Source organism: Mesorhizobium sp. M0626, from assembly GCF_040320665.1.
Lineage (GTDB): Bacteria > Pseudomonadota > Alphaproteobacteria > Rhizobiales > Rhizobiaceae > Mesorhizobium.
The window spans coordinates 1-55,492 of record NZ_JAMYQD010000010.1; the positions used below are offsets into that span (position 1 = coordinate 1).

The window sequence follows — 55,492 nt, forward strand, 5'->3', positions numbered from 1 at the left end:
GCTGTCGCCGGCCGAGCTTGAGTTGATGCCGGCTGCTGACGATTGAGCGTGATCTTCGTTCCTTCGCACCGTGCTGGGAAATCTGAAATGTTGGCAGGACAGAGGGGGGTGTGACGGAATGCGGCGCTGGGAAAGCGCCGCTCCTACCTGATCCATGCCAAACCCGCCCAAGCTCAAGGCCTATCGCGCCAAGCGCGAATTTACGAAGACGCCGGAACCGGCGGGCGGGGTCATTTCAGGCGACGGCAACCGCTTCGTCGTCCACAAGCATCACGCCACCGCCGACCATTACGATTTGCGCCTGCAGGTCGGCGGCGTGCTGAAAAGCTGGGCGGTGCCGCGCGGGCCCTCGCTCAACCCGGCCGACAAGCGGCTCGCAGTCGAGACCGAGGACCATCCGCTCGAATATATCGACTTCGAGGGCGTCATTCCCGAAGGCGAATATGGCGGCGGGCCGATGATCGTCTGGGACACCGGCACCTGGGCACCGATGGACGATGTCGACAAGAGCCTGCGCACCGGCGCCTTCAAGTTCCGGCTGGCCGGCGACAAGTTGAATGGCGGCTGGATGCTGACCCGTCTGAAGCCCAAGCCCGGCGAAGACAGCGAGAAGAAAAACTGGCTGCTGTTCAAGGAGCGCGATCTCGCCGCCGATACCGGCCTCGACATCCTGGAAGCGCGGCCGGAAAGCGTGAAGTCCGGCAAGCGGATCGAGGAGCTGGTGGCGCCGCCGAGGAAGCCGGCCCGCCTGCCGCCCAAGCCCGGCGCGCTGAAACCCGGCGCGTTGTCCGGTGCGGTCAGGGGCGATCCGCCGTCGCGCATCGAGCCGCAGCTCGCCACGCAGGTGCCGAAACCGCCGGGCGGGCCGGTGGAAGACACAGGTGAACTCTGGCTGCATGAAATAAAATTCGACGGCTATCGTACCATGGCGCATGTCGGAGATGGCGAGGTCAGGTTGATCACCCGCGGCGGCATCGACTGGACGAAGCGTTACGGCGACCTGCCGCAAGCCTTTTCCCGGCTACCGCTCAGCCAGGCGATCATCGACGGCGAGATCATGGTGCTGGACGAGAAGGGCATCTCGCGTTTCGCGCTGCTGCAGGATGCGCTGTCGGCGGGTGCGGGCAGCAAGCTCCATTTCTATGCCTTCGACCTGCTGCATCTCGACGGCTGGGACCTCCGCAAGGCGCCGCTCGCAAGACGCAAGGCCTTGCTCGCCGAACTGCTAGCCGGGCAGGGCGCCAACTCCGCCATCCAGCTGAGCGACCATGTCGAAGGCGACGGGCAGGGGCTTTACGATCAGGCCTCGATCCTTGGGCTGGAAGGCGTCGTCTCCAAGCGCGCCAACGCCATCTACCAGAGCGGCCGCACCAAGACCTGGACCAAGGTCAAGGCGCTGGAGACCGGCGATTTCATCATCGCCGGCTACACCGTTTCCGACGCGGCCGAAGGACTGGCGGCAATCGGCATGGCTGAATTCGCGGATGGTGAACTGCACTATCGCGGCAAGGTTGGCACCGGCTTCGATGCCGCGACGGCGGGCGACTTGCTGGCCCGGCTGCAGCCGCTGCGCGACGGCGCGACAGCACCCGAGGGTGTGCCGCGCGAGATCATGCGCGAGATGAAATGGGTGCGGCCGATGCTGTCGGCCCGCATCCACTACGCCAACCGAACGGCGGACAATTCGCTGCGCCACGGTGTGTTTCGGGGCTTGCGCGATGTCGGCCTGTCGACGCCGGTGTCGCCGAAGCGCAAGCGGCTGATCGCCGAAGCCGATCTCGCCACCATCTGGGTGACCAATCCGGAGCGGCGGCTGTTCGGCAAGACCGGACCGACCAAACTCGACATCGCCGTCTATTACGCGCTGGTCGGCGATTTCATGCTGCCGCATATCATGGGCCGCCCGGTGTCGCTGGTGCGCTGCCCGACGGGCCTGCCGAAGGACTGTTTCTTCCAGCGCCACGCCTTCACCGGCATGCCGCCGTCGGTGGTCACTTTTGACGCCACCAACTCCGAAGGTGAAACCAAATCCTATCTGTCGGTCGAGGGAGCAAAAGGCTATCTGGCACTCGCGCAGTTCGGCGTCGTTGAGTTCCACACCTGGGGCACGCATCGCTTGAGCCTCGACAAGCCCGACCAGATCGTTTTCGATCTCGATCCGGGTGAGGGCATCGCCTGGCGCGAAGTGGTCGAGGCCGCCGTCCACATCAAGGGCGAATTGGAGCGGTTCGGCCTGGTGCCGTTCGCCAAGACATCCGGCGGCAGCGGCATCCACATAACCGTGCCGGTGACGCAAAAGCAGAACTGGAAGAAGCTGCACCAGGCGACCAGCGCCATCTCCACGCACTTGGCGGCCACCGCGCCCGACACTTTCACCACCACAATGGGCAAGGAAAACCGCAGGCGCCGCATCTTCATCGACTATCACCGCAACGCGCGCGGCCACACCTCCGCCGCCCCCTATTCGCTGCGCGCCCGCACCAACCTGCCGGCGTCGACGCCGGTGAGTTGGGCAGACCTTGAGACGATCGATACGCCGCAGGATCTGAACTATTCGTCCTTGCCGGGGCTGTTGGCGACGTCGGGCGATCCGTGGGCGGACATGCAGGATTTCGCAAGAGATTTGCCGTTGTTTTCGGGGAAGTAGATCGGGAGGTGTTGGCGATCCGGCACACCCCCCTCTGTCCTGCCGGACATCTCCCCCGCAAGGGGGGAGATCGGATGTCGCCTCTGCTTTCGCCAATCGCAAACCTTGCAAGAGGAGCGATAAGGTTGAAGCTGCCAATCTCCCCACTTGCCGGGGAGATGTCCGGCAGGACAGAGGGGGGTGCTGTCCCTCCGGCATGACTTACTTCCCCAAGTCCATCGACCATGCGGACAATTTGAATTATCCTCCGTCGGTGCCCTCCAGCTCACCTGGAAGGTTTCGTCAGGAATTTGCCGGTATGTTTGGGGCCGGTGTAGGATTTCCGCAGCACCATTCGTCCTTTGGACGAAGCGCTGCGTAAGCATGATCCCGAAACGTGGGAACCGGTTTTCGGAGAAGATCATGCTCAGTCTGAAATGTCAGTGCATGGCCGCGTAGGAGAGTATCATGGCGCCCAGGGCAAGTTGGAAAGGTTACCTCAAGCTCAGCCTCGTCAGCTGTCCGGTCCGGCTCTATCCGGCAACGACGACCAGCGAGCGCATATCGTTCAACCAATTGCACAAGAAGACCCACAACCGCATCAACATGAAGCCGGTCGACCCTGAACTCGGCCTCGTCGAGCGCGCGGACTTGGTCAAGGGTTACGAATACGAGGACAAGCAGTACATCATCATCGATGAGGCCGACCTCGAAGCAGTGCGCATCGAATCCAATCACACGATGAACATCGAGGCCTTCGTCGACGAAGACGAGGTCGACGTCATTTATCAGGATGCGCCGTACTACATGGCGCCGGATGGCGCCATGGCGGAGGAAACCTTCGCCGTGCTGCGCGAGGCAATGCGCAAATCCGGCAAGCTGGCCATTGCCCGCCTTGTCCTGTCCAGCCGCGAGCGCGTGGTGACGATCGGCGCGCGCGAGAATGGCATGTTCGTGTGTACGTTGAGGAACCCGAACGAAGTGCGCGGCACGGCTGAATATTTCGGCAACATCCCGGCTGGCAAGCCGGATCCCGAAATGCTGCAATTGGCCGAAGCGCTGATCAAGCAGAAGGAAACCACCTTCGATCCGAAGAATTATGAGGACCGCTACGAGATCGCGCTGATGACGATGATCCGCGAGAAACTGAAGGGCCATAAGCCGATCATTGCGGCGGCGCCCGAGCGTGGCAATGTCATCAATCTCATGGATGCGTTGAAGGCGAGCCTGTCGCAATCAGCCAAGCCGCCGGCCAAGTCGAAGAGCAAGGCCGACGACGCTGAAAAACCTGCCGCCAAGGCTAAGGCGGGTGCGGCCAAGGAAAACCCGTTAAAGGCCAATCTGCTCAAGGCCGTCGGCAAGAGCAAGGGGTGACGGCGCCGACCGGTATAATCCCGGGCGCCGTCTTCGGCGCCATCGGCGCGCTGGCGGCATTTCCGCTGCGGCTCGCGGCCCGTGAGGTGGAGCGTCAGCACGGCCAGTTGCGGCGCGGCGTCACCAGGCGCACCAGCCATGTTGTGTTCGGCCGAACGCTGATCGCCAAGGCCGGCACGGCGAAGGGCGGCGATGCCGAGATTGAACGCCGTGTTGCCGCCGAGCGTGCCGCCGGCCGAACGCTCCTTAGCGAAAATGGCTTCCTGCGCCTGCTCGGTCTGATGAAGGCGCCGGAGGCGTCTTCGCTATCCAGGCAGTCGCTCGTCGACCAGTCCAGACTGTCCGGTGCCGACCTCGACCTGCTCAGCCTGTTCGACGCCTTCGAGCACGATTGTGAACCCTACTCGTTCCGCGATCTGATCCTTGCCCGCAAATATGCCGGGCTGGTCGCCGGCGGTGCATCCTGGGGCGCGATCGCGCGCTCCGTGCATCGCTCCGGTCCGGTCGCTTCGCTCACCGCCAAATCGCTCAATGTCGGCTCGCAGCATGGCCGGCCCGATCAGATCTATCTCGAGGATGGCCAGAGCGAACTCGACGGCCAGCTGCTGTTCGATCTCGGCAGCGCAAGCGCAGCCGGCGACGACACGCTGGAAGAATTGTTCGCCGAGGCTGAAAGCGCGGAAGAGGAGGGCCGGCACGACGATGCCGCGGCGCTCTACCAACGCTGCCTCAGCATCGATCCGAGCGACGCCATCGCCGCGTTCAACCGCGCCAATTGCTTGCGTGGCGCCGGTCGCGTGGCCGACGCGGCGCATGACTATGCAAGAGCGATCAAGCTCGATCCGGCGTTCGTCGAGGCCTGTTTCAACCTCGCCGGGCTGATGAGCGACGAAGGCAAGATCGCCTCGGCGCGCCGGCATCTGGTCAAGGCAATCGCGCTCGACAAGAGCTACGCCGATCCGGTGTTCAACCTTGCCCGGCTGGAGTTCGACGCCGGCAATCTGACCGAAGCCCGCCGCCACTGGGTGCGCTATCTCGAACTCGATGCTGACAGCGAATGGGCGCGCACTGCGCAAAAGGGGATACAGTTCGTCGATCTGCAGCTGGCGCGGACGGCGGGGTGAGGCTGCCGTGGATAATCTTGTTCAGATTTCGAGTATGGGATTAACCGCGTGCTTCATCGTTTTGGCGGTGCGGGAGGCCCGCGAGCTGCTCTTCTACTGGAGCAATGGCTGGAATTTTTTCGAAGACAGCAAAATCAATTGGGCCACATATTACAACCGCAGAACTTGGCCATTTCCCCAGCGCCCCGAGGACCGTATGTCGAACAAGCAGCGCGTTTGCTTCGGCCGGCCATTCTTCATCGTGCTCGTGGGGTTTTTTGCAGTCATTTTCACCCATGTTACCCTGCATCCGGAGCAGTGGCGTAAGGAAGTTCACGGTTCCAAAACCACCTACCACTATATCGGGGTCCCGCAGCCTGATGCCCACTAGCTTCCTCTTCGACGGCTTTGACACAGCCCCGGTCACCATCGTGCTGGCCCACGGCGCCGGCGCATCGATGGATTCGCCTTCGATGACCGCCACCGCCAAGGCGCTCGCCACCGCCGGCTTCCAGGTCGCGCGCTTTGAATTCCACTATATGGCGGCCCGCCGCTATGGCCAGCGCAAGCCGCCGCCGCGCGCCGAGACGGTCAACCCGGAATACATAAAGGCCATCGCCGATCTGAGAGCCATGGGCGTCACCGGGCCGCTCATCATCGGCGGCAAGTCGATGGGCGGGCGCGTCGCCTCGATGGTTGCCGACGAGATGTTCGCCAAGGGCGAGATTTCGGGCCTCGTCTGCCTCGGCTATCCCTTTCATCCGCCGGCCAAGCCAGAGCAGCTCAGGACAAAACATCTCGCCGACCTCAAGACGCCGACGCTGATCTTCCAGGGCACCCGCGACGAGTTCGGCACGAAAGAAGAGGTCGCGACCTACGGCCTTTCCAAAGCCATCGAGGTGATCTGGCTGGAGGATGGCGACCACGACCTCAAGCCGCGCAAGAGCGTGTCGGGTTTTTCGACCGCCGATCATTTGAAGACGCTGGCCGGGACGGTGAAGGCGTGGACAGGGCGGATCGTTTCCTGATCGCCAAATGCAAATCGCCACCTTCAATATCAACAACATCAACAGCCGGCTGCAAAACCTGCTGGCGTGGCTGGCGGCAGCCAAGCCCGATGTCGTCTGCCTGCAGGAGCTGAAGGCCCGCGACACGCAGTTTCCGCGCACGGCGCTTGCGGCGGCCGGCTACGGCGCGGTGTGGAAGGGCGAACCGACCTGGAATGGCGTCGCCATACTCGCGCGCGGGTCCAAGCCGGTGCTGACCCGTGACGTCCTGCCCGGCGATACCGCCGACAAGCAGAGCCGCTACATCGAGGCGGCCGTGAACGGCATCGTCATCGCTTGTCTCTACGCGCCCAACGGCAACCCGCAGCCGGGGCCGAAATTCCAGTACAAGCTGGCGTGGCACGCGCGGCTGGAGGCGCATGCCGCAGAACTGTTCGACACCGGCCTGCCGGTGGCGCTGGTCGGCGACTACAACATCGTGCCCGAGCCGCGCGACATCTACGCCACCCGCTCCTATGACGACAACGCGCTGGTGCAGCCGGAAAGCCGGGCGTCGTTCCAGCGTCTGCTCGAGCAGGGCTGGACCGATGCGCTCCGCAAGAAGCATCCGAAGGAAACGCTCTACACATTCTGGGATTATCGCCGCAACCGCTGGCCGCGCGATGCCGGGCTGCGGCTCGACCACATCTTGCTGTCGAAGAAACTGGCGCGCCGCCTCACCGCTGCCGGCATCGACCGCGATGTCAGAGGTGAGGACGGCGCCAGCGACCACGCGCCGGTATGGGTCGAATTGAAGTGAATTTGGCTGCGTGATCGCGCCCACTTTCGTGGGCGCAGTTTTGCGCTATTTGTTTCGCTGCGGCGGCCGCATGATGAGCAAGGTGCGGCACCGGAGGGGGAGTCCGATGGACAGGTTGGCCGAAAGGCTGTTTGCGCTTCCGCTGCTGGCGGCCGCTTTGGCTTGTCTGGTGCGGGCGTATCTGCTGCTCGGCGACAGAGATTTCAGCTGGAGCGGGATCGATCACATGCTGCACGGCCCAGCCACGCTGCGACCGGTGGTGTTCCTGACCGTCGGCGGGCTTTGCCTGCTTGGCGCCCTGTTGTTCTGGGCCGGACTGCTGCCGGGTCGGCGAAGCCAGCCTGCTGGAACGCCGCTTTTTGGCCGCGACGCCGAGATCGACCCAAAGGGCCGCCCCGGTCTGCGGCGCGCCTTCCTCATGTTGCCGGTGCTCGCCGTGTTGGCGCTGCTGGCCGACCACTTCCCTTGGGCGCGTGACGCCGGCCCGGGCGCTGAGGTGGCCGCCCCGAACGAACCCAAAGCCGAGCCGAAGGACCAGGGCATCGACGGTGTCCCGCCGGACCTGGCGACGCCACCGGCCCCGCCGAGTTCGCCGCAGGTCACCATGCCGCCCGAGCCAACTCCGCCGGTGCAGGCAGCCAAACCGCCCGAGCCGGCGCAGCCTACGCCTCCGGCTGCTCCCCCTCAGCCGCCACAAGTCGCACTCGCTCCGGCGACACCGCCACCGGAGACTGCTCCACCGCCGGCTCCGGCCACGCCACCGCAAACCGTCGCGCCGTTGCCGCCGCCTCCGCCGGCGCTGCCGACCGAGCCCGACGGCCACCGCGACGCCGTCGTCTGGCTCGCCGTCTCGGCCGATGGCCGCGACGTCATGAGCGCCAGCACCGACCATATGATCAAGCTCTGGGACATCGCCGGCAAGCGGCTGATCCGCAACCTTGGTGAACACAAGGACATGGCGCGCACGGCGCTGTTCATGCCCGACGGCGCAACCGCGCTGACCGCCGGCGACGATGGCGAGATCGTGCTGCGAAAGCTTGCCGACGGCGCGGTGCTGCATGTCTTCTCGTCGGGCGCGAATGGCGGCGTGCGCAAGCTGGCGATCAGCCCGGACGGCAAGCGCGCCGTCAGTGGCCACGACACCGGCAACGTCATCGTCTGGGATCTCGTCAACAAGTCGGTGCTGCATGTGATGACCGGACATGACTGGCCGATCAGCACGGTCGCAATCTCGCCCGACGGCACGCGCGCGCTGAGCGGCTCCATCGACGGCACGCTGAAATTGTGGGACGTTGAAAGCGGCAAGCAATTGCGAAGCTGGCACGGCCACGAGCAAGGCACCTACGGCGCCGTCTTCACCGCCGACGGCCATCATGTCGTCACCGGCAGCGGCGACTACACGATCAAGCTCTGGGACCTCGACACGTTTAGGGAATTGCGCCGCTTCGAGGGCCACGAAGGCACCGTCTATACGCTGGCGCTGTCGGCCGACGGCAAGCGCCTGGCCTCCGGCTCGCTCGACGGCACGGCGCGGCTGTGGGATCTCGGCACTGGAGACCAGATCGCCATGTTCGACAGCCGCACCGGCCCGATCTACGCCGTTGCCTTCGCCACCGACGGCACACTGGTCACCGGCGGCGACGATCGCACCATCAGGGATTGGCCGGCGGCTGGCGGCGATGGCGAAATCCTGTTCGCCGGCGCACCGCAGTAGCGACATCAAATGCTTTGGATATTCCAGAACAGCCTGGCTTGCGCTATGGATTACTGGTGGCTGCAAATGGATTGGGGACGGTGAGCAACAACGACTGGGCGCCCAAAGTGGATACACCTGTCTACAGCCCGCCCAAGTCGCGTCGCCGAGGTGTCCTTACCGTCGTTCTGGTGTTGCTGGCGGCTTTTGTGCTGCTCGGTCCTGGCCGAAATTACTATGTGCAGTGGTCAGCCATTAAGAAGATTCAAGCGGCTGTCCTGGCAAAGGATTATCGCGAGCAATTCCATCAGATCTCCGTGCTGGCCGACATGGGAAATGCTGACGCACAGTACAATCTGGGATTAATGTACTGGCGTGGCCAGGGTATTGCCCAAAATGACAGGCAGGCGACCTACTGGTGGGGCAAAGCAGCCGAGCAAGGAAATGCAGATGCGGCATCCTTGCTCGCCCAGGCCTATTCCCATGGCCGAGGTGTCGAAAGAAACGACCAACTGGCGTTAAAATTTGCCACACAGTCGGCCGACAAGAGCAACGCGAATGGTTACTATGCCATCGGCACCCTGTACGCGCAGGGCCAAGGTGTTCCGCAAAGCTATGAGCAAGCTCTCTCCTGGTGGCGCAAGGCAGCCGATGGCGGCAGTACCGAAGCTGCCTACTGCATCGGTCGGTCCTATTATCTCGGTGAAGGCGTTGAGAAGGACGATCAGCTCGCCGTGACGTGGGTGCGAAAGGCGGTCGACAAGGGTGAGCCGAATGCCCAGTCTCTGTTGGGCACGCTGTATTCGCTTGGCCACGGCGTCGGTCAGGATGACCGCCTGGCCTTCGAATGGTGGATGAAGGCTGCGGTCGCCGGTGTGCCGGAAGCGCAATACTCCTTAGCAAACGCGTATGAATTGGGAAAAGGCATCGGCAAGGACGACGCCCAGTCGTTCGCCTGGTTGGTCAAGGCGGCGGAACAGGACAATGTCCGGGCGCAGTCTGCGCTGGCCTATGCCTATGCTACGGGCAAGGGCACTGCCAAAAGTGATGCCGAAGCATCATCCTGGTGGCTGAAGGCGGCGAGCCGGGGAGACGCTTATGCGCAGGCGAACCTCGGCCTGGCATATTGGACGGGCGCCGGACTGACTCAGAGCGACGCTGATGCCGTTTCGTGGTGGCTCAAGGCCGCAAAGCAGGGGGACGTTTCGTCTGAACTGTACCTGGCTGTTGCCTATGCCCGCGGCAGAGGGATAGCCAAGGATGAAAAATCCGCCGAATTCTGGTTGCTGGAGGCAGCCAAGGCGGGAAATGTCGAAGCAGAACTCAACCTTGGCAAGCTTTATTACACCGGGATCGGCGGCAAGCCGAACTATCCGGAATCTGCCAAGTGGTTTTCCACATCGGCAAGCCACGGAAATGCCGAGGCCAGGACCTTCCTCGAAATGATGAAGGAAAAAGGCCAGTTCGACAGCAAGACGCTGTGAGCTCAGGGTCAGGCAACGCCGATGACGTCGGTGGACATCGGCAGCGGATACCAAAACTGTCTTTCATCAGTCAATTTCGGAGGCCACTTATGCCTGCCGGCCATCTCCCCACTTGGGGGAGATCAGCAGCGTCGCCGTCACGCCTTTCGTTTGCGGCGTGACACTCGTATCGCACGATGCGAAGACTCATTTGCCGCTGCATCTCGAGAATCCCATGCCCCTCCACATCGTCGAAGCCTCGATTGCCGATCTGCGCCATGCCCTCGAAGACGGCACCGTCACCAGCGTCGAGCTGGTGGGCGCTTATCTCAGGCGCATCGCGCATTACGACCGCCATGGCATCGCGCTGAACGCCGTGCCTGTGCTCAATCCCAGAATGTTCGAAGAAGCGGCCGCGTCCGATCTGCGGCGGCGCAATGGTGCTGCGCTCGGGCCGCTCGACGGCATCCCCTACACCGCCAAGGACAGCTATAAGGTGAAGGGCCTGACGGTGGCCGCCGGCTCGCCCGCCTTCGAGCATCTCGTCGCCAACGAGGACGCTTTCACCATTGCCAGGCTGAGGGCCGGTGGTGCTGTGCTGATCGGGCTGACCAACATGCCGCCTATGGCCAATGGCGGCATGCAGCGTGGCGTCTATGGCCGCGCCGAAAGCCCCTACAATGCAGATTACCTGACCGCCGCCTTCGCTTCCGGCTCGTCCAACGGTTCCGGCACCGCGACCGCTGCGAGCTTTGCCGCTTTCGGGCTGGGCGAGGAAACATGGTCTTCCGGCCGCGCGCCGGCGTCCAACAATGCACTTGTCGCCTACACGCCGTCGCGCGGCGTCATTTCGGTCAGGGGCAACTGGCCGCTGGTGCCGACCATGGATGTGGTGGTGCCGCACACCCGCGGCATTGCCGACATGCTGGAGTTGCTCGACGTGATCGTCGCCGACGATGCCGAGACGCGCGGCGATTTCTGGCGTGTGCAGGCCTGGGTGTCGATCGCGAAGAGCGCTGCTCTCAGGCCGCCAAGCTACACTGCGCTCCAACTGCAAGGCTCATTACAAGGCAAACGCCTCGGCGTGCCGAAAATGTATATCGGCCGCGATGGCGGCGCGCCCAAACCCATCGAGACCCGCGCCTCGGTGCTCGACCTCTGGCGGCAGGCAGCGCGTGACCTGGAAAAGCTCGGCGCGGAGGTGGTCGAGGTCGATTTCCCCGTCGTCTCGAACTATGAGCGCGACCGTCCGGGCACAAAAACCATGGTCGAACGCGGGCTGGTGCCGGAAGCCTTCGCCGAGCGCGAAATCTGGGATCTCTGCATCTGGGGCTGGGACGATTTTCTGCGCGCAAATGCCGATCCGGCGATCCCCGATCTGGCTGCGGTCGACGGCCCAAAGATTTTCCCGCAGCCGCCGGGCGCGCTGCCGGACCGCTATGGCGACGACGGTTTCGATCTGGCCGACTACGTCACGAGCGCCAAGCAGGGCGTGATGCCATTGCTGGACATTCCAGCGCTGGCGGAAGGTCTGAAGGGATTGGAGGCGACGCGGCGCATCGACTTCGAGGACTGGCTGGACGAGCACAGGCTCGACGCCGTCGTGCTGCCGGCGGTCGCCGATGTCGGGCCGGCCAGCGCCGACGTCAACCAGACCTCTGCAGAAATCGCCTGGCGCAACGGCACCTGGGTCGCCAATGGCAATCTGGTGTGGCGTCATCTCGGCATTCCGACCGTCACCGTGCCTATGGGAACGATGGCCGATATCGGCATGCCGGTCGGGCTGACCTTTGCGGGCAAGGCCTATGATGATGCGGAGTTGCTGCGGCTCGCCGGCGATTACGAGCGCGCCACCCAACGCCGCACCAGCCCGCCGCGCACGCCGGAATTGCCGGACGATGTGTTTGCGGGGCGGCCTGGTGGATTGCGGGCCAGCGATGCGCCGGCGCCGAGGCTTACGCTTGTTGCCGAGACGATGCGGCGAGGAGACCAGGCCGAGATCGCCGTGACGGTTGAACTCGATGCGGAGACCGCTGGCGTCAAGGTTCACGTCAATGGCGAACCGGTCGCTCTGCGGCGCAGCGGCACAAGCTTTCACGGTCGCATCCTGGTGCCGGCCGGCGAGCACGAAAGAATGCACAGTGTGTGGCGAGGCGCTTACGGCTCGATCGTTACGGCCGTCATCCGGCTGGAGGATGGACGCACGGCTGGTGCTTACGTGGTCGCGGGTGGAATCGGGTGAGGTACATGTAATCTCCCCAAGGGGGAGATCAGCAGCTTCGCCGTCTTGACCCTCCCATCGCCCGCGTTATCTTCGCGCCATGTCAAACCTCGCTCCCCTCATCGTCATCGATCTCCAGACCAACATGTTCGACGGGCGCGTCGAGCCGCCGATCCATGATGCGCCGGGCATAGCCGAGCGTACCCGCTCGCTGATCGGCTGGGCGCGGCGCGAGGGGCGCCGGATAGCGTTCGTGCGGCATGACGGGCCGGCCGGCGATCCGCTGGCGCCGGGCGAGCCGGGTTGGCCGGTATGGCCGGAACTCGGCCAGGCCAAGGACGAGCCGACATTCTCCAAGACCGTCCGTAACGCCTTCTCGAATGCCGAGCTTGGCGCCTGGGTGGCCGGGCAAGGGGCCGGCAAAGTCGTGCTTGCCGGAGCGCAAACCGATTTCTGCATCGCCGGCACCGTTGAGGGCGCCCTGGCCGAAGGCTTCGGCGTCACTGTCGTTTCCGATGCGCACTCGACGCTGGACACTGAAGGCGAAACCGCGACCGAGATCATCGCCCGGTACAATGCGGACTTCACCGATGCCGGCGTCACGCTGGTGACGACGAACGCGCTGACCGGCGACTGAAGCACCGCGCTTCGAAGAGTGGGAGACTTCCGTGCCAACCCTGAAATTGCCGGCCGAAGGCGGGTGCCGCTGCGGACGCGTGCGGCTCAAGATTTCCGCAAAACCGCTTTTGACCATGGCTTGCCATTGCATCGGCTGCCAGCGCATGTCGGCCAGCGCCTATTCGCTGAGCGCCGCCATTCCCTCGGACGGGTTCGAGATCATGCAAGGCGAGCCGGTGATCGGCGGACTGCACGGCGCCTCGCGTCATTACTTCTGCCCACATTGCATGAGCTGGATGTTCACGCGCCCCGAAGGGCTCGACTGGTTCGTCAATCTGCGCCCCACCATGCTTGACGAGCCCGGCTGGTTCACGCCGTTCATCGAGACATGGACCAGCGAGAAACTGCCCTGGGCGACGACGCCTGCGGTGCACAGTTATGAGGCGCTGCCGGCCTTTGAGGAATATGAGGGGCTGGTGGCGGAGTTTGCTGAAACCGCGAGTCTCCCCACTTGAGGGGAGATGGCGGCAGGCCAGAGGGGGTCGGTGCGACTGGGCTCGACGTCCTTGCTGCAGATGGAAGGTTGGCGCTTCACGCGCGGCGACCCCCTCTGTCGCCTTCGGCGACATCTCCCCCTCGAGGGGGGAGATAAGCCCCGCTAAAAATTTGCATCGAATCGATTGCGCAAACGTTTCGATGGCCCTAAACTCCCTCAAAATCCGCCATCAGAGCGGACGGGAAACGCATAGGGAGGAGCGCTTGCAGGCGCTTATTTGTCTTGCCGACAATGGCTGAAGTGGCGCGGCGCGCCGGTGTGTCGGTGTCGACCGTCTCGCATGTCGTCAACAACACGCGCTTCGTTTCGCTGGAAAAGGCGAGGCTGATCAACGACGCCATCGCCACGATGGGCTATCAGCCCAACGAGCTGGCGCGCTCGCTGAAGGCCTCGACCACCAACAGCGTCGGCCTGGCGATCTCGGCGATCTCCAACCCTTATTTCACCGACATCATCTGCGCGGTCGAGGCCGAATGCGCGCGGCTCGGGCTGATGGTCTTCCTGTCGGACACCCAGGAAGATCCCGACCGCGAGCTGCAGGTGGTGCGCGCTTTCCATCAGCGCCGCGTCGACGGCGTCATCCTGGCGCCGTCGGGCTCGCCGCAGCGGGCCATCGACTATCTCGCCGACAAGAAGATGCCATGCGTTCTGATCGACCGTTTCGCCGACCAGCGCTTCGACCAGATCGGCGTCGAGAACGAAACGTCGATGCGCGCGCTGATCGACCATGTCGCCTCCTTCGGCCACAAGCGCATCGGCTATATCGCCGGACAGCCGGGCCTGACGACGACGCGCGAGCGCATCGAGGCGTTCCAGGCTTCGCTCGCCGCCAATGGACTTGAGTGCGTGCCGCACTATCTCTCGGCCGAGAATGTCGACACGGCGGCGGCGACCGCATCCACCCACGCCATCCTGTCGCTGCCGTCGCCACCAACCGCATTGGTCACCGGCAACAACATGACGACGATCGGAGCCGTCCGCGCCATCCGCGAAAAAGGCCTCAGCATTCCGGGCGATCTGTCGCTGGCCGGCTTCGACGATTTCGAATGGGCCGATTGTTTCGAACCGCGGCTGACGCTGGTGGCGCAGCCCTGCACCGAGATAGGCAGGCAGGCGGCAGCCCTGCTCAGCGCCCGCATCGCGGCGACCGGTTCAGAGCCACGTTCGGTGCGGCTGCAGGCGACGCTGCAGGCGCGCGCCTCCTGCGGGAGGCCGACCCACACGAGGCTAACATGACCGCGCCGCTGCTGGTAATGACCGGCGCCGTCAAACGCTTCGGCGGCGTGCAGGCGCTGCGCGGTGTCGACTTCGATCTCAAGGCCGGCGAAATCCATGCGCTGCTCGGCGAAAACGGCGCCGGCAAGTCGACGCTGATGAACCTTTTGTCGGGCGTCTACACGCCGGACGAAGGCACCATCGAGATCGACGGCAAACCCGTGCGTTTCAACAACCCGCGTGAGGCGCAAGCGGCCGGCATCGCCACCATCTTCCAGGAGCTCGACCTGGTGCCGTCGCTGGATGTCGCGGCCAACCTGTTCCTCGGCCGCGAATTGATGCGTCCGGGCGGCTTCCTCGACGTGCCGGCAATGCGCCGCGAGGCCAAGAAGCGGCTGGAAGCCATCGAGATCGCCATCGATCCGTCCGCCATGGTGGCGGACCTGTCGATCGGCCAGCGCCAGGTGGTGGCGATCGTCAAGGCGCTGTCCTACGCCTCGCGCGTGCTGATCATGGACGAGCCGACGGCCGCACTTACCGTCGGCGAAGTCGAGCGGCTGTTCGACATCATGAGAAAACTCGCCGCCACCGGCGTCGGCATCGTCTATATCTCGCACCGGCTGGAGGAAGTGCCCGGCATTGCCGACCGGGTGACGGTGATGCGCGACGGCCGCGTTGCTGGCATCACCGAGCCGCACGCGCCGCAGGCGGAGCTGGTCAGGCTGCTGGTCGGACGTCCCCTGGACGAGCTCTATCCGCAGCGCGCCAAGGCCGCGGGCAAGCCGCTGCTCAGCCTGAGGAACGCCAGCTTCAAGCTCGCCCGCGATAGCGCCGGCTGGCAGGCGCCGCAAGGCGGCGTTGTTCGGCGGGCATGACGCGAGGGTCTGCGGGCTCGCGCACCGCGCCTTGTCGCTGTGGTTCGTCGGAAAGCCGGCAAGCGCGATCCATTCGATGTCGGAAGCTAGGAGCTGGGCGCAGCAAACCGGACATGCCGGCAGCATCGCGCATGCCTACCTCAACGAGGCGATGTTGCATTGCTATCGCCGCGATTTTTCGATGCTGCGAAGCGTGATAGCGGATCTGCGCCACTTGACGGAGCGCCATTATATGCCCGCCCTCGCCGCCGCAGCGCAAATCTTCGAAGGCTGGTGCGACGGCAACGCCGGCCAGGTCGAGAGCGGCAGGGAAAAAATGCGGCAAGGCCTTGGCCTCCATGGCGAGTTCCAGACGCCTGAGGACGAACCGGTCTATTGCGGCATGCTGGCAGAGCTTTTGACACGAACTGCCGAGGTCGATGAGGCGCTCGCGCTGCTGGGCTCGGCTGTGGCGCAGGCCGAGGCCGGCGGCAGCCGCTTCTGGCTGGCAGAGCTCTACCGGCGAAGGGCGGAGCTACTTCTTCTTCAGGGCGATGCGGAGGCGGACGTAATCGCTGCCCTCGAAAAGAGCATCGCCATAGCCGCGGAGCAAAGCGCTGTGCCTTTCCTCGTCAGTACATACGAGACCCTTCAATCATCAGGCCTGTCACCTGAACTGTCGTCGCGCTATCGCGATCGGGTCGAACGTGCGAAATCCGCTCTCGAGCCGGGCGCCGCGCTGATCGTCAATCCCGAATCGGCCGTTCGGCACTAGCCGGCCCTGCAAGAGCATCCGCGATGCTGGAGCGATATGAACGCCTGGGTCCGCCGCCCGACGAGGCGCTGGCGAGGCTGATGAAGATGCGCGAAGGCCTGGGCATCACGCGGATCGCCGACATTACAGGGCTCGACCAGCTCGGCATCCCGGTCGTGCAGGTGACAAGACCTTTCTCGCTCTCCAACGCGGTCGCGCAAGGCAAGGGCGCTACCCTGGCACAAGCCGCGATATCGGCCATGCTGGAATCGGCCGAGAGCTTCTTTGCAGAGCAGGTGGCGAATTTCGACACAGTCGTCGGCTGTGCCGATCAATTGGGCATCCCGCCCGATCGTTTCGAAAGGCATCTCCAGGGGGGCACCGCGCCCGGATGGCGCGGCAGGGAGACGGCGTGGGTAGCCGCCGACAATCTTCTTACCTGCAGCCGCGACCTGGTCCCGTTCGAGCTCGTGCACACCGCCTATGTGTTGCCGTCACTGCCCCATGACGGCATTTTCGCGGCATCGACGAGCGGTTTGGCCGCAGGCTTCGAGGAGCCGGATGCCATCGTTCATGGCATGCTTGAATGCATCGAACGCGACGCGATCGCCACGGCATACCGGACCCACGGGTTTTTCCACCGTCAACGCATCGATCCCGAGACGATCGATGATCCGTCGCTCCGCGATCTCCTGGAAACTTTGGCGGCCAAGAACGTGCTGGTCGGCCTTTGGCAGGCTTTGTCGCCGTTGGGCATACCGGTGGTGTGGTGCCATCTGCTGGAAGACGAACCGACGGAAACGGTCCTTTTGGATCACCCGGCTGATGGCTCGGCCGCCGGTTTCAGTCCTGCCGGCGCGGCGGCGCACGCCATCTACGAAGCGGCCCAGGCCCGTCTGGCGGCGATCTCGGGCGCGCGCGATGACCTGACGCGCGCGTCCTATCCGAAATACCCCGATCGGCAGATGATCGCAGCGCATCGCCGGCTCCTCCGCGATGGCCCGCGTAGCGTGGATTTCCGCGCGCTCGCCGAGCAGAAGTTCAACACGGCGTCGGATGGGCTGTCGGTCCTCTTGGCAATTCTCGAAGAGAGAGGGTTCGATGCGGTTCACCTAATCCGGGTGGGAACGAAACCGCTCGACGCCCTGTCGGTTGTCAGGATTGTCATCCCTGCCTTGCAGCCGCTCTTGCAGGGGTAGGGATTATGCGCCCGAAACTCGTCTTCACCGGCCCTACCGTGTCCCATGCCGACGCATTGAAGGTCGTCGATGCGGTATGCCTTCCCCCGGCCGTGCAAGGCTCGATCGTTTCGGCCGTGCAGCATTTCGACCCGAGTGCGATCCTTCTCATAGATGGCGGTTTTCAGACGGAGCCGGCGGTTCGGCACAAGGAAATCCTGTGGGCCCTCAGCCGCGGCATTCACGTCGTCGGCGCGGCCAGCATGGGGGCCCTTCGAGCAGCCGAGCTGTTCCCCCATATGCAAGGCGTCGGGCTTATCTACCGATGGTATCGCCGCTTCGCCTTTGCACCCGACGACGCAGTAGCGGTATTGCATGGACCGGCCGAAGTGAATTTCGCTCAATTGACGCATGCGCTGATTGACCTGCGCCGGACCCTTCGCGCTGCTTGCCGGCGCGGCGTGATTTCACCCGAACAGCAGGCGAGGCTCGAGGGTGCGGCACAGGCCGTCAACTTTCGCGAGCGCACCCTGGCACGGATGGTCCGGGATGCGCACGACGGCAAGGGCGACGTCGAGAAACTGTGCAGGGAGCTCGGCGCGGCTTTCGTCCAGCAAAAAAAGCAAGATGCTCTGCGGGCACTCGAACTTTTGCGGGAGCAAGCATTTGAAAAAGCAGACCCCATGCCGGAATTACAGCTAACCTCGGCTTTCTCCAAGGATATGGATGATGCGGGGCTGGCGCTATAGGCCCTGACCTCTTGGCGGCCGACGATTTACGTAACGTAAGCGCCGTGATAGCGTGGTAGCCTCAGAGGGGGCTAAGCGATTGGACGCGGTCGATCGTGTCGTTGCGCAAGATCCGTTGCTGGGAACGCGGTTCCTGGTCTACCCGCAGGTCCCTCACCTTTTGGGTTACGGAACACCCGAAACAGTGTGGATTTCTACTCCACCCGATCTGATCCGCTCCGGCCCGGAAGATCACCGCATCTACGTTCGCGATTCGCTCCTCGACAAGGAGCCTTACGACTACCCTTATCTGCCACCGTTTGTCGGCGAAATCTTTCCGCCTCCAGAGGCTGGCTTTGACGGCCATTTCGATCAGCTTTCCCTGACCTCGCGGCAGTTCCTTTCTGCGCACGCTTTCGCCTCGGTCAGCCGCGTGCTGGATATCTGGGAAAGCTACCTCGGCAAACCGATTGTCTGGTACTTCGCCGAGACGTACGAGCGGCTCGAAATCATCCCCTTCGTCGACTGGGAGAATGCGCAATCGGGCTATGGCTATCTGGAACTCGGCCGAGAGCGCGGCATCGACGGTCGCGACTATCCCTATGCACTCAACTTCGATGTGATCGCACATGAGGTTGGCCACGCCATCTTGTTTTCGCTGTTCGGGACACCAGCCGGCGGCCTGACCCAAGGCGATTTCGGACCGTTCCACGAGGCCAGCTCGGATCTGGTCTCGCTCTTGTCCTTCCTGAATTTCGACAGCGGCATGGACCGGCTGCTGCGGCACTGCGATGGCAACCTGCTTGTTCTCAATGAATTGAACCGGATTGCCGAGCTGACTGGCGATCGGCAGATACGCCTCGCCAGCAACGCACGCCGCATGTCGGAGGTGACGGCGGAAATCCATGACAGGTCACGGCCGTTCACGGGAGCTGTGTTCGACACGATCGTCGACGTCTACCACGCGGCATTGGTGCACGAGGGGTTGGCCGACGAGCGGCTGCTGGGGATCGATATCAAGGATGTCGACCAGTCCGACATGCGGCGCATCTCGGATTTTACGTCCCGCGCCTTTCGCGCTCGGCCCTTCATGTTCAAGAGCATGTTGATCAGAGCAAGGGACGAGGTGGCTCTCGCACTTGCGCAGGCGTGGCCACGCCTCGATGCGGATGACCTGTCGTTCGAAAAGGCCGCGGTGATGGTGGTGGACGTCAGCGATCGGGTCGCGCCGATGCTCGCGGAAAAATTCGATGAGAATTTCAGCTGGCGGGAGATCTTGTGAGCTGAACGACCGTAACAAAAAAGGTGCGAGGAAAATGAGCGACGATTATCACAGGCCAACCTACACTACGCGCGATCCCCACAGTGCATTCAATGCCACGCAAGTACGCTTGTATGGAATACCGGGGTTGCCGCGATTGAAAACAACAAATGATATAGCAGAGATAAATACTGCCATCATAAATAATCAATTTGCCCTTGTTGGCGCTAGAATCGGAATTGATCCCCCTGCAAGCGATGACACAATGACATTCCTGAAAAATATATTTGATATCAATGCAACCAATAGTTCATACGTTTTTGTCAATTCGATAATAGCCAACTACATGGTCATGATCGGCGCAATCGACGTCATGCCATCGGAGCCCAAGACGGAATTCACCTCCGGGGTGATATTCGGTTACGCATATGAAGGGCACACGTATGATTTGCCGAAAACCCAAGATCATGCTGATTCCAGCAGCTCCGGAACCAACGATTCCCGACGATGACTCCGGATATGACGAGAAGCAGCAAGAGGGCTACGCGGTCTGGATCGTGGACAAGCTCAACCAATGCGTCGAATTCGAAATGAACCAGGGCTTCGTCGAGCAGATCGTCCTCGAGGCGAACCTTCCAGGCAAGCGTTCACCGACGATGTACGCATCCAAGATGACGATGGGACACCGTGGCGGAAAGCTGAACGACTAGTCTCTCATGTTCCCTGTCAAAGGTTGAAGGCAAGAAGGCTCGCCTGCTTGGCAGGTTTGCCATGCAGTCGGATCGGCTGAAGCTGCACAGGGCTGGGGGTGGAGCTCAGAGACGACGGTTGATCAGACTCTCATTCCGCGGGTTGGGTACGGCCTTCCGTGTCTTGGTCTCGGGGCTGTCCTCGGTCTAGAGGGCGGGCGTGGGGCGCATCGGCTCGGCGACATAACTGGCGACGGGAGTTCCGCACGATGGCCATGTTGTGCGCCCTGGTTGTCACCGCCGGCCGAGATCCATTGAATCCTGTCGACACGAACGCGAAAGGCTTCATCACATCGATATCCGAGAGGCCCTCGGCATCCTCGCCGTGTCCGGCAAACGGGATTTAGCTGTCGCGCCAGTCAACGAGTGTGTCCGCTTTCCGAATGCTACCACCCGAAACCGGACAGGCAGGAAGCGGCCCAAATGCGACATTCAATTTTTGTCGTGCCCCTGCCAGGGATTTGGCGTGCCCCAGCCGCTTACGTTGCGTCTAGTCCCGCCATGTAAGCCTTCGCGCCACGAGGGACCGCACGCCACTGACGGACAACTATGATGTGAACCACCAGTTTGGCGCACCCAATCGGCCACGCCAAACCCTGGCCGATTCACGGCGCAGCCGTAAACCCGCACTGCTTCTGTTCCATCTCGATCTGCTTCGTGATGCGGATGGCGTTCTGGGCGTAGGCTTCCGTTACCGAGCCGCTGTTGACGGTCTTGTCCTTCAGCGGGCTGACGGCTGCGCAGAGGTGGAAGACATGCTCGGTGTCGGACTTGGCGGCGCCGTTTTCCGGCGCGATCCAGTAGACGACATCCTGGCCATTGGGGTGTGCCGCGTCCTTCGTCGCCGCGGCCACCGTGGTGGAGTCGGTGGCGATCGCCTGCGCCTGGGCGGCGACCTCGGGCGAACAGGCCGTGGTCGGCTGCCCCGCCTTGATCTGTTCCGCGCAGGTGTTCATGTCCTGCGTGTACTGCTCGACCGATGGCGGCTGGTAGCTGACCCCGATCAGCGTCGCCAGCACGGCCAGCACGGCGCCGATACCGCCGGCCACCTTCTTGCTCTTCGGGTCCATGTTCTTGTCGTTGAGGATCAAGAGAACCAGCGGAAGGAAGGCAATCAGCGTGATGATCGCGCCGAGCTGGTTCTGGACAAAGAACCTGAACGTGTCGGATTCGCGGGCCGGGTCCTTCCGGTTGGCCGCCTTCCAGAGCAGGCTGCCGACGATGGCGAATATCGCGATCCCGACCAGGATGCCGATCAGCAGCGGCAGGTTGCCCTGGTCGAACTTGTGCTTGTAGAGCAAGACGATCCCGGCGATCTCGCCGCCAATGGCGATGACCCACGACAGCACGGCGAACAGGCGCAGCCGCGTGGCGCCGGACTTCTGGCCCTGCGTTGCCTGCCAGTCCTTGGTAACGTCTACGGTCGGCTTGTTGTCGGTCATGACCAGATCCCCCGGTATCGACACTTTTGCGGGGCGTCAAAGGCGCCCGGCGCAGCGTCATTGAACGAACGTCGCCTGCCCCGGCGCGAAAGCGCCACGGCAGACCCCATCCTTATTGCGCATGATGGGATTCGTCCATAGGCGAGGCTGGCGGACGCCGATGCCGGCGATGGCGCGGAGGAGGGCAGGGCAATCGCATAAGGCGGCGCCAGCGAATACCCCCACCCTTAATCCCTCCCCACAAGGGGGAGGGAGACTTGGTAGGCGCTGATCGCCGCAAATCGCCTAGGTTCCACGCCAGAATGGGTGGCTTGCGGCAGCGTTCCCTCCCCCTTGTGGGGAGGGTTAGGGTGGGGGTCCTCTTCGTAAGAACTCATATGTGATCGCCTTGCGCCGACGAAGGGTAGGTGGGTCGCCGAACCCGAGGGAGCGCCATATGCGATCGCCCTGCCATAGGTCGGATCACGCCACCGCGGGAGTGCAACTAATTTGTATACAAATGTTTCTGGCCGGCATCGGTTTGTGAAGCGCTTCACCGTTGCCGCGCAATCGATCGGTTACAGAGGCCGTGCAAGAGCGGGCCTAAGGCAGCGCTCTGCTGCTGCATGGAGGTAACCGATGTTTGAAAGTCTCAGCAGAATTCGCGCTGCCCTGGCGCGCGCCAGCAAGCACAGGAAGACCGTGCGCGCACTGAATGCGCTGCCGACGGAGATCCAGAAGGACATTGGCTGGACGGAGTCGAGGTCGATCGATGAGATAAGGCTGCCGTTCTAGGGCCGCATCCAGCGTCGCTAATATATCGCTCGCCATCGATTGTTCGGAAGCGTACAGTGCAGCATCGTCGGCCACATCAATGGGCGCTGACGCTTGGGAGCGACCATCGCACTCCTGCCCCGACAGGAGGCATTGGAGCCATGGCGGAGCAACCGAGACAGTCCGGTCTGAGCGCCGAGGCGCTCGCGGCCTTGGCGCGGGAAACCGGGGCCTCCGAGCAGCAGATACAAGAGATCGCATCGCTGATCGGCAACGATCGCTCGTCCATCGTGCGCGAAGCGCGCATGGTTGCGGCTGACCGCCCGAAGCGCTGATCCAGGAAAGCTGCTGGATTGATCCATGGGGCGTCGCCCCTGATTTGTCGGTTTTGTACGAAGTACAATGGCTGAATCCGAGTCAGCTATCGTCCAATGACCGTTTGCATTTGGGCAGGGCGCCGACGGCTGGGAGATGACATGTGCTCTTGCCCTTGGGGAGAGAGCGATGGACCAGTCGGTCAGCAAGGAGAAAAGCGGCCTTTTGCGCCGCATGAACCCGGCCGACTTCGCACTGCTTGCGCCGCATTTGCACCATCGTGTGCTCGATCTCAAAGCCCCGCTCGAAATGGCGGGCGAGCCGGTCGCCTCGGTATGCTTCCTGGAAAGCGGCCTGGCCTCGGTGGTGGCGAGGAACCGGCCGGGCCTGGACACCGAGGTCGGCATCATCGGCCACGAAGGCATGTCGGGCTCCGCTCTGGTGATGGGCGCCGACTGGGCGCCCCATGATTGCTACATGCAAATGCCGGGCGAGGCGGTGTGCATCGATTCCGAGCCGTTCAAGGCAGCGTTGCAGAAAAGCCCGACGCTTCGCGCCTTCCTGCTGCGCTATGCCCATTATCTGCACGGCCAGACCAAATCCACTGCGCTGAGCAATGCCCGCGCCAAGCTCGAGGATCGGCTGGCCAGATGGCTCCTGATGTGTGACGACAGGGTGGTCGGCCATCAGATCCAGATCACGCATGAGTTCCTGTCGGTCATGCTCGGCGTCAGGCGTCCGGGCGTCACCATCGGCCTGCAGATCCTGGAAGGGCGCGGCCTGATCCGGTCGCGGCGCGGCGAGATCGTCATCCGCGACCGGGATGGCCTGATCGCCGTCGCCGACGGCTTCTACGGCCAGGCCGAGGCCGAATACGAACGCCTGCTGGGCTGAGCCTGGCAGGGCTGGAAATGGCCGACGCGAATGCCGGTGAAAGCATGTTGCCAGAGCCGCGCCGGCCATTTGCGGCCATCTGGGGAGAGGCCGCCCGGCAAATCTAGCATCGGCGCAAAAGCGGGCAACGAACCGCAATCGCTTGGTAAAAACCGTACAATCGAATTGTGTTGAACCTTGGTTCGGCAAGAGTATGAATCTGCTGTCGTCGACCATGTATATGGGGCGCTGGCGCCTGAGGCTTCGACAGGCCCGCCCGCCCGATGTGAACGGGGAAAACCGAAATGGCAGAACTGCTTTTCGATGTATCCGCCTTCGATTGCGCCATCCTGCGCGCCGCCTTCATCAAATCGGTGATGGAAGACAATGTCCCGGAAAAGCGCTGGCGCGCGCTCGCCGCCGTCGAGCCGGGTCTCCTCGGCTGGATCACGCGCAAGTAGCAATATTCTGACGGTCCGGCGGCTACCCCAGCCACCACCACAGCGCCGCGATCACCGCAAGCACCGCCGCCACCGACAGCCCCAGCATGATGTAGCTGCCTTTGATGATGTCGCGGATGATCTTCTTGACGCTTTCGCGGTCGTTGAGGTTGGGGAAGGGCTCGTTGGGCAGCGCCACGCCGAGGAAGCCGCAGAGCGGCGCCCAGCCATCGCTGACCTTGAACACCAGAAGCTTCTCCGGCGGCACGGCCGCTATCACCTCCTCGGTGTAGGCGTTGTAGCGCGCCACCGCCTTGGCGCGGTCGTCCATCACGCCGGCAAGCGTGCGGCCCCAGATCAGTCTGTGCGACATGTCGCCGAATTTGCGGCCGAACGGCGTCAGCCATTCCAGCACCTTGAACTGCCACAATGTCTCGGTGAAGTGGATCGTGTCGATGGTGCTGTCGTACCAGGCCTCGGCGCCGCGCGGATGCAGGGTGAGCAGCACCTTGGCGTCGGGATAGGCTGTCATCAATTCGCGCCACACGCAGCATCCCGGATTGTCGACCGTCGCCTTGTAATTGGCAAAGACTCTGGTCCAGTCGTGCTGGCTGCCGGGCGGGCTGTTGGCCACCTTGCGCCAGAAGTCGAGATGGCCCTTGTTGGCCTTGTTGAGGATGACTTCCTGCATGTGATAGCTGGGAAGGCCCAGCCTGTTCAGCGCGGCAAAGGTCGACCATGTGCCGGTGCGGCCGAATCCGGCCCCGATGAGCTCAAGCGTCATTTTAACCCCCCTTGTTGAGACCGCTTTTCTTTTTATGCCGGTCCGCTCGGAATGAGGTTGCATCCGCGCCCCTCGGCGCGCAACAATTTTCCCTGTCCAGGGCAGAAATGTGTTTGCTTTTTCGTCTGGGCCACGCGGAATGAGGGTTTGGCTATTCCAGCGGGTGAGGGAGCCTGATAATAGGTCAGTCAGATTGACCTAAATCGCATGGCCAGAACGGTCATGCTGGACCAGATGCCGTATCCCGGGAGGTGGGCTCGTGAGTTTGATGGACCTGTTGGCGTCGCGCGCCTCGCGCATGAAGGCGTCAGAAATCCGCGAGCTGCTCAAACTGCTCGACCAGCCCGACATCATCTCCTTTGCCGGCGGCATCCCCGATCCGGCCTTGTTTCCGGCCCAGGCGATCGCCGATGCCTATGCCTCGGTGCTGGGCGGTGCGGAGGCGAGCGCAGCACTTCAGTATCAGGTCTCCGAAGGTTATCTGCCGCTCAGAAAATGGCTGGCCGGCCAGATGGGCAAGCTCGGCATTGCCTGCGACGAGCACAACATCTTCATCACCTCCGGCTCGCAGCAGGCGCTGGATTATCTGGGCAAGCTGTTCCTGTCGCCCGGCGACACAGCGCTCGTGACGTGGCCGACCTATCTCGGCGCGCTCCAGGCCTTCAACGCCTATGAGCCGCGCTACGACCGCCTGACGCCGGATGGCGGCAACATGACGCCGGCCGCCTACCAGGCGGCGGCTGCTGCCCCCTTTACTTTTGCAAAAGAGGGCGGCAAGGTGAAATTCGCCTATCTGGTGCCCGATTTCGCCAACCCGACCGGCGAGACGCTGAACCGCCAGCAGCGCGAGGCGGTGCTCGACCTCGCCGGCGAGCTCGACATTGCCGTCATCGAGGACGCCGCCTATCGCGCGCTGCGCTATGACGGCGAGGGCCAGCCGCCGATCCTGGCGCTCGACTGCGAACGCTCCGGCGGCATCGAAAACGCCCGCACGCTCTATTGCGGCTCGTTCTCAAAGATTCTGTCACCGGGCATGCGCGTCGGCTGGGTCTGCGCGCCGCGCCGCGTCGTCGAGCGACTGGTGCTGATGAAGCAGGCGTCGGACCTGCACAGCCCGTCGATCAACCAGCTGGTGATGCACCGGGTCTCCGAGGCCGTGTATGACGGCCAGGTGGAAAAGCTGATCGGCGCCTATCGCCAGCGCCGCGACGGCTTGCTTGCGGCACTCGAAGCGGAAATGCCGGATGGCGTCAGCTGGAGCCGACCGGAAGGCGGCATGTTCGTTTGGCTGACGCTGCCCGAAGGTGCGGACGCCACGGCACTGCTCGCCCGCTCGGTCAAGGAAGCCCGCGTGGCCTTCGTGCCGGGCAACGCATTCTACGCCGACGGTTCGGGCCGCAACACGATGCGGATGAGCTTTACGCTCGCAGATGAACGCGCGGTGGGTGAAGGCGTGCCGAGGCTGGCGAAATTGATGGGCTAATCTCCCCCCTCGAGGGGGAGATGTCGCCGAAGGCGACAGAGGGGGTCGCCGCGCGTGGAGCGCTAACCTTCATCAGTCGCAGGAGGTCGCGCCCAGTCGAGCCGACCCCCTCTGGCCTGCCGGCCATCTCCCCCTCAAGGGGGGAGATTAGCTCACTCCGCCACCACCAATTTATCCTGCGTCTTCGTTTCGAAATCGCTGGCGTCGTGGCGCTCGTGCAGTTGCATGGCCGGGTCGCCGAAGGCGCGGTTGACCATGCGGCCGCGTTGCACGGTCGGGCGGGCGTCGATCGCCTTGGCCCAGCGTTGTACGTGCTCGTAGTCCTGCACCGACAGGAATTCGGCGGAATCATTGTACATGCGGCCGAGCGCCAGGCCGCCATACCAGGGCCACACCGCCATGTCGGCGATCGAATAGAAGGCGCCGCCGAGATATTCGGTCTCGGCCAGCCGCCGGTCGAGCACGTCGAGCTGGCGCTTGGTCTCCATGGCGAAGCGGTCGATGGCGTATTCGAACTTTTCCGGCGCATAGGCGTAGAAATGGCCGAAGCCGCCGCCGAGATAGGGCGCCGAGCCCATCTGCCAGAACAGCCAGGACAAGGTTTCCGCGCGCGCCGGCTGTTCGGTCGGCAGGAATTCGCCGAACTTTTCCGCGAGATAAAGCAGGATCGAGCCGGACTCGAAGACGCGGACAGGCGTCTTGCCGCTGCGGTCGAGCAGCGCCGGGATCTTGGAGTTGGGATTGACCTCGACAAAGCCCGAGCCGAACTGGTCGCCATCGTTGATGCGGATCAGCCAGGCGTCGTATTCGGCGCCCTTGTGGCCGAGCGCCAGAAGCTCCTCCAGCATGACAGTCACTTTGACCCCATTCGGCGTCGCCAGCGAATAGAGCTGCAGCGGATGCTTGCCGACCGGCAGCACCTTGTCATGCGTCGGACCGGCAATAGGCCGGTTGATGCTGGCGAACGTACCGCCATTGGCTTTCTTCCAGCTCCAGACTTTCGGCGGGATGTATTCGGTCATGCGGGGAATTCCTTGGGTTTGGCGGGGCGAAAACGACGGCGCGAGACTGATGGCGGAAAAGTCGGCGGAACGTAGATACTGGAACACATAGGTGCAATTCAGAAAGGTTCAACTTGTGTTGAACTATTATCGATGTCAGCGCCGCCCCTCATGGCCCTGCCGGGCACTTCTCCCCGTATAGTGACGGGGAGAAGGACGCTGTCGCCTACTGATTTCGCCAATTGCCAGCGTTGCCAAGAGCGCCGATGTTGCGGCCATCTCCCTTCTCCCCGTCGCTATACGGGGGAGAAGGTGCCGGCAGGCGGACGAGGAGCAGCGCCAGCCTCTGAAATGATTGCCTTGTTGCCCAAGCCCTTGCGCCCTGTGCAGCGCGGCATACCTATAGAGGATACTGCCCACGCATATCTGCCAGGATGAAAGCATGCCCATCGATCCCGTTTCCCCGCTCTTGCGCTCCGTCGTTGGCGTGCGCGCCATGGTTCCCGACGATGCCTTCACGGCCAATGCCCTGGGCACGCGCCGGGAAGGCAGCGGCGTCGTCATCCGCGGCGACGGGCTGGTGCTCACCATCGGCTATCTCATCACCGAGGCCGAGGAGGTCTGGCTGACCGACCAGGACGGCCGCGTCGTGCCGGCGCATGCGCTGGCCTATGACCAGGAGACAGGCTTCGGCCTAGTGCAGGCGCTGGCGCCGCTCGGCCTGCCGGCGGTGGCGCTGGGTGACGCCTCGAAGGCCAAGATCGGCGACCCCGTGGTGTTTGCCGACGGCACCGGCCGCTCGGTCAAGGCACACATCGTCACCAAGCAGGAATTCGCCGGCTATTGGGAATATCTGCTCGACGAGGCGATCTTCATTGCCCCGGCGCATCCGTCCTGGGGCGGCGCGGCACTCATCGGCCAGGATGGCAGCCTGCTCGGCATCGGTTCGCTGCTTTTGCAGATGAGCCGCAACGGCGAGGTCGCCGACATCAACATGGTCGTGCCGATCAACCTTCTGACCCCGATCCTCGACGATCTGCTGACGCGCGGCCAGGTGGCGAAGCCGCCGCGCCCATGGCTCGGCGCCTTCTCGGCCGAGTCGAACGGTGCGGTCGTGGTGATGAGCGTCGCCGAAGGCGGCCCCGCCGCCAAGGCCGGCCTGCGCCAGGGCGACATCATCTCCGACGTGCGCGATGGCGAGGTCGACGGTCTCGCCGATTTCTACCGCAAGCTATGGCAGAATCCGGCGGGTTCGGAGATTCCTCTCAGGGTCGTGCGTGACGGTCGTGAGACTTGGCTGCGAGTGAAATCCGCCGACCGAAACAGCTTTTTGAAGAAACCGCATCTGCAGTGAAGCCAATCTCCCCCCAAGTGGGGGAGATGCCCGGCAGGGCAGAGGGGGGCGCGAAGGATCGCGACCTCTCGATCTATTTTCTGACAAGAATCGCGGGATAAACGTGGCTGACACTGGCCGGTGCGTTGGCGGGACAGCGGCCCCCCTGCCGGCCATCTCCCCCACGAGGGGGGAGATTGGCTGCCCCCTCAATCCCCGCATACCCTAAAAGGCGTCCCCGTGTCCCACTCCGCGAAGGGCACGACCTGGCCTTCGACAGACACGATACTGTTCACCTTGCTGTCATCATCCTGCGTCTGCATACTTTTGCCCTTGCCGGTCAGCACGTCGTAGTCGCAGCTGCTGTAGACGACAACGGACTGGTATTTGTAATGGTCATAGGCAACGCCGGCGACGACGAAGGCCTCGTTGCGCCAGGCGATGGTCAGCGTCATGTCGGTCCGCTCGCCGGGGCCGATCAGCCCCGGCAGATAGATCTTGATCGAGCCGTTGGGCAGCAAGGTCAACTCCGGTTCGATGCCGGAGCCCTCATAATGCGGCTGGTCGTAGTCGTTCCATTCGCCGTAGACCTGCTCATGCACGACGCCGGCGGGTTTCAGAAAATTGTACTTTTTGTCCCTCAGGAAGAAATGCATGTCCATGGTATCGTCTTCGGGCTCGGTCTCGACGATCATCGCCAGATCGGCGGCGCCGTCGCCATTGAAGTCGCCGGTCAGCGCGGTGATGATTTTCTGGGTTTCGATGGGTTCGGCCAGTGCCGGGGTCGGCAGCAGAAGGATGAGGCCGAGTAACATCGCTCGCATGGCATTTCCCCCGAATTGCAGTCTGCCTTGCCCGGCTGACCAGCAGGAAACTGCCACGGGCGTCGGCTGCGGCGCAAGCCGGCTCGCAATAGGCAAGGGGTATCGACGCCGCTGACGGAAACTGGCATCGACAGCCGATACAGCCGGCCCGGCAACAACGAGGTGATGATGGCGCCGTTCAAGGTCGATCCCGACAAGGTTCATGAATTCCCCGATCCCGACAGTTTTTACGCCTGGCTGCGCGAAAATCATGCCGGCGAGAGCGAGGTCTGGATCAAGGTCCACAAGGTCGGCTCGGGCCTCGCCTCGATCACGCCGAAGCAGGCCATCGACGTGGCGCTGTGCTTCGGCTGGATCGACGCCATACGCAAGCCGCTCGACGACAAGAGCTTTCTGCAGCGCTACACGCCGCGCGGCAAGAAGAGCATCTGGAGCAAGATCAACATCGACAATGTCGCCCGCCTGGTCGAGGAGGGCCGCATGACCGAACACGGGCTGAAACAGGTCGAGGCGGCCAAGGCCGACGGCCGCTGGGACCGCGCCTATGCCTCAGGCAAGGACATGAAGATCCCTGACGATCTGCAGGCCGCCATCGACGCCGAGCCGAAGGCGAAGGAGATGCTGGCAAAGCTTTCCGCCCAGAACCGGTTCGCGCTGGCGTTTCGAACGCACAACATGAAGACGGAGGCGGGGCGCAGGAAGAAGATCGAGGCTTTTGTCGAGATGCTGAAGCGCGGCGAGACGATCTATCCGCAGAAGCGGTGAGGCGACGGCAAGCGGCTGCCATGGTGCGCGCAGCTAAAAACCCGCGTATGAGGTTCTGGCCTCCCTTTCTCGGACATAACCTATTGTTTTTACGGTATTTTCCACTCGGCGTGTGGGTGATAGCTGCGATAGTGGAAAAAACATAGCAACATATTGTTAATTAAGAGTTTTCCACTATGTTAACTTGATCTTGGCTTAAGAGTGGAAAACGATGCTGAGAGAGTTGACCGGCGAGCAGCGGCGCCAACTCACAGATACGTAACAGGTCTACGAGGCCTGGCAGCGTGCTGATGACCAGCGCCAAAGGCGCTTTGCAGGCAGCATGCGCTGGGTTGAGCGTAGCGGTGCTGAATACCTACTGCGGAAGGTCCGGCAGGTCGAGAATTCACTCGGGCCGAAAAGCAGCCAGACGGAGAAGGCGTTCGCTGCGTTTTCCGAGGGCAGGGTGCAGAACAAGGATCTGCTGGCAGGTCTGGCCGATCGCCTGAACGGCCTGGCGAAAGTCAATGTGGCAATGGGGTTGGGCAGGGTACCGGCCATCGCCGCACGGATATTGCGGCGGTGCGCCGAAACAGACCTGCTGGGCAAGCAGTTGCTGGTCGTCGGCACGAATGCGCTGTTCGCTTACGAGGCTCTGGCGGGCGTCCAGATCACCAGCGGTCTCACGGCAACCGGGGACATTGACCTGCTCTTCGATTCTCGCCGTCGCATCAGCTTCGTGACTGGCGAGAGGGTAAGCCAGTCCGGTCTGATAGGCGTGTTGCGTAAAGTGGACAGGTCCTTTAAGCCGCTCCAGCCCCGAGCCTTCAGGGCACGAACCGTGATGGCTATCTGGTCGACCTGATCCGTCCGCAGGCAAGACATGTCCTCAAGGACAACGCCACTACCTCGATTACACAGCTTGCCGACGATCTCGACAGCGCACCCATGGAGGGGCTGCAATGGCTCATCAACGCTCCAAAGGTGGAGGCTGTGGCGATCGATGAGCGTGGCTATCCCGTAAGCATGCCGACGGTCGACCCTCGAATGTTCGCTCTGCACAAGGCTTGGCTGGCCACTCTGCCTGATCGGTCTGCGGTCAAGGCAATGAGAGATCGTGAACAGGCGGAAGCAGCTGCACGCATTGCCACGGGCTATCTTGCGCTTCCGCTGGACAGCGAGCATCTCAAAGGGCTTCCGGGGGCACTGCTGGACGCCGCGGCCGCAACGCTGTCCCTTCCTGGCCCGAGCGGCTTTTCTGAAGACCTTCCAATTGAGCCGGACTGGTAGCGCCCACACGCCATGCTACGAAAATAGCATTCTCCCCTTGCGAAATCTGATGCTACGTTTCCCGGCGCACCCAGGGCGGAGGGGTTGCCAAGAGGAGAAGTGGCGGGCGCTGGCCCGGATTTCAGCGAGAACCGGACGGAGCTGTTGAACCATTGCAAGGCCGCCGCGTTTTCCAGCGTCGGCCACAAGGGAGGAACCACCTGTGAAAGCATCCTATCTCGTCTCAGCCGCGCTGCTTGCGGCGACTGCGATGCCGGCGGCGGCCGGCGAAATTTCCGACGGCAAGGTCAAGATCGGCATCCTCAACGACCAGTCGGGCGTCTATGCCGATTTCGGCGGCAAATGGTCGGTCGAGGCCGCCAAGATGGCGGTCGAGGATTTTGGCGGCAAGGTGCAGGGCGCGCCCATCGAGATCGTCAACGCCGATCACCAGAACAAGCCCGACATTGCCTCCAACATTGCGGGCCAGTGGTACGACACCGAGCAGGTCGACGCGATCATGGAACTGACGACATCCTCGGTGGCGCTCGCAGTCCAGGGGTTGTCCAAGGAAAAGAAGAAGATCGACATCGTTACCGGAGCGGCATCGGCCGACCTGACCGGCAAGCAATGCTCGCCCTACGGTTTCCACTGGGCTTACGATACCCACTCGCAGGCGGTCGGCACCGGCGGCGCGCTGGTGCAGCAGGGCGGCGACAGCTGGTATTTCATCACCGTCGACTATGCCTTCGGCTATTCGCTGAAGGAGCAGACCTCTAAGGTTGTTGAGGCAAGCGGCGGCAAAGTGCTGGGCGAGGTGCGTTACCCCTTGGGATCGACGGATTATTCCTCCTTCCTGCTGCAGGCGCAGTCCTCCGGCGCCAAGGTTATCGGCCTTGCCAATGCCGGCCTCGACACCTCCAATACCATCAAGCAGGCGGCCGAGTTCGGCATCGTCGCCGGCGGCCAGCGGCTGGCAGCACTTCTGTTCACGCTTGCCGAGGTGCACGGCCTCGGACTGCAGGCGGCGCAGGGCGTGGTGCTCACCGAAGGGTTTTACTGGGACCGCGACGACAAGAGCCGCGACTTCGCCGGGCGCTTCTTCAAGCGCACCAACCGCATGCCCAACATGATCCAGGCCGGCACCTATTCGGCGGTGCTGCAATATCTCAAGGCCATCGACAAGGCCGGCACCGACGAAACCGAGGCGGTCGCCAAGCAACTCCATGAAATGCCCGTCGACGACATCATCAACGCCAACGGCAAGGTACAGGCCGACGGCTCGATGGTGCACGACATGTATCTCTAGCAGGTCAAGAAGCCCGAGGAGTCGAAGAAGGACTGGGACTACTACACCTACCTTGCGACCATTCCGGGCGACAAGGCCTTCATCAAGGCTGAAGACAGCGGCTGCCCGCTCGTCACCAAGTGACGCTGGCGCAAGCCGTGGCCGTCCAGCCGGACGGTGCCGAAATCAAGCCGCGGGTGGTGCTCTCCGCCCGCGGCCTGCGGCGCGACTTTGCCGGTTTCGTCGCCGTCAACAATGTCGACCTCGACGTCCATCACGGCCAGATCCATGCGCTGATCGGGCCGAACGGCGCCGGCAAGACGACAATCTTCAACCTCTTGACCAAGTTCCTGCAGCCGAGCAGCGGCAGGATCGAACTGTTGGGCAACGACATCACCCGCACCGCGCCGGCCAGGGTGGCGCGCATGGGTCTCGTCCGCTCGTTCCAGATATCGGCGATCTTTCCGCATCTGAGCGTGCTCGACAATGTCCGCGTCGCCTTGCAGCGGCCGAGCGGGCTCGGCTTCCAGTTCTGGCGCTCGCTGGCCGCGCTTGACCAACTGACTCCACGGGCGCGCGAACTGCTTGCCGTCGTCGGTCTCGACGATGTCGCGCATCGTCCGGCCGGCGATCTCTCCTATGGCCGAAAGCGCGTGCTCGAGATCGCCACCACGCTGGCGCTCGACCCGAAAGTGCTGCTGCTCGACGAGCCGATGGCCGGCATGGGGCACGAGGATGTCGGCCTCATTTCCGGCATCATCCGCTCGCTGGCAACGGACCGCGCCGTGCTGATGGTCGAGCACAATCTCACCGTCGTCGCCGACCTTTGCGACTGGATCACCGTCATGCAGCGCGGCCAGGTGCTCGCCGCCGGCGACTACGCAACGGTGAGCAACGATGAGCGCGTCAGGGTCGCCTACATGGGGACCGAGCAGGGGAACCGAGCATGAGTGAGCCGATGCTTGCCGTGCGCGATCTCCATGCCTGGTATGGCGAGGGCCATGCGCTGCATGGCGTCAACCTCGACGTTTTTCGCGGTGAGACCGTGACGCTGCTCGGCCGCAACGGTGTCGGCAAGACCACAACGCTGCGCGCCATCATGGGGCTGGTCCGCAAGCGCAGCGGCAGCGTCGCGTTCGACGGCAGCGACCTGATGCGCCTGCCGCTGCATCGTGTTGCCCATCGCGGCATCGGCTTCGCGCCGGAGGAACGCGGCATCTTCGCCACGCTCACCGTCGACGAAAACCTGATCCTGCCGCCGGTGGTGGCCAAGGGCGGCATGAGCGTCGAGGAAATCTTCGATCTCTTTCCCAACCTCAAGGAGCGCCGCAACAGCCCCGGCACCAAACTCTCCGGCGGCGAACAGCAGATGCTGGCCATCGCCCGCATCCTGCGGACGGGCGTGCAGATGCTGCTGCTCGACGAGCCGACCGAGGGCCTGGCGCCGGTCATCGTCCAGCGCATCGGCGAACTGCTGGCGACCTTGAAAAAGCGCGGCATGACCATCCTGCTCGTCGAGCAGAATTTCCGCTTCGCCGCCCGCATCGCCGACCGCTTCTACCTGATGGAGCACGGCAAGGTGGTGGAGGGTTTTGCCGCAAGCGAGCTTGCCGCTCACACGCAACAGCTGCACGAGGTGTTGGGGGTATGATGACGACAGCCCACGGCAGTACCCCCACTCCGCTGCTGCGCAGCGACCCTCCCCACAAGGGGGAGGGTGGAGGGCCACCGCCCTACCTCCCCCTTGTGGGGAGGTCGGACCGAAGGTCCGGGTGGGGGTACGTGCCGCACAGACGCATCCCGCTTGCAACACCCTCGGTGACGCCATGACCATGATCTTCGGCATCCCCGTCCAGGCCTTGCTCGGCCAGATGCTGGTCGGGCTGATCAACGGCTCCTTCTACGCCATGCTGAGCCTCGGCCTGGCCGTCATCTTCGGCCTGCTGCGGATCATCAATTTCGCCCATGGCGCACTCTATATGCTCGGCGCCTTCATCGGTTACCTGCTGCTCGTCCATCTCGGCATCGGCTACTGGCCGGCGCTGCTCCTGGTTCCGCTCATCGTCGGCGTCTTCGGCATGGCGGTCGAGCGCGTGGCGCTGTCGCGGCTCTACCGCCTGGATCCGCTCTACGGGCTGCTGTTCACCTTCGGACTGGCGCTGGTCATCGAAGGCGTGTTCCGTTTCTACTACGGCGTGTCGGGCAACCCTTATGCCGTTCCGGCGCAGCTTGCCGGCGGCACCAATCTCGGCTTCATGTTCCTGCCCAACTATCGCGGCTGGGTGGTGGTGGCCTCGCTCATTATCTGCATCGGCACCTGGCTCCTGATCGAAAAGACCAGGCTCGGCTCCTATCTGCGCGCCGCGACCGAAAATCCCGAGCTGGTGCAGGCCTTCGGCGTCAACGTGCCGCTGCTGCTGACGCTCACCTATGGGCTCGGCGCGGCGCTCGCCGGCCTTGCCGGTATTCTCGCCGCGCCCGTCTACCAGGTCAGTCCGCTGATGGGCTCCGATATCATCATCGTCGTCTTTGCCGTCGTCGTGGTCGGCGGCATGGGTTCGATCCTCGGGGCCATCGTCACCGGCTATATGCTTGGCCTCGCCGAGGGCCTGACCAAGGTGTTCTATCCCGAGGCGTCGAACCTCGTCGTCTTCGTCATCATGGCGGTCGTGCTGCTCCTGCGCCCCGCCGGCCTGTTCGGAAGGGACGCCTGAGATGAGCGAGGCAACCCTTCACCAACATCGCACCGCCGCCTCCGTGCGCCTGGAGCGGGTATTGCTGGCATTGGCCATACTGGCGCTGATAGCCGCGCCCTTCTTCGTCTATCCGATCTTCCTGATGAAGATGCTGTGCTTCGCGCTGTTTGCCTGCGCCTTCAACCTGCTGCTCGGCTACACCGGGCTGTTGTCGTTCGGCCACGCCACCTTCTACGGCGCCGCCGCCTATTTCTGCGCCTACGCCGTCAAGGCATGGGGCTGGCCGCCCGAGGCCGGCATCCTGCTCGGCACCGCCGGAGCGGCCGTGCTCGGCCTGGTCATGGGCTTCCTCGCCATCCGCCGGCAAGGCATCTATTTCTCGATGATCACGCTGGCGCTGGCGCAGATGTTTTATTTCTTCTGCGTCCAGGCGGCGTTCACCGAAGGCGAGGACGGCATACAGGGCGTGCCGCGCGGGCATCTGTTCGGCATCGTCGATCTCAACGTCACGTTCAACATGTATTTCGTCGTGCTTGCCGTCTTCCTCATCGGCGTCTTCGCCGTCTGGCGCATCGTCAACTCGCCGTTCGGCATGATCCTGCGTTCGATCCGCGAGAACGAGAACCGCGCCATCTCGCTGGGCTATTCGGTCGGCCGCTACAAGCTCGCCGCCTTCGTCATGTCGGCAGCCCTTGCCGGGCTTGCCGGCGCGACCAAGGCGATCGTCTTCCAGTTCGCGACGCTGACCGACGTCACCTGGCAGATGTCGGGCGAGGTGATCCTGATGACGCTGCTCGGCGGCATCGGCACCATGGTCGGTCCTGTCGTCGGCGCCGGCCTCGTCGTCGGCCTGGAAAACACGCTCGCCACCTCAGGCTTCCCGGTGACCATCGCCACCGGCCTGATCTTCATGATCTGCGTGCTGGTCTTTCGCCGCGGCATCGTCGGCGAGATTTACGCGCGCTGGCTGGCGCCGGCCAACGGCGAGGCGGGCCGCGATCAATAGGTGATGGTCACCACCACCGTGTCGGTGTAGACGCCGGCCGAGGGCGTCGTCTGCGGCGGCACGCGGCCATAGACGGTGAGCGCCTGGGCCGTACCGGTTCCGGTGCCGGCCACCGTGCTTCCCGGCGTTCCGGCATCACCCCAGGGCTGCGCGCGCGCAATGTCCTTGTAGAGGCCGTAGGTGACCCGCTCGGCCCCCTTCGACATCTTGCGGTTGGTCGGCGTGCCGCCTGTCGTGCCGCCATTGAGGGAAACCGTGTACGCGGTCGACGGGGTGCAGGTGACCGTAACCTGGCCGGTGGCATCGGCATTGGCGTCGAGCACGCCCTTGGAGCCGAAATCGATGTTCTGGGTGGCGACCAGGCAGTTTGCCGCGACCGTGGCGTTGATGGTGAAGGTCGGACTGGTGCCCAAGTTGCCCGCGCCGGTGTTGCAGCTGCTGCTCAACAGGGTTGTCCGGGAGCGGAACTCGAGTTGCCCGCCCGAAAATGTCGACAGATAAGTGCCCGGCGGAACGGTCGCCTGGCCGCCGGGAACCCGGCCATAGAGCGTCAGGGTGTCGATTGAGTTGCCGAAGAGATTGGGGCTCAGCAGCAGCGGTGGCGGGCGCGAGGCATAGGCCCAGTTATAGGTGCCCCAGACAACGCTCATTGCGGGGTCCGAATAGAGTTGATAGTTGAGGCTGTTGACGCCGCTCGCCATCTGCCGGGCCGCCGCCGAGGTTGCACCGCCGGTGCCGGCGGCAATATGCGGACAGACCAGGACGGGCAGCAGCAATGGCAAACTGCCGCTGCAAGTCGCGGTGAAGGTGGCTGTCGATGTCGCCGCGGTGCCCGACAGCGTGTCGATGAGGCCGAAATTCAAACCGGTGACGGTGTAACTGCAGCTCTGCGCCCGGGCGAGCGACGGGAGCAGCACCAGCAGCAGGGCGATGATTACGGCGCGCAGCATTTTTCCTCCAGCTATCATTGGCACACCACGTTCCCGATCACCACTTGTCGGCCGCGCGCCGCCTCGAAGGGAAACTCTGCCCGGCATGAACCGCCGTCAGCGCGCTCGACCTGCACTGAATTCTGCTTGCCGAGGCCCTTGATGTAGGCCTGCCCATCATAGCCGACGACGAAATCTTCCGTGCCGCCGTCGACGCGGCCGGCAAGCCCGGCTTCGAGCGGCGTGCCGCTCGGGTCGACCAGCGTCACCAGCGCGGCCTGCGCCGCCTCCGACACGCCGAACTTCAGCACGACGCCGTTGCGGTCGGCCGGAACGACAGTCTCCTTGGTGGTCGGAATATCGGCGTCGACGGGCAGGTTCTTCGGGTCTATCGACACCGTGTTCGGCTCATAGGAATTCAGCCCGGTGACCAGGATGCGGCCTTTGCTGTCGGTCTTCCCGACCGGCCGGTTCTGATGCAACACCTCCACGTCCGGCGTGCCGACATCGACGACGGCAAAGGCGTCGTCGATGCGATTGGTGGCGAACACGCCGCCGCCGGCCACGGCGATGGCGCCGTCCATCTGCCCGGTCACGCGAAAATCATTGTCGAACTGCTGGGCGCCGGCCGCGAGGCGCGCAAACGGCGCCCGGTAGCTCACCGCTGCCGAGCGGTTGGGAACCTCGCCTTCGGAGGTGCGCAGCCGCCAGCCGATGCTGCCGTCCTCGGCCCGCTCCGCCTTGGCGAGGTCGGCAGTGACATTGAGGCCGTCAGGGCCTTGCTCGACGCCTGTCGAGGCCGAGATGTCGTCGTTGAACGGGATCGAAATCCCGGCGAACACGCCATAGCTGCTGTCGTCATCGAGATCGGCGAAGGCCGTGGCATAGAGCGTGCTGCGCTTGAAGAATGCCTGGCTGTAGGACAGGCCGACGATCTGGCTGCTTTCGCCCTTGGCGCTCTTCAAATGCGTATAGGACAGGTTGAGGCTGGAGAAATCGATCGGCATCGGCACGCTGAGTGTCACCTGGTCGACCGCGCGCGGCACGCCGGCGCTGAAACGGGTGAAGTCGTCGGGGTCGAGAACCGGCTGCGCCGTCACCGAGGCGATGTCATCATAGCCGCCAAAGGCCCGCTGCATGTGAGCGTTGATCGCCCAGCCGTCATAGCCGAATTCGACACTGGCATCGACCAGCGAGCCGGTGCGCCCCTCATGATGGCTGCCGGCCACCGCCACCGACGCCGCGCCATAAGGCCCGAGCGGGAAGGCAGCACCTATGCCGCCATTGATCAGCTCGGCGCCGCCCTCGGCATGGGCTTCCAATGTCAGCCGGTCGGTCACGCCGTAGCGCGCGCTGGCGACCCCTATGACGCGGCCGTCATAATCGTCGGAGGAGATGCCGAAATTGCGCCGCGCCATCCCTGCCTCGACGGAAAAGTCGAGCAGTCCCTGGCGCAGCAGCATGCTGGAGGCATAGAACGGCAAGGTGGCCGTGGTCTCGCGGCCGAGGCTGTCGCGCAGCACCACCTGCGCCTGTCCGGCGCCCGTGAACACCGGCAGATTGGTGACCTGGAACGGCCCGGGCTGGATGTCGCCGGAATAGGTGCGCACGTTCTGCGTATAGACCTCGAGCGTCGACGGCACCGCCGCCGTGCCGCCGAAGGAGGGCAGCGGCAGCGTCACCAGGTCCGATCGCAGGTGGAAGTTGCGTTGCGCCTGGATGCCGCCGAGATAGACCGGACGCGTCCACGACAATCCACCGGAGATGAAGTCGCCGGCGCGGTAGGTCATCAGCCGGTCGGGGTCGGAATAGCTCCATGTCGTGTTGAGCCGCGTGAAGCCGCCCAGCCTGCCGTCGGAATAGCCGGCGATGAAGGATTGGCTGAGCGTTCCATAGGGGCTGAACACGCGCGCATCGAAGCCGCCGGAAACGCCTTGGAACAGCTCGACGTCCTTGTCGAACAATGTGTTGGAGCTGGCAAACAGCGAATAGTTGAGAACCGCGCCCAAGCCCGATTGCGGCGCCGGCCGGTCCTGCAAGCGCAAGCCGAGATCCACCATGCGCGCCTCGCGGCTGTCATTGGCGGCGGTGACGTAGAGGCGCTGGGCTACCTCATCGATCCGAAACGAAACGTCGGCCAACTGGTCGAGCCTGACCAGGCCGCCGGCGTCGGCTATGTCCTCCGGCGGTTTCAGGCCGACCTCCTTCAGCTCTTGGGGCGCCGCCGCCAGCCCACCATCCGGCATCTCGATAAAATTGCCGACCAGCTTGGTCGAAACGTCGTTGATGAACACCTCGAGATAGAGGCTGCGGCCCGCTGGCAAAACGGAAGCCGGCTGTTCGAGGTTCGTCACGGCCGGAAATTCCTGCGAACGCACCGCCAAGCAAGGTGTGAAAGTCGCAACCGCGACGATGACAGCGACGCTACTTGCCCTTGACGGCAACGTTGGCATCGAAGGGTCCAAGATCGCTCTGTGCCTTCAAAAGCACGGAGCCCGCGGACAGTGATTTGCCGCTGCCGATCGGCCACTGCATGGTCGCGCCGCCCAGCACATAACCGACGAGCCCGTTTCGGTTGCCGAGCTTTTTGCCGTTCTGGGTCAGGGATAGGTTGGACAAGCGGAGACGACTTTCACCGGTATTGCTGGCTGTCAGCACAAGACTGCCGCCCTTGCGCGAAACACTCCAGGCGACTGCCGGCGCGGCGGCATCGGCGTCGCGGAAAAACACCGGGACCGAATAGCGCAGCGCGAGCGCGACCGTACCGGCCTTCTTGCGCGACGGGTCGGGTAACTCGTCGACGATGACGCGGTAGCTTTCCTCGGCCCGCACCGGCGCCTTGCTGACGCGCACGACGCGAACCACGTATTGGGCATTGGGTCCGAGTTTGGTCGATGGCGGGCTGGCGACGACGTCCGTAGTCGGCGTCAGCTGCTCGATCCCGCCAGCCTGGCTCCAGGCGAAGACGCGTATCTGCACATTGATCGGCCGCTTGGGGTCATCGTTGCTGAGGTTGAGAACCGCCGAGGCGTCGGGCGAGATCAGCTCGAGACCTGTCGGCGCCACCCTGAGCGAAGCGGCTTGTGAGAGACCGGCGCACAGCAACAGAACAGCCGTGGCTCCGATGCATGAAAGCATGGATCGCATGATCGTCCTCGTGTTGGTATCGATTGTCAGTACGTTATGGTGATCGCAACGGTGTCGGTGTAGAGGCCCGCCGCCGGTGTCGTCTGCGGTGGAACACGCCCGTAGACCGTCAGCGGCTGAATGGCGCCGTTGCCGGTTCCGCCGACCGTGTCGGTGGGGATCGTGGTGCCCCAAAGCTGCGTCCGGGTGCTTTCCCTGTAGATGGTGTAGTCGATCGTCGCCGACGCCGGCCCGGTCATCTTGCGAACAGCAACAGTTGCGCCCGCGCCCGCTCCGGCGCTCAGACCAACATTGTAGGACTTGCCGGTCGTGCATTGCACGTTGATGGTGCTGGTCTGGTCGACATTCGCATCAATGACACCGTGCGAGCCGAAATCGAGATCGCTCGCCGTCTGCACCTTGCATTCGTCGGTAATCGTGATGCGGACATTCATGCTGCCCGTCGCGGTCGCGGCGATCGCGGGCAGGATGGGAAGCAGCGACGCTCCCGCCAGCAGCGCATATTTCAGCAATCTCATGCGTGTTTCCTCCGTCGGGCAGACCGTTCCTCGCAACACAGTCTTGACCCGGATTTCACTCCTACAGCTCCTCCGTTGCATGCTTCGCAAGACATCAACGATACAGTAATGTCAGAAGCGAACTGTGCAATGATTATTACAACTTAGATTCGGATTACGACAGCGAATAACTTCGGTATGTATCGGATAATTTTGGTTAATATTTGGTTAACAGAGATGAAATGGACATTTTTCCGAAATGAAAGTTCGTCTGTCGAAAATTTATTTTGCTTCTCGTGCCGAAAAGGCGAAAATATCTGGCAAATCATCTTGATTTTGTAGAGTCTCACCTGTCATCGTTTATTATCGATATTTCGCGGCGTGCACCGGCGCCAAGCAGCCATCGCCATAGCCGCGCCGGTAGCTGTTCGCGCCTGTCCAAGCCTCGCGATCGTGCTGACAGGGCCGCATTCGCCAAAACCGCGTTCCGCCCGGCCCAAGCATGGCCGTCCCGGCTGAGATAAATCCACCGCCGTCGGATCGCGGCGAAACACATGCGAGTCGTTCTGGCCACGCTGGCCCGGATTTCCTTCGGCGGCGCATCGGCCGGACGGGAGATGCGCCTGTTGTCCCTTGGAGCCATGATCCACGGCCGGCAGCCGCGCGGACCGGCTGCCAGACGTCGGAAAAGGAAGAACGATGAAGAAGACCTATGAAAAGCCACAGCTCGAAAAGCGCCAGAAGCTGTCGCGTGTGACCGCTGTCGCCGGCCCATCAGTGACCAGTGAGAGCTGACGCCGTCGACCGGCATCGAACCACCAGCGGACAAGGAGAGCAGTCATGGATCAGCATGCGAACCCGTCACCCGGCTTCAGGCGCAATCCGGGCAAGGTGATCACCGTCGAGCCCTTCAACGGGCGTGTCGTCGTGTTTGCAAACGGCACCATCATCGCTTCCTCGGCAAAAGCCAAAATGGTGACCGAGCCGCCCCATCCCTTCTCCTTCTACATCCCGTTCGAGGACATCGACTTCCGCAAGCTCAGGAAGACGGAGCGGTCGACGCTGTGCCCCTACAAGGGCGACTCCAGCTACTGGAACGTGCTGCCGGCGGGCGAAACCGGCAACGACGCGATGTGGGCCTATGAGCAGCCCTTCGACGAGATGGCCGAGATTCGCGCCCACGGCGCCTTCTATCCCGACCGGGTCGCCATCGACGCCACGCCGCGCTAGCGCGTCATGCCTGTCGCCCAAAAGTGCCCAGCGTTTTTGGAGCCGACGACAGGCATGAACAGAGGAATTTTTCAGATCAGCCAAAGCTGTCCTCACCCGGGGGCGCAGCGGTTTTGCGGCAACGGCATGCCGAAACAAAGACAAAATATCATGGACGAAAAGCAGAGAGCCATTCTCAACGAAATCCCGCGCCTGCGCCGCTATGCGCGCTCGCTGCTGCGCGACCGCGATTCCGCCGACGATCTCGTCCAGGACTGCCTGGAGCGGGCGCTGCTGCGGCTGGACAACTGGCAGACGGGAGAGAGCCCGCGAAAATGGCTGTTCACGATCATGCATCATCTGTTCATCGACCAGATGCGCAAGGTGAACCGGCGTGGCGAGGCCTCGATGCTGCCGCTGGAGGCCGGCGAGGTGCAGGCCTCTCCCGCCGACCAGCTGGAGAACGTCGCTGCGCGCGAGATCATCGACGCGCTGCAGGCGATCAGCCCCGACCGCCGTGCCGCGCTGACCATGGTCGCCATCGAGGGCTTTTCCTACGCCGAGGCCGCCGAGATGCTCGGCGTGCCGGCCGGCACGCTGATGTCGCGCATTGCCCGCGGACGTGAGGAACTGCGCGGCCTGCTCGAGGACAATGCGCGCCGCCGCGCGATAAGGATCGTCGAACCCGGGCCGGGCCGGGCGGCTCCAATCAGGGCGCCCATGGCATGAGGAACCCCGATCGCTTGATGGCGCAACACGGCAGGATACGATCCGATTGCAGGCTTTGCGCCCCGTACGGGCACGCATCCGGTAACGGTTTCTTGTCTGCTTTCGTGCATAATGGCGGAGATGGGGTGGACGAAACCAGGGCATGGCTGAAGAGAAAAAACGCAACGGTGAGTTCTGGGCGCTGGCGCTCGAATGCGCTCATCTCGGCGTATGGGACTGGGATATTTTGAGCGGCGACTGCTTCTATTCGCCGACCTGGTCGCACATGCTCGGCTATGAGGATGGCGAGCTTGCCGACACCAGCGATCTCTGGCTGAATCTGACGCATCCCGACGACCGCGAGCGGGCGCTGGCCAGCGGCGAGCGCCACATTGCCGGCCAGACCGCATCGATCGAGACCGAGCTGCGCCTCAAGCACAAGGACGGCCACTGGATCTGGGTGCTGGACCGCGGCGGCATTGTCGAGCGTGACGAGACGGGCAAGCCGGTCAGGCTGATGGGCGTGCAGACCGACATCAGCCGGCAGAAAGAGGCGGAAGCCGAACTGGAGCGGGTCAATGTGCGCTTTCGCCTGGCGCTGGCGGCCAGCGGCACCGGCATCTGGCATCACGATATCGGCGCCAACAAGAGCTATTGGGACGCCCGCACCAGGGAGATATTCGGCCTGGTCGCCGACACCGACGAGGTGGCCGCCGACCTCTGGCATTCCTATCTGCACCCCGACGACAAGGATGCCGCAGAGCGCGCCCATCTGGCGCCGCTTTCGACCGACGGCGTCGTCGCCGCGCAATACCGCATCGTCAGGCGCGACGGCGAAATCCGCCATGTCGAATCGCTGGTGCGCTTCATCGCGGCGCCTGAGACAGCGGGCCAGATTCTCGGCACCGTGCGCGATATCACCGAGGACAAGAAACGCGAGCGGGAACTCGCCTACGCCGCTCACCACGATGCGCTGACGGGCCTGTTGAACCGTGCCGCCTTCGACCGGCTGCTGGCCGTGCACATCGCCACCGAGCGGGCTTTGCCGCTGGCGGTGTTTTACGTCGATCTCGACTACTTCAAGGCGCTCAACGACTTCGCCGGCCACGCCGCCGGCGACCTGGCGCTGAAGGGTGTGGCCGCCGGTATTCTGGGCTGCCTGCCGGCATCGGCGCGTGCCGCGCGCCTCGGTGGCGACGAGTTCGCGCTGCTGGTGCCCAATTGCCAATCGGCCAAGGCCGAGGCGCTGGCCGGCGCCATCCTTGCGGCGGTCCGTGACGCCGACCTCGGACTGCCGGTGACCTCGCGAAAACTCGCGGCCAGCATCGGCATCGCCTTCGTCGAGGACACCACCACCACGGTTGCCGATGCGTTAGCCTGCGCCGACGACGCCTGCTATGCCGCCAAGGCGGCCGGGCGCAATCGCTTCGCGGTGTTTTCGGCCGATGCGGGGTCGGGCTCCGGCGGCCTCAACGCGGCGCGTGTCGCCGCCGACACGGTCGACGCCATGGATGACGGGCGGCTGAAACTGTTCGGCCAGGAAATCCATCTGCTCGGCCAGCCCTGGCAGGAGAGCCGCCACGTCGAGGTGCTGGCGCGGCTTGCCGGGCGCAATGGCAAGCTGATCCCGCCCAACGAATTCATTCCGGTCGCCGAGCGCTTCGGCATTGCCTCGCGGCTGGACCGCTGGATCATCAGGACAGCGCTTTCGCAGCATGGCGCGGCGATGCGGTCAGGCGCCATCATGCTCGGCTTCAACCTGTCGGCGCAGACGCTGAGCGATCCGCTGCTATGGGATTTCGTCGACGCCGTCATCGCCGAGACCGGGGCGCCGCATTCCGGCATCGGCTTCGAGATCACCGAGACCGCGGCCGTCACCAATTTCGACGCCGCCGAGCAGTTTGTGCGCAAGGCGCGCGAGCGGCAATGCCGTGTCAGCCTCGACGATTTCGGCGCCGGCATGAGCTCGTTCGAATATTTGCGGCGCTTTCCGGTCGATCAGATCAAGATCGACGGCTCGTTCATCGAGAATATCGCGGAAAGCCGTTTCGACCGCGAGATCGTCTCGGCCATAGCGGGCATCGCCAAAAGTCTCGGCTGCGCGGTGGTGGCCGAAAAGATCGAGCAGCAGGAAGCGCTCGACATTCTGCGCGGCATGGGCGTGGCCTATGGCCAGGGTTTTCTGCTGCACCGGCCGGAGCCGCTCGAGGCGATCGTCGCGCGGGCCGGCGAACAGTCACCATCCAGCGGACAGTCACCGGAAAAGCGCTTCGGCTGACGGCTTGTCATCGCCCGAGCTGGCGACTTGTCCGGCTAACCGGCGTCGGCCTTTTCCTGCTTTCGCTGCGCCGCCTCCTTCTTGCGGCGCAACACCTCGTCGGTGCCGACAAGGTCCTTCGAGCCGCCGGAAATGGCGGTCGAGACGACGGCGGGCGGATCGCTGGCCGGAAAACTGTCTTCGAGGCCTGATTGCAACTGCTCCTCGAGCGTCTGCGGGTTCTCGGAGCGGCCTTCGGCGCGGCGCTCGCCAACGGCTTCGACATCGCTCTTGGTGTCGGGGTGAGCGCGGGCTTCCGATATCGTCGACACCACCAGCTCGATGGCGAACTCTTTCATCGCCTCGGCTTGCGGCCCATCGACATCAGAGTCTTCGATCAGGCGGATGAGCGACTTTTCCAGGGCGCCCAGTTCCTTGACGCCCTGACACCGCGCCAGACGCTTGGTGAGCGAACCGATCAGCGCCGGGGCAAAGGTCGAATAGGCAAGCCTGCGTGTGTCGTCGACCTGCTCGGGATGAAGCTTTTGCAAGGACATAGATGCCTCCAGTCAATCAGCCGTGCAGCTTCTGCCGCTGGCCCTCCTTAGGAAACAGAGGGGAGGGCAAGAGGTTCCATACAGTCCTCGACAGGGTCGACGAGTTCAACTCCACAGCGACGCCATGGTCAGCGACGCTTCGAATATCTGCTCCCTGTTCTCGTTCAGCATCTTGACGGTGATCCGCCGGTGGTCGCCCTCCGGTATCTCGTCGCGCGCCACATCGTGCAATATGCGCAGCGCTTCGGCTCCCGCACGCTCCCGGCTGGGAAAAAGCTGCCCCTCTTCATCAATCTGGGTCTCGGCGTTGTACAAGTCGAAGTAGAACCGTTCCATGTGTGCAAGGATCCCTGCGTGAGAACGCTAAGGCGCATCGCGGTTGAAGGACGCAGGCGACGCGCTTCAGGTCTGTGTTTTTATGCATGTCGTTGTCTCAAAATCGGGGCCATTTTTGAGCGACATGGATTAAATCCCAACCCGCACCCATGGTTCCATGCGACTGTGCCCTGAGCAGATTTCCTGCCAGGAGCCGTCGCCGTGCCGGCCGATTGCAACCGCACCCGATCTCCGGCGTTTGGCTAGGCCACGAATGTCCACGAAATCTCGAACTGGATCCTCGATGCTAGAACCGCTTTATCTCAACCTTGGCCAGCATGACGCTTTGTCCGAGCAGGAAAAGGGGCTGCTGGCCGCCGCCATGACCATCGAGATGGATTTTGCCACCGGTCAGGACATCGTTTCAGAGGGATCGAGGCCAGGCTACAGCACGCTCATCATCGAGGGTCTGGCGGCGCGCTACAAGGTGCTGGAGGATGGCGGCCGCCAGTTCACCTCGTTGCAGGTGCCAGGCGATTTTGTCGATTTGCACGCCTTCCTGCTCAAGACAATGGACCATGGCATTATAGCTTTGTCGCCATGCCGGGTGATCGCCGCCGACCACAGTCGGCTAAGGACGATCACCGAACAGGCGCCTCATCTGAGCCGCTTGCTTTGGCTGGACACGCTCGTCGATGGCGCCATCCATCGGGAATGGATCGTGGCCATGGGCCGGCGGTCCAAGACTTCGCATCTGGCGCATCTTGTGTGCGAGCTGTTCGTGCGGCTCCAGGTCGTCAAGCAGACCAACGGCATGAGTTTCCGGCTTCCCCTGTCGCAGGCGGAACTGGCCGACGTGCTTGGGCTTTCGGTCGTCCACATGAACCGGGTCATCGGCGCGCTGCGCAAGATCGGTGTGATCGGCTGGGCAAATTACATGGTGACCATTCTGGACTGGCAGCAGCTGGTGGAAATCGCCGAGTTCGACCCGACTTATCTCAGCATGAACCGCGAGCCGAGATAGGCTATCCGGCGTTCGCCATGACATCGCAGGCAATCCGTCAGCCGGTCTTTCAACGATGCCCATCCAGCGACGCCAATTCGTCGAGCATGGCAAGGGCGGCACTTGGCTTCGCCGGCTTCAGCAAGCCCTGTTGGGCGGCGGCATTCTGGAAAGCGGCAAAGGCGATGTCCGGGCGGCAAATGCCGTTCAACGCGTCATCCACCAGCCTGTCGGCCGCCTTGTAGGCCGCCGTCTGCTTGTTCTTCCATGTTCCGCCTAGCGCCCTCCTGGCGTCGGCGATCGACGACACCGTCATCGCGCTGCCGTCCACGAATCTGATCGTCAGGGGCAGAAAACGGCTCATGCGCTCACCATCCAAACCATTCGCGCCTCGCCCGGATCGATCTCATCACTTGCCTCCTTGAAAACGGGATCGCCATAAACGAGGAAATCACAAACTGGTTGCAGCCCGGCGAGCTACATGTTGCTTGCCGGCCAGATCGGCCGATGCGGACGATAAGGCGGCCGCGGCGCCGGCTTCAACGGGATGTCGGCGAGCGAGTTGCGGATCGGCCTGAACAGTATCGGCGAAGACGCGGCGCGGCGGTGCAATACCGCGGCTGACAATTTGGCAATCAGATTTCGAACGTCCATGGGACACCTCGAGCGCGTTGAGAGTCCCCCCATCGCGATCACCTACCACCTCACGCCCAGCATCCGCATTTAACTTTGATATAGGCCGGACGAATACGCGCCGCGCGCAATGTCTGCCGCCGAGATTCTGCCGATCCTCGGCGGCGGCTATTGAGGGCGGTGCCAGGCTGGCGGTCACGCATCCCAGCAGCGACGTCGCGGACGCTGCTGCAACCGGATGAATTTTCGTGCATTCTTGTGCATGGCCACAATGCTTCGAACCGACACGCCGGCAAAATGCTGCTCCTATTGCGGTTCGCGAGAGCATGACTACGAGGATTGTCCGAAGCGTAAAGCAGAGGCGGAGCGGCAGTGGGAAGGCCAGGCAAAGCCCGGCGCCGAATCCGAGGCGACGGCCGAAGTCTAGCTGGGCTCGAACAGCTCGATCACGTTGCCGGACGGGTCTTCACAAAGAATCTGTCGCCCGCCCGGACCTTCGACGATCTGGTTGCGGAACCGCACGCCGGCCTCGACCATCTTAGTCACGATTGACGGCAATTGCTCGACCTCGAGCACGAAGCGGTTCCATCCGCCCGGCTCGGGTGTCCGGCCGTCCGGCATCGGCCTGGCTGCCGACGCCAAGGGACCGGCGAGCCAGAGCGAGAGGTCGCCGCGCGTCAGGATGGCCATCGCCGGACCGAATTGCTGCTTCAGCGCGAAGCCCAGATAGCTCGTATAAAACGCGATGGACAGATCGACATCGCGGACCAGATATCGGACGGACACCATTCGCAGGCTCCCTCACAAACGCCCCTCCCGAGAGATAGCTGGCGGGACAAGTCGGGGCAAGCCCGCGCGCACGCTTCGGGCGCCTACGGTGCGATTGCGTGGTCGGCCTGTCTGTCTCTCACGAAGGCCGTCAGCAGCTCCATTCCCGCCGGCCAGTCGCCCAGCCCGCTATTGCTGTTGATGTGACCAAGCGGCCCGGCGATGTGCAGTTCGCTGCCCCATTGTGTGGCTTTCTCACCGGCATAGCCGTTCGGATCATAGGGATCGTCGGTGCTGGCCACGATCAGCGAGGGGAAGCGAAGCGGCCCGCGCGGCGTATCGGCGAAGGGAATTCCGTAAGCGGGATAGACCGGCGAGGCCGGGTCGGGAACCGCAACCAGAAACGCCCCGCCGATCCGACGGCTCGACACCGCCTGCCAATGCGCGACCAGCAGGCAGCTGAGACTGTGGGCGACGAGCACCGGCGGGGTCTGTGCCTGTGACACCGCGACGTCCAGCGCCGCCACCCAGTCGTCGAAATCCGGCAGCTCCCAGCTTGCCGGGCTGAAGCGGCGCATCGCCGGGTCGGCCTGTTGCCAGCGTGTCTGCCAGTGGGCCTCGCCCGATCCGCCGCTGCCCGGCAGAATGATGAAGTCGGTCATGGAAAATCCTGTTTCTTCGCCGCAGATGATGTCCCAATCCTAGGGCTTCTCCTTGTTCGCGGAATGAGAGATCATCGGAAAGCGATGAAGAATTCCGATGGATTGAAGGTGTTCATGGCAAACGGCGATTACCGGCCACGGCTCGACCCCACCGACATGGCAATCATCGAGATCATGCAGGAGGATGGCCGCATCGGCATTTCCGAACTCGGCCGCCGCGTCGGCCTGTCCCAGCCCGCGACGTCGGAGCGGGTGAAGCGGCTGGAGGAGCGCGGCATCATCGCCGGCTACCGGGCCGCGATCGATCCCACCGCCCTCGGTCTCGGCACCATGGCCATGATCCGCCTGCGCACCACGCATGAGCACATCCAGACCTGCCTGAAGAAATTCGCGGCCATGCCGGAAGTGGTCGAGGTGCTGCGGGTGACCGGCGAGGATTGTTTTCTGGTCAAGGTGGTCGTGCCGTCGCCGCCCGACCTCGAAAGCATCGTCGATGCCATCGGCCGCTACGGCGCGGTGACGACCAATGTGGTGCTGCGCGCCGAGCCGCCGAAACGGTTGGGGCGGGAGCTGATGGCGAAGCTCTGAGCGGCCACGCGCGGCAAGAGGATTGCAAGCGCCTCCTTTTGCGAGGTCCGGCTTTGCCGCGAAAGAATTTCGCGGGCTGGTGTAGGATCGGCGGCGTGGCGCCCGTCCTTGGGGCGAAACCCGTTGCAAACCTTTGGAGCACATCATGGAAGCCGTTCAATCGCCGTGGCAGACCGCGGCCATTCTCATCGCCCGCCTGACCTTGGCCGCCATGTTCGCGATGGGAGCAGCCTTCAAGTTCATGGATATGAACATGACCGCCGGCTACATCGCCGCCGCCGGCTTCCCGTTCCCGCTGTTTCTGGCCTGGTGCGCCGCGATCCTCGAAACGCTGCTGGTGATCGCCTTGCTGACCGGAGCGTTCTTCACGCCGGCCGCCCTGGTCGCCGCCGTCTACGTGGTCTTCCTCGGCTTTGCCTTCCACGGTCCGTCGCACTGGACCGGCAACCAGGCCGAGTTCGGCGCCTTCATGTCCCATTTCCCGTTCGCCGCCGGCCTGCTGTTCGCCGCCGTGCATGGACCGGGCAGCGTGCTGGCCTCGAAGATTGGCCGAGGGTGAGGCCCCGCGTCGGCAGACCGCCTCACATCTGGTCGTTGTAGGGTTCCTTCATCTGACCGACCATGCGGGCCAGTTTCGAGAAGGACGGCATGTCCGCCTCCGGCTGGCATTGATTGGCCAGTTCCAGCAGTCGGATCGGAAAGTTGACGGCGTCGCGGTTGGACTCCGACATGCCGTCGGACCGCTCCTCGCCGGTTTCGATGGCCTCGGCCTTGCGCAGCGCAATGTCGATATCCTCCACCGTGAGCAGGCCCTTGCGCACCAGCACCTGATTGATCGAGGCGACGGCCATCAGCAGGCCTTCGAGTTGCAGATTGGCGACGTTCATGGCTGTTGCTCCCATTTGGCTCACGCTCAACGCATGAGCCGCTGTTACGATCCGGACGGGGATGCAAGCGATAGGCGTCGGCCGATGGCCTGCGCTACTCTTCCATCCAGCGGCGGCCATATTCGGCCCACAGCGCCTTGACCTCCCGGCTGCCGAGGCGCGGGGCCGAGCCGTCGCCATAGGCGATCGAAACGCAGCTGATGTCGTAATGGGGATGGGCGTCGATGACGAAGCGGATCGCCTCGCCGAGCGGCCTTCTGCCGATGACCGGATCGGCCTGGCCTTGGCCGACGCTGCGAACGCCCGAAACAGTGGCTGGCGCTTGCCGCATCCTGAACACGGATGCCATGGCTGGTTTGTCCATCCCGCTCTCCCCCGAGTTGGAGTGGAATGATTCCATAAGAGCCAGCTAATGACCAGTCGCTAGACGGCCTGTCGAAGGCTGCGTCTTGTATCCTGCAGCCCGTTGAAGGACTGTTCAGGCCAGCGGATCCGCCGCCGGCGGCCTGGCGGGAAGGCCGAGCCTTGTCCGCTCGCCGTCGGCAAACTCCTCGGCCGCTTCCTGGGCCTTGAACAGATGCTGGGTCACCGTGCCATTCTCGGCAACCAGCACCGCCCATTGGCGGCGGTCCACACGTTCCACGCGAACGTCATTGGGCTCTCCGGCCACCACGATCGTCCTCCAGCAGGCGTACGGCACGGAGGGGGCGTGCCTTTACGCCTTGGTCTTGCTCTTGGCCGGCGCCTTGGCGGCCGGGGCCTCGGGTGTCCTGATGCCGAGCCCGAACTCCTTTGCCAGCTCCGAGCGCTTGGCGGCGTAGCTGGGCGCCGTCATCGGATAGTCGCCGGGCAGGTCCCATTTGGCGCGATAGGCTTCCGGCGTCATGCCATGGGCGGAGCCCAGATGACGCCGCAGCGACCTGAACTTCTTGCCATCCTCGAGGCAGTAAATGAAATTCGGCGTTACCGAGCGCTTGCGGTTGACCGCGGGCTCAGGCGCAGGTTGCGGCGGAGCAACGGGATTGTCCACGGCCGCGAGCGCTGCGTTGACGCTCTCGATCAACGCCGGCAGGCTATCCGGAGGCACTGAATTGTTGCGCACGAATGCCGCGACGATGTCGGCGGTCAGATTTATATTTCGGATTTTGTCCTCAGACATGGCTTCTTTTGCCCCCTTGATGCCAAAGGACAAATTATCAGACAACATCCGCCGACGGCATGGCACTTTAGAACATATGCATATGACTTGACGCCGGATGTGGTAGCGCTAGCATCGCCGAGTCTCCGATCGATGTCGATGTAGGAATTCTTTCCTGACATATCTTGACCGGTGAGGGCAGCTATGCTATGATTTGTCGATGTTGCTGATTTGCGCCACCAACCCGCCGCCGAGGCGGGTTTTTTGTTTCAGGCCGGCTTGGAAGCGATGATGGCCAGTGACGCGAGTTTTCCCTCGCTCAGGCTGCTTATGTAGTTTTTTCGCCGATGCACGAACTCGGCGCCGAGCACGATCTCATTGGCCTGCTGCTGGGCGGGCGACGGAACCATGCTGGAATTTGCCCGTTTCAACGCCAGCTCGACGTGATCGCCGGTTTCGTCGATGACGTCGTCGACCTGGAATCCGGCTGAAGCAAACAGAGCCTTCAGGGTTTCGCGGTCGACGAGATGGCTGGCCACAGCCGACACCGCCCAAGGCAAGGGATAGTGAGGCTCGCCGTCCGCCAGCACCGCCTCGGTCCAGACAAGCCTGGCCTTCGGCTTCAGTACGCGCCACGCTTGCCCGATGACCGCCGCCTTGTCGGCGATATTCATGCCGACATAGAAGCAGATCGCCGCGTCGAATGTGTCGTCCGCAAAAGGCAGCCTTGTCGCATCGGCCTCATGGAAACGCACTTTGTCGCCGAGGCCGCAGAGCTCGGTCAATCGGCGGGATGCCTCGACGAACGCCTGCGTCAGGTCGACGCCGTCGACGCTGCACCCATAGGTCTCGGCAAGGAACCGGGCCGGGCCGCCAATGCCGCTGCCGATGTCCAGAACCCGATCGCCGGCGGAGGGCGCAAGACGCGCAGCATGGTCCTGCGTGGCGATCAGCTCGCGGCCATGAAGCTGATCGAACGGATAGAGTTGTTTGGCTGCGAGGCTGCCGGCCTTTGCGTCCGGCACAGCCGACAGGATGCGCTCGACAATGCCGCCGCTGCCATAGTGACTGGTCACATTGCTCATTGCGCTCTCCGACGAGACGCAGCATCCCATCGATGCTGCCCTTGCGCAATGCGCGGCCGCGCCAAGACGCGGCTTTGACCGAAGTAGGAATTATTTCCCTTTTTGCATTGACGGGTGAGGGCAGCTTTGCTATAGTTTGTCCATGGTGCTGATTGGCGTCACCGACCCGCCCACAAGGCGGGTTTTGTGTTCCTGATGCCCACAACGTGCGGATATCGGATGTCGGCGGGACAGCCCCCCTCTGGCCTGCCGGACGTTCGTCGTTCGGAAAGCCAAGCAATTGGCTTTCCGTCCGCTGCGCGGACCACTCCTCAACCCCCACACGGGGGGGAGATCGGACTGCCGCCTTGCTTTCGCCAATCGTCAGCGCTGCAAATTGGTCGCGACCCTGGAGCTGCCAATCTCCCCCCTTGAGGGGGAGATGTCCGGCAGGACAGAGGGGGGCGTGAAGGAACGCTATCCTCGGTTCATTCTGCCTTATCCGCGAGGCCTCCCTTGTCCAACCGCTATGCCACCATCATCACCGACGATGACGGCCGCGAGGTCGTCAGCGCCATTGGCGTGTTCGAGGGCGCTGCCCCGCAGGCGCGCATCGGCCGTATCGAGCCGGTCATGCCGGGCGTGCTGATCGGCATGGTTCGCGGTGGTCCTGTCGATGCCATCGGCGGCTTCGGTTTTCCGCGCGGCACGCACGACGGCCGGGCGATCGCCCTTGCCAGGGCAACCCTGAAAGCCGAGCCCGCCGGAAAACGCAACGCGCCGGCCGCTGATGCAGCCCTCAAGGCCGCGCCAACTCGGTCAGGGCCAAAATCGGCAGGGCGCAAGTCCGGCAAGATCAAGTCCGGCAAGATCAAGCGGGCGAGGCCGGCAAAGCCGGCGAAGCAGGCAGCGACCGCCGAGCCCGCCGGGATCTCGGATCATGGCTGACCGGACGGCGCCGCGTGCGCGCCCTGGCCGCAAGGCGACTGCCGCCGCTGCCAAGCCGAAGCGGACGAAGAAGACGCTTGGCGATGATTTCCTCGACGCGGTTCGCGCCGATTTCCGCGCCCATGGCGCCGGCGTCATTGCCGCGGTCCGGGCCGACAAGCCCGACCAGTATCTGAAGATCGTGCAATCGGTGCTGCCCAAGGATCTGGCCAAGGATTTGCATGTTTCATCTGACAATCTGGAAGCCCTGAGCGATGACGAGATCCGCCGCCGCATCCGTGGCCTCGAAGCCGTCCTCGGGCCGTTTGGCGACCAGCCTGAAGACGCGCCGCCACTATCTGGCGCTGCTGCAGGAACTGGACCGCAGGCGCAGGACTAACCAGCTTGCCGCCTACCGGCCTTATCCCAGGCAGGCGCAGTTTCACGCCGCCGGCGCGCAGAACCGGGAACGTCTGTTCATGGCCGGCAACCAGCTCGGCAAGACCAGGGCCGGCGGCGCCGAATGGGCCATGCACCTCACCGGCCGCTATCCCGCGTGGTGGCAGGGCAAGACCTTCGACACCGCCGTCAGGCTATGGGCTGCCGGCGTGACCGGCGAGGGCACGCGCGACAACCCGCAGCGCGTGCTGGTCGGCCCGCCGCAGCAGCAGGCGGCATGGGGCACCGGCATGATCCCGGCCAACGCCATCCTGCACACGACCATGGGCCGCGGCACCCCGGGCGCGCTCGACAGCATCGTGGTGCGCTGGGGCGGCGGCGGCGACGTGCAGGCCGATGAATCGGTGCTTTCGTTCAAGAGCTATGAGAAGAGCCGCGAAAAGTGGCAGGGCGAAACCCTGCACGGCGTCTGGTTCGACGAGGAGCCGCCGCTCGATATCTATTCCGAAGGCCTGACCCGCACCAACGCCACCGGCGGCATCACCATCGTGACGTTCACGCCGCTGCTGGGCATGAGCGACGTGGTGTTGCGGTTCTTGACGGCGCAGGAGGTTCTCCCTTCCCCCCTTGTGGGGTGAGCAGCTGGTTCGCGAAGCGAATTCGTCGTGCCAGTGGCACGACGAAAGGCCGGCGAACGCCGGGACGCTGCGGAGCAGCGGGGACCCGGCGGGTTGGATCGGCCACCACCCGGCCCTTCGCAGGCTCAGCGCGTTCGAAGCTCGAAAAGCCAAGCAATTGGCTTTTCGTCCGCTACGCGGACCGCTTCTCACCCCACAAGGGGAGAAGGTAAGAGCCGCCACGCCCGGCGCAAATATCGTGCGCGGACAACATCATACGACATTACTTTGAATCAGTTCGGCAGGCTCTACGTCCTGTCACGTCGCTATCTTGACCCCGAGATCAGCGGTGCCTCAGGCGATTGCCGGCAATGATGATTGCCATACGGCGTGGTGCGATATCTGGTTGTGCTCGATGCAATCGGTTGCCAGTTTGCTGATTTCAGTATCGGCGGACGCCTGCGCCCATTCGACGAACGCGTCAACAACGACCAACCTCGCCCGGCTGGCCAGCCCCAGGCCGTAACGTCGCACTACCGGCTCTGAATGGTCGAGCATCGCACGGATCATGCCTGATGCATCATCTCGCCATTGCCCGGAGATATCGGCGATCGCCGAAAACGGCGTTTGCGGCCTGAGCAACGCGGCGTGCTGACGCGCAAGCTTTAACTGCCAGTCTTTTGCAAAGCGCACAAATTTGACGGCTCCCATGCGTACACCATCGTGATAATCATCAA

The 55,492-nt window shown here is 63.4% G+C and carries 58 protein-coding genes and 3 pseudogenes (1 of these 61 cut by a window edge); 41 read left to right on the plus strand and 20 right to left on the minus strand.

The features are described from left to right. Window positions 1-154: 154 nt before the first annotated feature. From ligD to NKI37_RS13960, 19 genes and pseudogenes are all read left to right on the plus strand, one after another. On the plus strand, window positions 155-2,647 hold the full coding sequence (gene ligD / locus NKI37_RS13870) for a DNA ligase D (protein WP_352788645.1): 2,493 nt from the start codon (window positions 155-157) through the stop codon (window positions 2,645-2,647). A gap of 447 nt (window positions 2,648-3,094) precedes the next feature. Then, window positions 3,095-4,000 (plus strand): non-homologous end joining protein Ku, encoded by a 906-nt coding sequence (gene ku / locus NKI37_RS13875; RefSeq protein WP_023712534.1) that lies wholly within the window; start codon window positions 3,095-3,097, stop codon window positions 3,998-4,000. Further along, on the plus strand, window positions 3,997-5,124 hold the full coding sequence (locus tag NKI37_RS13880; RefSeq protein ID WP_352788643.1) for a tetratricopeptide repeat protein: 1,128 nt from the start codon (window positions 3,997-3,999) through the stop codon (window positions 5,122-5,124). The genes ku and NKI37_RS13880 overlap by 4 nt, the downstream gene beginning before the upstream one ends. A 7-nt stretch (window positions 5,125-5,131) precedes the next feature. Next, window positions 5,132-5,494: a hypothetical protein gene (locus NKI37_RS13885; RefSeq protein ID WP_352788641.1), complete on the plus strand. Its 363-nt coding sequence runs from the start codon at window positions 5,132-5,134 to the stop codon at window positions 5,492-5,494. Beyond that, window positions 5,484-6,131 carry an alpha/beta hydrolase family protein gene (locus tag NKI37_RS13890; RefSeq protein ID WP_023712537.1) on the plus strand — a complete coding sequence of 216 codons (648 nt, stop codon included), beginning with the start codon at window positions 5,484-5,486 and terminating at the stop codon, window positions 6,129-6,131. Before NKI37_RS13885 ends, NKI37_RS13890 begins: the two co-directional genes overlap by 11 nt. 7 nt (window positions 6,132-6,138) lie before the next feature. Beyond that, the gene (locus NKI37_RS13895) at window positions 6,139-6,909 is read left to right on the plus strand and encodes an exodeoxyribonuclease III (protein ID WP_023703074.1); all 771 of its coding nucleotides are present in this window, start codon (window positions 6,139-6,141) and stop codon (window positions 6,907-6,909) included. A 106-nt stretch (window positions 6,910-7,015) separates the two neighbouring features. Further along, window positions 7,016-8,623, plus strand: a complete 1,608-nt coding sequence (locus NKI37_RS13900) for a WD40 repeat domain-containing protein (RefSeq protein WP_352788638.1) — start codon at window positions 7,016-7,018, stop codon at window positions 8,621-8,623. 80 nt (window positions 8,624-8,703) lie between these two features. Further along, complete coding sequence (locus tag NKI37_RS13905) at window positions 8,704-10,086, plus strand: SEL1-like repeat protein (protein WP_352788636.1); 1,383 nt, start codon at window positions 8,704-8,706, stop codon at window positions 10,084-10,086. 214 nt (window positions 10,087-10,300) lie between these two features. Continuing rightward, a complete protein-coding gene (locus tag NKI37_RS13910) occupies window positions 10,301-12,307 on the plus strand; it encodes an amidase (protein ID WP_352788633.1) in 2,007 nt (668 codons plus the stop codon). A gap of 79 nt (window positions 12,308-12,386) precedes the next feature. Continuing rightward, window positions 12,387-12,923, plus strand: a complete 537-nt coding sequence (locus NKI37_RS13915; protein ID WP_352788630.1) for an isochorismatase family protein — start codon at window positions 12,387-12,389, stop codon at window positions 12,921-12,923. Window positions 12,924-12,954: 31 nt separating this feature from the next. After that, window positions 12,955-13,419 (plus strand): GFA family protein, encoded by a 465-nt coding sequence (locus NKI37_RS13920; RefSeq protein ID WP_031246631.1) that lies wholly within the window; start codon window positions 12,955-12,957, stop codon window positions 13,417-13,419. A 263-nt stretch (window positions 13,420-13,682) separates the two neighbouring features. After that, the gene (locus NKI37_RS13925; RefSeq protein WP_352788627.1) at window positions 13,683-14,696 is read left to right on the plus strand and encodes a LacI family DNA-binding transcriptional regulator; all 1,014 of its coding nucleotides are present in this window, start codon (window positions 13,683-13,685) and stop codon (window positions 14,694-14,696) included. Beyond that, window positions 14,693-15,523, plus strand: a pseudogene (locus NKI37_RS13930) (ATP-binding cassette domain-containing protein); the annotation flags it as partial. The gene NKI37_RS13925 and the pseudogene NKI37_RS13930, both read left to right, overlap by 4 nt. Window positions 15,524-15,626: 103 nt before the next feature. Beyond that, complete coding sequence (locus NKI37_RS13935) at window positions 15,627-16,304, plus strand: hypothetical protein (RefSeq protein WP_352788624.1); 678 nt, start codon at window positions 15,627-15,629, stop codon at window positions 16,302-16,304. A 23-nt stretch (window positions 16,305-16,327) separates the two neighbouring features. After that, window positions 16,328-17,482 (plus strand): YcaO-like family protein, encoded by a 1,155-nt coding sequence (locus NKI37_RS13940; RefSeq protein WP_352788621.1) that lies wholly within the window; start codon window positions 16,328-16,330, stop codon window positions 17,480-17,482. Window positions 17,483-17,487: 5 nt separating this feature from the next. Next, window positions 17,488-18,210, plus strand: a complete 723-nt coding sequence (locus NKI37_RS13945) for a TfuA-like protein (protein WP_352519794.1) — start codon at window positions 17,488-17,490, stop codon at window positions 18,208-18,210. A gap of 79 nt (window positions 18,211-18,289) precedes the next feature. Further along, window positions 18,290-19,471, plus strand: a complete 1,182-nt coding sequence (locus tag NKI37_RS13950) for a gluzincin family metallopeptidase (RefSeq protein ID WP_352519795.1) — start codon at window positions 18,290-18,292, stop codon at window positions 19,469-19,471. Between the two features lie 34 nt (window positions 19,472-19,505). Further along, complete coding sequence (locus tag NKI37_RS13955) at window positions 19,506-19,961, plus strand: hypothetical protein (RefSeq protein ID WP_352788616.1); 456 nt, start codon at window positions 19,506-19,508, stop codon at window positions 19,959-19,961. After that, window positions 19,918-20,160 carry a hypothetical protein gene (locus NKI37_RS13960; protein ID WP_352788613.1) on the plus strand — a complete coding sequence of 81 codons (243 nt, stop codon included), beginning with the start codon at window positions 19,918-19,920 and terminating at the stop codon, window positions 20,158-20,160. The genes NKI37_RS13955 and NKI37_RS13960 overlap by 44 nt, the downstream gene beginning before the upstream one ends. A 644-nt stretch (window positions 20,161-20,804) precedes the next feature. Here the strand turns inward: NKI37_RS13960 and NKI37_RS13965 are convergent. After that, window positions 20,805-21,641 (minus strand): SLC5/6 family protein, encoded by an 837-nt coding sequence (locus NKI37_RS13965; RefSeq protein ID WP_023697775.1) that lies wholly within the window; start codon window positions 21,639-21,641, stop codon window positions 20,805-20,807. Between the two features lie 618 nt (window positions 21,642-22,259). Here NKI37_RS13965 and NKI37_RS13970 point away from each other — a divergent pair. From NKI37_RS13970 to NKI37_RS13985, 4 genes are all read left to right on the plus strand, one after another. After that, the gene (locus NKI37_RS13970) at window positions 22,260-22,415 is read left to right on the plus strand and encodes a DUF1127 domain-containing protein (RefSeq protein WP_023671409.1); all 156 of its coding nucleotides are present in this window, start codon (window positions 22,260-22,262) and stop codon (window positions 22,413-22,415) included. A gap of 140 nt (window positions 22,416-22,555) precedes the next feature. Further along, on the plus strand, window positions 22,556-22,729 hold the full coding sequence (locus NKI37_RS13975; protein WP_023689840.1) for a hypothetical protein: 174 nt from the start codon (window positions 22,556-22,558) through the stop codon (window positions 22,727-22,729). A gap of 169 nt (window positions 22,730-22,898) precedes the next feature. Next, entirely contained in the window at window positions 22,899-23,603 is a 705-nt protein-coding gene (locus NKI37_RS13980; RefSeq protein WP_023685922.1) for a Crp/Fnr family transcriptional regulator, read from the plus strand. Between the two features lie 284 nt (window positions 23,604-23,887). Further along, a complete protein-coding gene (locus tag NKI37_RS13985; protein ID WP_352788609.1) occupies window positions 23,888-24,043 on the plus strand; it encodes a hypothetical protein in 156 nt (51 codons plus the stop codon). Between the two features lie 22 nt (window positions 24,044-24,065). Here the strand turns inward: NKI37_RS13985 and NKI37_RS13990 are convergent, their stop codons facing one another. Continuing rightward, window positions 24,066-24,806: a sulfotransferase family protein gene (locus NKI37_RS13990; RefSeq protein WP_023831035.1), complete on the minus strand. Its 741-nt coding sequence runs from the start codon at window positions 24,804-24,806 to the stop codon at window positions 24,066-24,068. A gap of 268 nt (window positions 24,807-25,074) precedes the next feature. Here NKI37_RS13990 and NKI37_RS13995 point away from each other — a divergent pair, with 268 nt between their 5' ends. Next, window positions 25,075-26,289, plus strand: coding sequence for an aminotransferase-like domain-containing protein (locus tag NKI37_RS13995; RefSeq protein WP_352788734.1), 1,215 nt, complete (start codon window positions 25,075-25,077; stop codon window positions 26,287-26,289). 152 nt (window positions 26,290-26,441) lie between these two features. Here NKI37_RS13995 and yghU read toward each other — a convergent pair whose 3' ends face one another. After that, the gene (gene yghU, locus NKI37_RS14000) at window positions 26,442-27,311 is read right to left on the minus strand and encodes a glutathione-dependent disulfide-bond oxidoreductase (protein ID WP_023740034.1); all 870 of its coding nucleotides are present in this window, start codon (window positions 27,309-27,311) and stop codon (window positions 26,442-26,444) included. Between the two features lie 421 nt (window positions 27,312-27,732). Between yghU and NKI37_RS14005 the strand changes: the two genes are divergently transcribed. Further along, window positions 27,733-28,644: a S1C family serine protease gene (locus NKI37_RS14005; RefSeq protein ID WP_023671416.1), complete on the plus strand. Its 912-nt coding sequence runs from the start codon at window positions 27,733-27,735 to the stop codon at window positions 28,642-28,644. Window positions 28,645-28,832: 188 nt separating this feature from the next. Here NKI37_RS14005 and NKI37_RS14010 read toward each other — a convergent pair whose 3' ends face one another. Next, a complete protein-coding gene (locus NKI37_RS14010; RefSeq protein WP_352788606.1) occupies window positions 28,833-29,447 on the minus strand; it encodes a hypothetical protein in 615 nt (204 codons plus the stop codon). Between the two features lie 168 nt (window positions 29,448-29,615). On the opposite strand from NKI37_RS14010, the gene NKI37_RS14015 reads away from it, so the two are divergent. From NKI37_RS14015 to NKI37_RS14045, 7 genes and pseudogenes are all read left to right on the plus strand, one after another. Continuing rightward, window positions 29,616-30,212 (plus strand): YdeI/OmpD-associated family protein, encoded by a 597-nt coding sequence (locus tag NKI37_RS14015; RefSeq protein WP_023693762.1) that lies wholly within the window; start codon window positions 29,616-29,618, stop codon window positions 30,210-30,212. 514 nt (window positions 30,213-30,726) lie between these two features. Beyond that, window positions 30,727-31,481: pseudogene (locus NKI37_RS14020) on the plus strand (nucleotidyltransferase family protein). Between the two features lie 202 nt (window positions 31,482-31,683). Next, window positions 31,684-32,892, plus strand: a pseudogene (locus NKI37_RS14025) (ABC transporter substrate-binding protein). 14 nt (window positions 32,893-32,906) lie between these two features. Next, on the plus strand, window positions 32,907-33,698 hold the full coding sequence (locus NKI37_RS14030; protein WP_027049713.1) for an ABC transporter ATP-binding protein: 792 nt from the start codon (window positions 32,907-32,909) through the stop codon (window positions 33,696-33,698). Then, window positions 33,695-34,399: an ABC transporter ATP-binding protein gene (locus tag NKI37_RS14035; RefSeq protein WP_352788603.1), complete on the plus strand. Its 705-nt coding sequence runs from the start codon at window positions 33,695-33,697 to the stop codon at window positions 34,397-34,399. The genes NKI37_RS14030 and NKI37_RS14035 overlap by 4 nt, the downstream gene beginning before the upstream one ends. 175 nt (window positions 34,400-34,574) lie before the next feature. Next, complete coding sequence (locus tag NKI37_RS14040) at window positions 34,575-35,462, plus strand: branched-chain amino acid ABC transporter permease (RefSeq protein WP_023671423.1); 888 nt, start codon at window positions 34,575-34,577, stop codon at window positions 35,460-35,462. Window position 35,463: 1 nt separating this feature from the next. After that, a complete protein-coding gene (locus NKI37_RS14045; protein WP_352788601.1) occupies window positions 35,464-36,450 on the plus strand; it encodes a branched-chain amino acid ABC transporter permease in 987 nt (328 codons plus the stop codon). On the opposite strand, the gene NKI37_RS14050 is transcribed toward NKI37_RS14045, so the two are convergent. The 4 genes from NKI37_RS14050 to NKI37_RS14065 are packed head-to-tail and all read right to left on the minus strand — an operon-like array spanning window position 36,444 to window position 41,044. Beyond that, a complete protein-coding gene (locus tag NKI37_RS14050) occupies window positions 36,444-37,400 on the minus strand; it encodes a Csu type fimbrial protein (protein ID WP_352788598.1) in 957 nt (318 codons plus the stop codon). The two genes, NKI37_RS14045 and NKI37_RS14050, sit on opposite strands and share 7 nt — an antisense overlap. Before the next feature lie 14 nt (window positions 37,401-37,414). After that, window positions 37,415-39,832: a fimbria/pilus outer membrane usher protein gene (locus tag NKI37_RS14055; RefSeq protein ID WP_352788595.1), complete on the minus strand. Its 2,418-nt coding sequence runs from the start codon at window positions 39,830-39,832 to the stop codon at window positions 37,415-37,417. Continuing rightward, on the minus strand, window positions 39,804-40,526 hold the full coding sequence (locus NKI37_RS14060) for a fimbrial biogenesis chaperone (protein ID WP_023730420.1): 723 nt from the start codon (window positions 40,524-40,526) through the stop codon (window positions 39,804-39,806). Before NKI37_RS14060 ends, NKI37_RS14055 begins: the two co-directional genes overlap by 29 nt. 26 nt (window positions 40,527-40,552) lie before the next feature. Continuing rightward, entirely contained in the window at window positions 40,553-41,044 is a 492-nt protein-coding gene (locus NKI37_RS14065) for a Csu type fimbrial protein (RefSeq protein WP_023685937.1), read from the minus strand. 819 nt (window positions 41,045-41,863) lie between these two features. On the opposite strand from NKI37_RS14065, the gene NKI37_RS14070 reads away from it, so the two are divergent. From NKI37_RS14070 to NKI37_RS14080, 3 genes are all read left to right on the plus strand, one after another. Further along, entirely contained in the window at window positions 41,864-42,253 is a 390-nt protein-coding gene (locus NKI37_RS14070; RefSeq protein WP_023697761.1) for a DUF427 domain-containing protein, read from the plus strand. Window positions 42,254-42,403: 150 nt separating this feature from the next. Next, window positions 42,404-42,961, plus strand: coding sequence for an RNA polymerase sigma factor (locus tag NKI37_RS14075; protein WP_352625863.1), 558 nt, complete (start codon window positions 42,404-42,406; stop codon window positions 42,959-42,961). A gap of 142 nt (window positions 42,962-43,103) precedes the next feature. After that, entirely contained in the window at window positions 43,104-45,218 is a 2,115-nt protein-coding gene (locus NKI37_RS14080; RefSeq protein WP_352794470.1) for an EAL domain-containing protein, read from the plus strand. A 35-nt stretch (window positions 45,219-45,253) separates the two neighbouring features. Here the strand turns inward: NKI37_RS14080 and NKI37_RS14085 are convergent, their stop codons facing one another. Both NKI37_RS14085 and NKI37_RS14090 read right to left on the minus strand, forming a co-directional pair. Continuing rightward, window positions 45,254-45,754 carry a hypothetical protein gene (locus NKI37_RS14085; RefSeq protein WP_023685942.1) on the minus strand — a complete coding sequence of 167 codons (501 nt, stop codon included), beginning with the start codon at window positions 45,752-45,754 and terminating at the stop codon, window positions 45,254-45,256. A 105-nt stretch (window positions 45,755-45,859) separates the two neighbouring features. Then, window positions 45,860-46,090 carry a DUF6894 family protein gene (locus NKI37_RS14090; RefSeq protein WP_023671435.1) on the minus strand — a complete coding sequence of 77 codons (231 nt, stop codon included), beginning with the start codon at window positions 46,088-46,090 and terminating at the stop codon, window positions 45,860-45,862. Between the two features lie 283 nt (window positions 46,091-46,373). Here NKI37_RS14090 and NKI37_RS14095 point away from each other — a divergent pair, with 283 nt between their 5' ends. Further along, on the plus strand, window positions 46,374-47,093 hold the full coding sequence (locus NKI37_RS14095) for a Crp/Fnr family transcriptional regulator (RefSeq protein ID WP_023671436.1): 720 nt from the start codon (window positions 46,374-46,376) through the stop codon (window positions 47,091-47,093). A gap of 49 nt (window positions 47,094-47,142) precedes the next feature. Here NKI37_RS14095 and NKI37_RS14100 read toward each other — a convergent pair whose 3' ends face one another. The 4 genes from NKI37_RS14100 to NKI37_RS14115 form a co-directional block, all read right to left on the minus strand. Beyond that, complete coding sequence (locus NKI37_RS14100) at window positions 47,143-47,436, minus strand: DUF982 domain-containing protein (RefSeq protein WP_023685943.1); 294 nt, start codon at window positions 47,434-47,436, stop codon at window positions 47,143-47,145. Window positions 47,437-47,549: 113 nt separating this feature from the next. Then, entirely contained in the window at window positions 47,550-47,726 is a 177-nt protein-coding gene (locus NKI37_RS14105; protein ID WP_023671438.1) for a hypothetical protein, read from the minus strand. Window positions 47,727-48,128: 402 nt separating this feature from the next. Then, entirely contained in the window at window positions 48,129-48,494 is a 366-nt protein-coding gene (locus tag NKI37_RS14110) for a VOC family protein (protein WP_023697758.1), read from the minus strand. An 83-nt stretch (window positions 48,495-48,577) separates the two neighbouring features. Next, window positions 48,578-49,135, minus strand: coding sequence for an RBBP9/YdeN family alpha/beta hydrolase (locus NKI37_RS14115; RefSeq protein WP_023697757.1), 558 nt, complete (start codon window positions 49,133-49,135; stop codon window positions 48,578-48,580). 84 nt (window positions 49,136-49,219) lie between these two features. Here NKI37_RS14115 and NKI37_RS14120 point away from each other — a divergent pair, with 84 nt between their 5' ends. Beyond that, window positions 49,220-49,723 (plus strand): Lrp/AsnC family transcriptional regulator, encoded by a 504-nt coding sequence (locus tag NKI37_RS14120; RefSeq protein ID WP_023671442.1) that lies wholly within the window; start codon window positions 49,220-49,222, stop codon window positions 49,721-49,723. Between the two features lie 145 nt (window positions 49,724-49,868). Further along, a complete protein-coding gene (locus tag NKI37_RS14125; protein ID WP_023700688.1) occupies window positions 49,869-50,282 on the plus strand; it encodes a DoxX family protein in 414 nt (137 codons plus the stop codon). Between the two features lie 22 nt (window positions 50,283-50,304). Here NKI37_RS14125 and NKI37_RS14130 read toward each other — a convergent pair whose 3' ends face one another. The 5 genes from NKI37_RS14130 to NKI37_RS14150 form a co-directional block, all read right to left on the minus strand. Then, complete coding sequence (locus NKI37_RS14130; protein WP_023671444.1) at window positions 50,305-50,610, minus strand: hypothetical protein; 306 nt, start codon at window positions 50,608-50,610, stop codon at window positions 50,305-50,307. Between the two features lie 94 nt (window positions 50,611-50,704). Continuing rightward, window positions 50,705-50,974, minus strand: coding sequence for a hypothetical protein (locus NKI37_RS14135; protein ID WP_023671445.1), 270 nt, complete (start codon window positions 50,972-50,974; stop codon window positions 50,705-50,707). A 114-nt stretch (window positions 50,975-51,088) separates the two neighbouring features. Next, the gene (locus NKI37_RS14140) at window positions 51,089-51,253 is read right to left on the minus strand and encodes a hypothetical protein (RefSeq protein ID WP_352791405.1); all 165 of its coding nucleotides are present in this window, start codon (window positions 51,251-51,253) and stop codon (window positions 51,089-51,091) included. A gap of 72 nt (window positions 51,254-51,325) precedes the next feature. Next, window positions 51,326-51,769 carry a Ros/MucR family transcriptional regulator gene (locus NKI37_RS14145; protein ID WP_023671447.1) on the minus strand — a complete coding sequence of 148 codons (444 nt, stop codon included), beginning with the start codon at window positions 51,767-51,769 and terminating at the stop codon, window positions 51,326-51,328. A 248-nt stretch (window positions 51,770-52,017) separates the two neighbouring features. Further along, the gene (locus NKI37_RS14150) at window positions 52,018-52,833 is read right to left on the minus strand and encodes a class I SAM-dependent methyltransferase (protein WP_352791403.1); all 816 of its coding nucleotides are present in this window, start codon (window positions 52,831-52,833) and stop codon (window positions 52,018-52,020) included. Between the two features lie 495 nt (window positions 52,834-53,328). Here NKI37_RS14150 and NKI37_RS14155 point away from each other — a divergent pair, with 495 nt between their 5' ends. Genes NKI37_RS14155 through NKI37_RS14165 form a run of 3 tightly spaced genes read left to right on the plus strand, consistent with a single transcriptional unit; the run spans window position 53,329 to window position 54,776 of the window. Then, the gene (locus NKI37_RS14155; RefSeq protein ID WP_352794472.1) at window positions 53,329-53,760 is read left to right on the plus strand and encodes a hypothetical protein; all 432 of its coding nucleotides are present in this window, start codon (window positions 53,329-53,331) and stop codon (window positions 53,758-53,760) included. Beyond that, window positions 53,753-54,139, plus strand: a complete 387-nt coding sequence (locus tag NKI37_RS14160; RefSeq protein WP_352791399.1) for a hypothetical protein — start codon at window positions 53,753-53,755, stop codon at window positions 54,137-54,139. The genes NKI37_RS14155 and NKI37_RS14160 overlap by 8 nt, the downstream gene beginning before the upstream one ends. Then, a complete protein-coding gene (locus tag NKI37_RS14165; protein ID WP_352791411.1) occupies window positions 54,039-54,776 on the plus strand; it encodes a terminase large subunit domain-containing protein in 738 nt (245 codons plus the stop codon). Before NKI37_RS14160 ends, NKI37_RS14165 begins: the two co-directional genes overlap by 101 nt. A gap of 333 nt (window positions 54,777-55,109) precedes the next feature. Here NKI37_RS14165 and NKI37_RS14170 read toward each other — a convergent pair whose 3' ends face one another. Further along, window positions 55,110-55,492, minus strand: the end of a protein-coding gene (locus tag NKI37_RS14170; protein WP_352791397.1) for a HEAT repeat domain-containing protein. 763 nt of this gene lie beyond the right edge of the window; the window shows 383 of its 1,146 coding nt (coding positions 764-1,146); the start codon falls outside the window, past its right edge — the gene reads right to left on this strand; it ends in the stop codon at window positions 55,110-55,112.

Excerpts from the sequence above, each read along its gene's own strand:
- ligD (WP_352788645.1), top strand. The coding sequence starts at position 155 with ATGCCAAACCCGCCCAAGCTCAAGGCCTATCGCGCCAAGCGCGAATTT.
- ku (WP_023712534.1), top strand. The coding sequence starts at position 3,095 with ATGGCGCCCAGGGCAAGTTGGAAAGGTTACCTCAAGCTCAGCCTCGTC.
- NKI37_RS13890 (WP_023712537.1), top strand. The coding sequence starts at position 5,484 with ATGCCCACTAGCTTCCTCTTCGACGGCTTTGACACAGCCCCGGTCACC.
- NKI37_RS13895 (WP_023703074.1), top strand. The coding sequence starts at position 6,139 with ATGCAAATCGCCACCTTCAATATCAACAACATCAACAGCCGGCTGCAA.
- NKI37_RS13900 (WP_352788638.1), top strand. The coding sequence starts at position 7,016 with ATGGACAGGTTGGCCGAAAGGCTGTTTGCGCTTCCGCTGCTGGCGGCC.
- NKI37_RS13910 (WP_352788633.1), top strand. The coding sequence starts at position 10,301 with ATGCCCCTCCACATCGTCGAAGCCTCGATTGCCGATCTGCGCCATGCC.
- NKI37_RS13915 (WP_352788630.1), top strand. The coding sequence starts at position 12,387 with ATGTCAAACCTCGCTCCCCTCATCGTCATCGATCTCCAGACCAACATG.
- NKI37_RS13935 (WP_352788624.1), top strand. The coding sequence starts at position 15,627 with ATGTCGGAAGCTAGGAGCTGGGCGCAGCAAACCGGACATGCCGGCAGC.
- NKI37_RS13940 (WP_352788621.1), top strand. The coding sequence starts at position 16,328 with ATGCTGGAGCGATATGAACGCCTGGGTCCGCCGCCCGACGAGGCGCTG.
- NKI37_RS13945 (WP_352519794.1), top strand. The coding sequence starts at position 17,488 with ATGCGCCCGAAACTCGTCTTCACCGGCCCTACCGTGTCCCATGCCGAC.
- NKI37_RS13955 (WP_352788616.1), top strand. The coding sequence starts at position 19,506 with ATGAGCGACGATTATCACAGGCCAACCTACACTACGCGCGATCCCCAC.
- NKI37_RS13960 (WP_352788613.1), top strand. The coding sequence starts at position 19,918 with ATGCTGATTCCAGCAGCTCCGGAACCAACGATTCCCGACGATGACTCC.
- NKI37_RS13965 (WP_023697775.1), bottom strand. The coding sequence starts at position 21,641 with ATGACCGACAACAAGCCGACCGTAGACGTTACCAAGGACTGGCAGGCA.
- NKI37_RS13970 (WP_023671409.1), top strand. The coding sequence starts at position 22,260 with ATGTTTGAAAGTCTCAGCAGAATTCGCGCTGCCCTGGCGCGCGCCAGC.
- NKI37_RS13975 (WP_023689840.1), top strand. The coding sequence starts at position 22,556 with ATGGCGGAGCAACCGAGACAGTCCGGTCTGAGCGCCGAGGCGCTCGCG.
- NKI37_RS13980 (WP_023685922.1), top strand. The coding sequence starts at position 22,899 with ATGGACCAGTCGGTCAGCAAGGAGAAAAGCGGCCTTTTGCGCCGCATG.
- NKI37_RS13985 (WP_352788609.1), top strand. The coding sequence starts at position 23,888 with ATGGCAGAACTGCTTTTCGATGTATCCGCCTTCGATTGCGCCATCCTG.
- NKI37_RS13990 (WP_023831035.1), bottom strand. The coding sequence starts at position 24,806 with ATGACGCTTGAGCTCATCGGGGCCGGATTCGGCCGCACCGGCACATGG.
- NKI37_RS13995 (WP_352788734.1), top strand. The coding sequence starts at position 25,075 with ATGGACCTGTTGGCGTCGCGCGCCTCGCGCATGAAGGCGTCAGAAATC.
- yghU (WP_023740034.1), bottom strand. The coding sequence starts at position 27,311 with ATGACCGAATACATCCCGCCGAAAGTCTGGAGCTGGAAGAAAGCCAAT.
- NKI37_RS14005 (WP_023671416.1), top strand. The coding sequence starts at position 27,733 with ATGCCCATCGATCCCGTTTCCCCGCTCTTGCGCTCCGTCGTTGGCGTG.
- NKI37_RS14010 (WP_352788606.1), bottom strand. The coding sequence starts at position 29,447 with ATGCGAGCGATGTTACTCGGCCTCATCCTTCTGCTGCCGACCCCGGCA.
- NKI37_RS14015 (WP_023693762.1), top strand. The coding sequence starts at position 29,616 with ATGGCGCCGTTCAAGGTCGATCCCGACAAGGTTCATGAATTCCCCGAT.
- NKI37_RS14035 (WP_352788603.1), top strand. The coding sequence starts at position 33,695 with ATGAGTGAGCCGATGCTTGCCGTGCGCGATCTCCATGCCTGGTATGGC.
- NKI37_RS14040 (WP_023671423.1), top strand. The coding sequence starts at position 34,575 with ATGACCATGATCTTCGGCATCCCCGTCCAGGCCTTGCTCGGCCAGATG.
- NKI37_RS14045 (WP_352788601.1), top strand. The coding sequence starts at position 35,464 with ATGAGCGAGGCAACCCTTCACCAACATCGCACCGCCGCCTCCGTGCGC.
- NKI37_RS14050 (WP_352788598.1), bottom strand. The coding sequence starts at position 37,400 with ATGCTGCGCGCCGTAATCATCGCCCTGCTGCTGGTGCTGCTCCCGTCG.
- NKI37_RS14055 (WP_352788595.1), bottom strand. The coding sequence starts at position 39,832 with ATGCCAACGTTGCCGTCAAGGGCAAGTAGCGTCGCTGTCATCGTCGCG.
- NKI37_RS14060 (WP_023730420.1), bottom strand. The coding sequence starts at position 40,526 with ATGCGATCCATGCTTTCATGCATCGGAGCCACGGCTGTTCTGTTGCTG.
- NKI37_RS14065 (WP_023685937.1), bottom strand. The coding sequence starts at position 41,044 with ATGAGATTGCTGAAATATGCGCTGCTGGCGGGAGCGTCGCTGCTTCCC.
- NKI37_RS14070 (WP_023697761.1), top strand. The coding sequence starts at position 41,864 with ATGGATCAGCATGCGAACCCGTCACCCGGCTTCAGGCGCAATCCGGGC.
- NKI37_RS14075 (WP_352625863.1), top strand. The coding sequence starts at position 42,404 with ATGGACGAAAAGCAGAGAGCCATTCTCAACGAAATCCCGCGCCTGCGC.
- NKI37_RS14080 (WP_352794470.1), top strand. The coding sequence starts at position 43,104 with ATGGCTGAAGAGAAAAAACGCAACGGTGAGTTCTGGGCGCTGGCGCTC.
- NKI37_RS14085 (WP_023685942.1), bottom strand. The coding sequence starts at position 45,754 with ATGTCCTTGCAAAAGCTTCATCCCGAGCAGGTCGACGACACACGCAGG.
- NKI37_RS14090 (WP_023671435.1), bottom strand. The coding sequence starts at position 46,090 with ATGGAACGGTTCTACTTCGACTTGTACAACGCCGAGACCCAGATTGAT.
- NKI37_RS14095 (WP_023671436.1), top strand. The coding sequence starts at position 46,374 with ATGCTAGAACCGCTTTATCTCAACCTTGGCCAGCATGACGCTTTGTCC.
- NKI37_RS14100 (WP_023685943.1), bottom strand. The coding sequence starts at position 47,436 with ATGAGCCGTTTTCTGCCCCTGACGATCAGATTCGTGGACGGCAGCGCG.
- NKI37_RS14105 (WP_023671438.1), bottom strand. The coding sequence starts at position 47,726 with ATGGACGTTCGAAATCTGATTGCCAAATTGTCAGCCGCGGTATTGCAC.
- NKI37_RS14110 (WP_023697758.1), bottom strand. The coding sequence starts at position 48,494 with ATGGTGTCCGTCCGATATCTGGTCCGCGATGTCGATCTGTCCATCGCG.
- NKI37_RS14115 (WP_023697757.1), bottom strand. The coding sequence starts at position 49,135 with ATGACCGACTTCATCATTCTGCCGGGCAGCGGCGGATCGGGCGAGGCC.
- NKI37_RS14120 (WP_023671442.1), top strand. The coding sequence starts at position 49,220 with ATGAAGAATTCCGATGGATTGAAGGTGTTCATGGCAAACGGCGATTAC.
- NKI37_RS14125 (WP_023700688.1), top strand. The coding sequence starts at position 49,869 with ATGGAAGCCGTTCAATCGCCGTGGCAGACCGCGGCCATTCTCATCGCC.
- NKI37_RS14130 (WP_023671444.1), bottom strand. The coding sequence starts at position 50,610 with ATGAACGTCGCCAATCTGCAACTCGAAGGCCTGCTGATGGCCGTCGCC.
- NKI37_RS14135 (WP_023671445.1), bottom strand. The coding sequence starts at position 50,974 with ATGGACAAACCAGCCATGGCATCCGTGTTCAGGATGCGGCAAGCGCCA.
- NKI37_RS14145 (WP_023671447.1), bottom strand. The coding sequence starts at position 51,769 with ATGTCTGAGGACAAAATCCGAAATATAAATCTGACCGCCGACATCGTC.
- NKI37_RS14150 (WP_352791403.1), bottom strand. The coding sequence starts at position 52,833 with ATGAGCAATGTGACCAGTCACTATGGCAGCGGCGGCATTGTCGAGCGC.
- NKI37_RS14160 (WP_352791399.1), top strand. The coding sequence starts at position 53,753 with ATGGCTGACCGGACGGCGCCGCGTGCGCGCCCTGGCCGCAAGGCGACT.